Genomic DNA, 57671 nt, shown 5'->3' with positions numbered 1-57671 from the left:
AATTGAAAATAAAAAAGGAAAGACCTTAGTGCTTGATTTACGAAATAACGGAGGGGGAAGTATTGAAGAAATTAAGAATTTATTTACGTATATTAGTCCCGATTTTGTGAATTTTGTAGATACCTTAAAAGTAACAAATCGAACGAGTTTAGCAACCAATATGTTTCGTAATGTTCCTAAAGGAATTCTGATTTCATTAGCACCTATAGTAGTTCCATATATTATTAAAAATTTGTTTTTGATAAAAAAATCACCCAAAGGCTTTTTTTATCAAAAATCAAAATTAACTGATAGATTGCAACCTAAAGATAATAATTATCAAGGAAAATTATATGTACTTATAGATGGAGGAAGTTTTTCAGCTTCTAGTGTTATTTCAGCTAATTTACAAAATATAAATAGAGGCATTTTTGTGGGAGAAGAAACAGGAGGTGCTTTTAATAGTACGGTAGCAGGAACACTCCCTATATTAACTTTGCCTCATTCTAAACTAAAATTTAGAGTAGGAATGATGGAAATAGGAGTTGTGAAAAAATCAACTATAAAAGGGAGGGGAGTAATGCCGCAAGTTGCGATAACTTCTAAAAAAGAAGATTATCAGAATAACAAAGATGCCGAGTTGCAATGGATTCTACAAACAGAAGGAAAAATTTTAAAATAACTGATAGCATGAATATATATAAGCTAGTAGGTATATTATTAGTTAGTTCTTTTATAAATCTAAATGCTCAAGAAGCAGAAGAACAAAAGATAAAAAGAATTGAAAAAACGTTACAATTTTTAACCTCAGATGAGAATAAAGGACGTGAACCAGGAACACCTGAAATGGAAAACGTAATGGTGTTTTTAGAAAATCAATTCAAAGAAAATCAAGTAAAACCTTTTTATAAAACCTATCGAGATAAATTGTCAGATTATCATAAACCAGCCTATAATATTGTTGGGGTTATAGAGGGAAACGATCCTGTTTTAAAAAATGAATATGTAGTTATTGGGGGGCATTACGACCACATAGGTAGTGCCACAGAGGTAGAAGGCGATAGGATAGCTAATGGAGCTAATGACAATGCAGTGGGAACCACAGCCGTATTAGAAGTAATGCGCTATTTTTCAGAGAAAAAAAATAATAAACGTTCCATTGTTTTTGCTTTGTTTACAGCCGAAGAAAAAGGATTGTTAGGGTCACGTCATTTAGCCCAAAAGATGAAAAATGCAGCAATTGACATTTATTTTATGTTCAACTATGAAATGATAGGCATCCCAATGAATAGAAAAGAAATGTTGGTTTATATGACAGGTATTACCAAATCGAATATGGCTAAAAAAATGAATGAATATGCCAGTGAAAAATGGGTAGGTTACCTTCCTGTAGAAAGTAGATACCAACTCTTTAAAGCATCAGATAATTATCCCTTTTATGAAGAGTATCACATCCCAGCACATACAATCTCTAGTTTTGATTTTGAAAATTATAAATTTTATCATCACGTAAAAGATGAATTTGATAAAATGGATATCCAACATATTCAAAAAGTAACAGAAAAAAGTAAGATTGTACTTGAAAAAATGATTAACGCAGCTACAAAAGAAATTAAGTTAAATGAAAAATAAAAATATTGTCATTACAGGAACCTCCAGAGGAATAGGATACGAATTGGCCTTGCAATTTGCTAATGCAGGACATCAAGTATTGGCTATTTCACGTAAAATGCCACAGCCTCTAATAGAACATAAAAACATAATCTGTCTTGCCGTTGATTTGGCTGTTGAAGAAGATTTATCTTCAATAGAAAATTTTTTAAAGCAATCCTGGAAACAAATAGATGTAGTAATCCATAATGCAGGAAGTTTATTGCATAAACCTTTTGAAGAAATTACATCTGTTGAATTTGAAAATGTTTATAAAGTAAACGTTTTTGGCGTAGCAGCATTAACCCGCATCTGTATTCCGTATCTTCAAAAAGGAAGCCACGTGGTAACTATTAGTTCTATGGGAGGCATACAAGGAAGCATGAAATTTGCAGGGCTTTCTGCTTATAGTTCTAGTAAAGGAGCTGTTATAACGTTATCTGAATTACTGGCAGAAGAATATAAAGAAAAAGGAATTGCCTTTAATGTCCTTGCCCTAGGAGCTGTGCAAACAGAAATGTTACAAGAAGCTTTTCCAGATTATCAGGCACCTATAACGGCACCTGAAATGGCAAATTATATTTTTGATTTCGCACTGACAGGAAATAAATATTATAACGGAAAAGTGCTACAAGTTTCCTCAACAACTCCTTGATAAAACTTAAATTGTATGCAAAATTTAATTCTATTATTATAGTCAATACGACCCTCTTTTTATTCAAATAAAAAGAGGCGTTTTATTATTTGTAAAAGAGAAAGTTGAATCCAAAAAAAGAATTGGAGTATTCTGAAACGAAATTTTAAAAAGAAATAAAAGAGTTCTTTAAAACTCTAATGAATTAAAAAAACAATATTCCGATGGTAAAATTTATAAGGTAGATATTAAAGATATATTTAGATTTATAACCTTCTAAACTTTTACAGAAAACATCAATGTAATCAATCGGGTAAAAGAATTAGAAATCCAAGTAAACAAAAAGTTGTTTCATATTCTAATACAAAACAGTTTTAAATTTTAGAAAAAGGAGACTGATATAATGCAAGATACTCTCTTTAAATACCTTCCAGAACAAGCGGTTCCAATGTGTTTTGAATTAATTAAAACAAATCATGTACATTTAAAAATTGTAAATGAGCGTTTAACCCGTCATGGGGATTATAGAAGAGAAGGAAACGGAAGGCACGTTATAACCGTTAATTATTCGCAAAATGAATACCGTTTTTTAATTACGCTCATTCATGAAATAGCACACTTAGTTGCATTTGAAAAATATGGACGAAATATAAAACCTCATGGAGAAGAATGGAAACATACTTTTCAAAGATTGATGATCCCTTTTATTCGACCTGAAATATTTCCACCTTCATTATTATCCTTGATAGCAAGACATTTTCGTAATCCAAAAGCAAGTAGTGATACAGATGCAACCCTAGCTTTAGCATTAAAACAATTTGATCCAGAGAATAATAAACATTATGTTTTTGAGATCCCATTTGGAAGTGTTTTTAGAATCCATAACGGAAAAATTTTTAAGAAGATAGCTCTTCGTACCAAACGTTTTGAATGTTTAGAATTGAATACAGGAAAAACCTATTTGTTTAATCCTAATGCAGAAGTAGAGTTATTACCAAATTAATTTTAATCTTTGTAACTTCGCATCTTGTTACTTTTAAAACTTATGAACAAAAATTATTACGCAATTATAATGGCTGGCGGAGTAGGTTCACGTTTTTGGCCCGTGTCTACCGTACAATTTCCGAAACAATTTCATGATATGTTAGGAACTGGAGAAACGCTGATTCAAAAGACGTTTTCAAGACTTTCGGAAATTATACCAAAAGAAAATATTTTAATACTAACAAACGAAAACTATAATGATATAGTTTTAGAACAATTGCCAGGAGTTAAGCAAGAACAGGTGGTTTTAGAACCAGCTATGCGTAATACAGCACCTTGTATTCTGTACGCTACTCTTAAGATAAAAAAAATAAACCCTGACGCATTGGTCGTAGTTGCTCCATCTGATCATTGGATTGAAGATGAGGTTCAGTTTTGTGCAAACCTACAACAGGCGTTTGATTTTTGCGAACAAGACGAAAATTTAATGACTTTAGGTATTTTGCCTACATTTCCAAATACAGGTTATGGGTATATTGAATACGATAAATTAGATTCAAGACCTATAAAAAAAGTAAAACAATTCCGTGAGAAACCAGATTATGCAACAGCTCGTAAATTTATACAAAGCAGAAATTTCTTATGGAATGCTGGGATCTTCGTATGGAGTGTAAAAAGTGTTTTAAAAGCTTTTGAAGAGTTTCAACCTGCAATGTACAAGCATTTTATGAATGGATATGAAACCTATAATACTGAAAAAGAAGCTGCTTTTATATTAGATAATTATCCGTTAGCTCAAAACATTTCTGTAGATTATGCCATTTTAGAAAAAGCACAAAACGTATTTGTCTTACCAGCTACCTTCGATTGGAATGATTTAGGAACTTGGGGGTCGTTATATGATAAACTGCCCAAAGATGAACAAGATAATGCGGTGGTAAACGCTACCGTATATCTAGAAAATGCAAATAATAATATTATACGTACAGAAGGAAAAAAACTAGTAGTAATAGACGGATTAAAAGATTACATTGTAGTAGATAAAGAAGATGTGCTATTAATATATCCTAAAAATAAAGAACAAGATATAAAAACAGTAGTAGCTAATTTACCCTTGTAAGGGATAATCTTATTTTTTAATGATAAAATAAGCCGTACAAAAAGGAATACTTTCTTAAGGAATTCAAAAAATAAAGTAGGAACATATAGTTTTATTCTGATAAGAGGATGAGTGTCATTTATTTCGTCCTCTTTTTTCGTATCTGACTTTTTTGGGCTCACATAAAAAATATGGGGAGTAATTGTAAATTGCGACAAAAAAAGTAAATGGATTTTTCGATACTTTCTGCTTTTCTACCCGAAGAATTATTATGTCATTTTGATATTGTTGATTTTATAGAATTAGGAGATATTCAAACAAAAAAGGATTGCTTTTATATCTATCTTGATGAAAAGAACATTATTCCCGAAGGTTTCATTTCAGAGGAATATGAGTCAAAAGGCTTTTGTGAGCGTACTTTGATACAAGATTTTCCAATACGAGGAAAGGCTGTTTATTTAGGTATCAGAAGACGTAGGTGGCGAAATACAGTAGATAAGTCAGAAATTAAAAGCGATTATTCTTTTATTGCAGAAGGTTCCAAATTAACTGTTGAACTTTCGGATTTTTTAAAAGGTACAGGTAGAGACCCGAGAAGATACGATAAGTAACATTGCCAGTTATTATGGCATTAAAGCTGATTTACTGCGAAGACATTACAAAAAAAGAATCAGTGGTTTTACAAGTTGGAAACAGTTAGAACATGCCGAAAATTATCTGATTTACCCCGAAAATATTGGGGAGAATTTAAGTATTGATGAAGTAAGTTTGTCAAAAGGTGAACTTTATACTTTTGTAACCAATAAACAAGGAAGAGGCAAAAAGAAATCCTTAGTGGCGGTTATAAAAGGCACCAAAAGTCAGGACATTATTGATGTGGTTACTAAAATTCCACTTTCGCATAGAAAACAAGTAAAATCGATAACACTTGATATGGCAAACAATATGCAATCAGCATCAAGAATGTGTTTTCCTGAAAGTTACCTTGTCACAGACCGTTTCCATGTGGTAAAGTTGGTAATGGAAGCTCTCCAGCATTTAAGGATAAAATATCGCTGGGAGGAGATTGAAAAAGAGAATCAAGCTATCAAAAAAGCAAAGGAGCAAGCAATAAAATACATTCCAATAACTTTTGAAAACCAAGACACACCCAAACAACTATTGGCTCGATGTCGTTATATCATTGCCAAGAAACCCAACCAATGGACAGAAACCCAAAAAGTGCGAGCCCAAATATTGTTCCAACATTATCCTCTAATACATCAGGCATATAAACACACCCAAGAGTTTAGAAATATTTATGAATACACCTCAAAAGAAGAGGCTAAACAAAAAATATTGAATTGGATATCCAAAACCAAAGAATTAAAAATGACTGTCTTTAATACCGTTGCCAATAGTTTAAATTATCATTTGGAAACAATTGCAAACTTCTTCGTAAAAAGACATACAAACGCAAATGCTGAATCCTTTAACTCAAAAATAAAACTCTTTAGAGCTAATCAAAGAGGTGTGGTGGATACTAAATTCTTCCTCTTTAGAATGGAGAAACTTTTTGCTTAATCCCCAAAAAATTAATCTGAGCCCTTTTTTGTTTAAAAAAATAGATAAAGAACTCTTAAAATACCTCATTATTCATTTTATATGATTTTTTCCTTTCAATCGTTCAGTGTTCTTTATTTTCAATAAGATAATCACTGTGTTCAGTCTGGTATTATGAATTGCTCTTTATCTGGTTTGTATATAATGGTATATATGAAATAATCGTTAGTTCGAGCGCGAAGCGTATCGAGAACCAACACTAATTTTTATTGCTTTTCTAAGATAGTGTCTAAATCAATATACAGTTTGTCATCCTAACATAAGGAGGAGTCTCATAATCAATAGTATGTGATTTCTCCCTTTGATCGAAAAGATTGCGAACTTTTTGGACAGTTTCAAGATTAAAAAAATAGTATTATGAGGAAATTTCAAAGTTTAAATGGTATTAGGTTCAAATAATACTCTTTTAGATTCAATGAATACTCTTTTTGGTTCTATTTTTAGTCTCTTGTTTGTCACTCCGGTAAGGAGGAGTCATATAATCAAAACCACTAGATAAAAAGGGGATAGTGTCTTTAAATGGTATTATACTTAAAACATTAAAATGCTTTACGCTTTCTTAAAATGTTATCAATGAATTAATATGAGTATGAATTATTTAAACTTTTATATAATAATAGATAATTTTAAATTAAGAATTTCCTAATCTGAGCCGTATAGTTTTGTCAAAAAAATAAAAGATGAAAAAACTATTATTCTTATTAGGTTGGTTTAGTATTGTATCTTGTTCAGATGAAAGCGCATTTTTACTTGAAAACACCAAATTTTCTGCAAACAGACTTGTTGAGTCTGCTGAAACATTTTCAGTAATGAGTTATAATGTCTACCAATTACCCAGTATACTAACTCAATACAAGAGCAAAGAACGAGCTGTTGAATTACAAAAATATATTTCAAACCTAGGAACAGAAACACCTGATGTTTTAGTAATTCAAGAAGGATTTAATGCGCGTTTTAGTGATGAATTTATAGCAAAGATAAAATCGATTTATCCTTATATGAGTTCTTTGTTAGGTCTTTATTGTACAAGCGGAAAAGGAACACTCTTGTATCCTAATGATTGGGACGGTTATTATGGAGATTGTGGAGATACTCTTTTTCATATTAATGGAGGAATTATTATTTTAAGTAAATACCCCATTTTAAAAAAGTATCAAATGATATTCAAAAATAAGATTAATTCGCCAGAAGGGTTAACAAATAGAGGAGTAGCTTATGTTATCGTTCAAAAGAATGGAAAAAAATATCATGTAATGGGAACCCATACTGCTTCTGAACAACCTAATTTTCCAGGAAGATTAACGCGAGAAAAACAATTTGTAGAACTGAAAGCCTTCAAAGAATCCTTTAAGATACCTAATTCAGAACCGGTTATTTATGCAGGAGATATGAATGTAGAGTATACTTTGACCGATGAATTTCAAAAGATGAAAATGCTTTTAAATGGTACGCATAACTACTTTTTTAATCCACTCACCGATAGAGGGACTTATTCTAATCAAAATACCGTAGTAAGGTACCAAGGATATAATAATTATAATAACACGTTGGACTATATATTTTTGGATAAAGATCATAAATTACCAGAATATATAACACCAACGCATCGGTTTACAGCTCAGTATTTTGGAGGGGATATTTCAGATCATGATCCTGTATATGCAAAATTTGTATTTACTTATTAGATGCCGTATATTGTGTGTTTAGAGAAAAGGCTGTCCAAAAGGAACAACTTAGCGGTTGAGTTTATCACTTTAGCGTTAGGAAAAATCTTATTATCCGAGTTATGCGATTTAAACGAGTCTCGGAATGATAAGATTGCGACCTTTTAGGACACCTTTTTTATATTTTTTTAAATTCTTCCTTTAATACAGCTTCTCTAACTTTTTTAAATAACTCCGAAGAATATACAAAATCTGTAACAGCTTCATTATCGGTTTTAAAAATTTGAGTTTTATCTCCTTCCCATGCTTTTAATCCGTTTTTAAGGAAAACAATTTTGTCGCCTATTTCCATTACAGAGTTCATGTCATGAGTGTTGATAACCGTTGTAATATTATACTCTTTTGTTATTTCCTGAATAAGATTGTCTATAACAATGGCCGTTTTAGGATCAAGACCTGAGTTAGGTTCGTCACAAAAAAGATATTTAGGATTATTTACAATAGCACGAGCAATAGCCACACGTTTTTGCATACCTCCTGATATTTCACTCGGCTTTTTGTGATGGGCATTAATGAGTTTTACGCGATCTATTACAAAATCTACACGCTCTTTGATCTCTTTTTTTGTTTTATTAGAAAACATTCTAAGAGGAAAACCTATGTTTTCTTCTACAGTCATCGAGTCAAATAAAGCACTTCCTTGAAAAACCATGCCTATTTCAGTTCGTAAATCGCGTCGATCATTACCACTCATTTCTTCATAAATACGACCATCAAAAGAAATAGTTCCACTATCTACTTTATGGATTCCTAAAAGTGATTTTAGAAAAACAGTTTTTCCTGATCCAGATTGACCAATGATTAAGTTGGTTTTCCCTGCTTCTAGAGTGGTACTAATTCCTTTCAATACCATTTGATCACCAAATGATTTTTTAATATTGTTTACTTCTATCATGATTAGTTCGTTAAAAGAAGTTGAGTTAAAATATAGTTACATAGGATAATGACTACAGAAGTCCAAACAAACGAAACGGTACTAGCCTTACCTACTTCAAGAGCTCCACCTTTCATATAATAACCATGAAACGAAGGAATGGTAGCAAGTAAAAATGCAAAAACAAAGGTCTTAATAAAGGCGTATATTACATGAAACGATATGAATTCTGCCTGTAATCCTGACATAAATTCATCTGCTGTAGCAAATCCTCCATACACGGCAGCAAGCCATCCGCCAAATATTCCTAAAAACATACTTAAGCCAATAACAAAAGGATATAATAATAAGGCTATTAATTTTGGAAAAACTAAGTAGTTCAAAGAGTTAACCCCCATTACTTCTAACGCATCAATTTGTTCTGTAACACGCATAGTACCAATGCTAGAGGTAATGAAAGAACCCATTTTACCAGCCATAATAATGGAAATAAAAGTAGGAGCAAATTCAAGAATTACCGATTGTCTAGTAGCAAAACCTATTAAATATTTAGGAATTAAAGGATTGGTAAGATTTAAAGCCGTTTGAATTGAAACTACTCCTCCTACGAAGAATGAAATGAAAGATACAATGCCTAAAGAATCAAATATTAAATCATCTATTTCTTTAAAAATTAAATTTTCCATAACCGACCATTTGGTAGGTTTTTTAAATATTTCTCGTAGCATCAAGAAGTATTTTCCTATTTGAGATAAGTATCTTACTAACATCATAAAGCGGTGTTCAGTTTACAGTTTTTAGTATTTAGTTAAGGAAACGAAGCGGTAAAAATACTATTTTTTAATCATTCTTTTAAAGAACGATCATGAATTACTATATAAGAGTCGTTAAAAAAGTTTTTCTTTTATCTTTTTCCATCTATAAGCTCTAACAAATCGAGCTTGTTCGGGATTTACTAGCATTGGTTTTTTTTCCGCTTTAGCTTTCCAAAATCCTTTGATATAATCAACAAATAATAGGAGTTTACCTTTGCGCATAGCTAGTTTTAAAGAAGCAATAGCCGTTATAAAAAAACCATAACCCAACGTGTAAAACGCTTCACCTTGTTTGTATCGTGATGCTTGATTATAATTAGCACCTGTAGGCTTTAAATGTTTAACATGAAGAGAAAAGTCTGTTACTATTTTCCAATTATAAAATTTGCATAACAATTCATCTACAGTATCCCATCCCATAGCGGGCTGTAGACCGCCTATTTGTTTGAAGGTTTCTTTTCTATAAGCTTTAAAAGCCCCACGGATATGATCTCTATCTGTTAAGTTTTCTAAAACCCAATCCCCTTTTTTTTCAATATAGGCAAAACCTCCAGCCATACCTATTTTAGGATCTTCTTTAAAATGCTTGATAATCGTTTCAAAATAGTGAGGAGGAAAGATTAAATCAGAATCGCCTTTTACTAAGATATCATATTCCTCGTCAAGTGTTTTTAAACCTTCTTGAAACGCTTGAATTACTTTACTTCCTGGTAAATGAATAGCATCTGATTTTTTTTCAACTAAAGAAATCCAAGGATGTTTTTCAATATAAGAAATGACAATTTCGCTTGTTTTGTCAGTAGAGTTATCGTTAACGACTACCACTTTTTTAGGAAGTACTGTTTGATTAACGAGCGATTCCAAGGTTAAACCGATGAACTGTTCCTCGTTATGTGCAGGTATGACAATATAATATTTCATTTTTTATAAATAGTATGCAAATATCTTTATTTTTATGGGAAATATAAGCAACTTTGCATTACTATTTAATAACTAAATCTAAGCATAAGGTATAAAAAACACCAAAAACTTCGTGTGATAATAAATGAAAAAAAATATTGCTTTTATCGAAATGGAAACCCACTCAGCTTTGCTAGAACAGTGGTATTTGTTAGTAGCAGAAATGCCTCGCATAGATTTTCATTTTTATGTCAGTCAAAAAGTATATGATAAATTAACGGCTATTCCTGAACAACATCTAACCATCATTCATTCTATACTTAAAACAGATTTTTCTATATATGATGCTGTGGTAGTGAATACAATACATAGAAATTATGATGATTACAAAACACTTTTTGAGGAAAAAGCCGTTTTATGTTTGGTTCATAATATTAATTTCAGTCTCTTTTTTAAGACTATTTCTTGGAAAAATATTTTTAAAGAAAAAGAAAAATTAGCCTACTTTTTAAAATTGTATTGGAAAGAAAAAGTAGCATCTAAAAGAAAAGTAATTACCAAAGCCAAAAAGCTAGGCGTAATTTCTAGTTCAGCTTTAGAAACGGTAAAAAAACAAGGAGTCTTTTTAGATAAAATAGAGTTCATTCAGATGAATTATTGCAAGCAATTTGAATTTCCAGAAGGAGAGATCATTCAAATCGTGATGCCTGGCAATGTATCTAATAAACGTAAAGATATAGATATGGTTTTTAGAGTAATTCAAAAACTCAAACCGCAAACCAAACTACATTTTACTTTTTTAGGAAAACCTGAAAATAAAATCATTTTAAAACAATTAGAAATTTTAAAAAAGAGTTCTCATTCTAATATTTCAATAACACACTATCATCAATTTATTCCTTGGGAAGAATACAGTCAAGTTATTTCAAAAGCACATCTTTTACTTTGTCCTATCAAACAAGCTACCTCCTTTTATTGGGTTGATGAAATATATGGAGAAACTAAAGTAAGCGGGGCAGAAGCAGATTGTATTTATAACGGAAAAATAGCATTGTTTCCTGAAAATTACCCAAAGATGGATTGGGAAAATTTACTTTACAAAAACGAAGAGGAATTATTAGAATTATTGCAAAATCTAACAGTAGAGAAGTTGTATTTAGCGTACCATGAATTAGAAAAAAAAGTAACTCAATATAACAAAGAAAGTGTTGTTCAAGGTCTTGAAGAAATCTTATTGAATTTGCAATAGATACAAAAACTTTTAAAATGAGATAGAGTAAATCGCATCATGTTTTAATAAAGGGATTTACTCTATCATAAATTAAACGTTAAATCCAAATTACATATTAGTTTTTATGATGCAGATAAAAAGGCAAAGAGATTTTTTCTGTCAGATGTAGTTTTACTACATTTTGGGCAAAAAATAAATACTTTTTAGATTTTCAAAGTTGTTTTTATCTGTAATAAATTTCTAACACGTAATTTGGGTTGAAACATTTACATTGGTTTTCGTATGCTAATTATTTTAAAAAATCAGTAGCCTTTTCTAATGCCTCTTGTACCCCTGCTGGATTCTTACCTCCGGCAGTTGCAAAGAAAGCTTGTCCACCACCACCACCTTGGATGTATTTGCCTAATTCGCGAACAACGGAGCCTGCATTTAATCCTTTAGTTTCTGCTAATTCCTTAGAAATATAGCAAGTTAACATTGGTTTTTCCTCATTTATAGTAGCTAAAACCACAAACAGATTATCTTTATTTTGACCTAATTCATACGCCAAATCTTTAGCACCATTAGCATCTAAATCCACTTGCACGGCTAAAAAGTCTACCCCATTAATAGGTTGTAATTGAGAAACCAGCTCACCTTTTAGATTTTTTGCTTTCTCTTTCAGTAATTGTTCAATTTGTTTCTTTAATTTAATGTTTTCATCTTGTAAAGAAACTACTGATTTTATAATATCTTGAGGATTTTTAAGAACTTCTTTAACCTCTGTAATTAAGTTTTCTTGTTTTGCGAAAAAATCTTTTACAGCGTTATTCGTAATTGCTTCTATACGACGGATACCTGCGGCAACAGCACCTTCAGAAACAATTTTGAAATGCCAAATATCAGCCGTGTTCCCTACGTGAATTCCTCCACATAATTCCATACTCTCACCGAATTTAATTGCACGAACATGATCACCATATTTTTCACCAAATAATGCCATAGCTCCTTCTTCAATGGCTTGCGCAAACGGTATGCTTCTTCTTTCTATTAACGGTAATTGTTCTTGGATACGTGCATTCACAAAATCTTCTACTTGACGTAATTCTTCTTCCGTTACTTTAGAAAAATGAGAGAAGTCAAAACGCAAATACTTAGGCGCTACTAACGACCCTTTTTGTTCTACATGTGTTCCTAAAATACTACGTAAAGCTTGATGCAATAAGTGTGTAGCCGAGTGGTTACTTGCGCATAAACTACGTAATTCTGTATTTACTTTTGCTTGAAATGTAGCACTGATGTTTTCAGGCAAATGCTTAGCAAAATGCAAGATTAAGTTGTTTTCTTTCTTCGTGTCGATAATCTCAATTGTTTCATTAGCAGAAACTAAAGTCCCTTTATCGCCCACTTGACCTCCTCCTTCAGGATAAAAAGGAGTATTATCTAAAACAATTTGATATAAAATACCATCTTTTTTAGAATCCACTTTACGAATACGTGTGATTTTTACTTCATTTTTGGTTTGATCATACCCTACAAAAGTTTCTACATTGCCATCAATCAACACTTTCCAATCTTCAGTAGTTACTTCTGAAGCAGCACGTGAGCGAGCCTTTTGTTTTTCTAATTCAGTATCAAACTCTGCTTCATTATAAGAATATCCTTTTTCCTTTAAAATCAAAGCCGTTAAGTCTTTAGGGAAGCCAAAGGTGTCGTATAATTCAAATACCTTTTCTCCTTTTACTTCATTTTCAGCAGTTTCGGCTACTACTTTTTCTAATAATTGCAACCCTTGTTCTAATGTGCGTAAGAAAGAGGCTTCTTCTTCACGGATTACTTGAGTTACTAAATTTTGTTGTGCTTTTATTTCAGGGAAAAATGCCCCCATTTGGTTTGCTAAAACCGCTACCAGTTCGTTAATAAAAGGTTCTTTTTTGTTTAAAAACGTAAAGCCATAACGAATAGCACGACGCAATATACGACGGATAACATAACCAGCCCCTGTATTAGAAGGTAATTGGCCATCTGCAATAGCAAAAGCAACGGCACGTACATGATCCACAATTACGCGGATAGCAATATTAATCTTGTTTTGCTCTTCTGTAATATCTTTTACCTCGTTATTAGTGTATTTTAAATGAGTGATTTGTGTTACTTTTTCAATCAATGGAGTAAAGACATCCGTGTCATAATTAGAAGTAACTCCTTGCATAGCCATGCACAAACGCTCAAATCCCATACCTGTATCCACATGTTGTGCGGGTAGTTTTTCTAAAGAGCCATCCGCTTTACGGTTAAACTCCATAAATACATTATTCCAAATCTCGACTACTTGTGGATGGTCGTCATTTACTAAGCTTCTACCTGAAACTTTAGCCCTTTCTTCGTCAGATCGTAGATCTATATGAATTTCAGAACACGGACCACAAGGACCTTGATCGCCCATTTCCCAAAAGTTATCTTTTTTATTTCCTAAAATAATTCGATCTTCTGGGACATATTGTTTCCAAATGTCAAAAGCTTCTTGGTCAAAAGGGACATTTTCAGAAGGATTTCCTTCAAAAACAGAAACATATAAACGGTCTTTGTCTAATTTTAGAACCTCAGTCAAAAATTCCCAAGCCCAAGCTAAAGCTTCTTTCTTAAAATAATCACCAAAAGACCAGTTTCCTAACATTTCAAACATTGTGTGATGATATGTATCAAAACCTACATCTTCTAAATCGTTATGTTTTCCTGAAACACGAAGACATTTTTGAGTATCAGCTATACGAGGATTTTTGGGGGTTCCATTGCCTAAGAAAAATTCTTTAAACTGTGCCATACCAGAATTATTGAACATCAAGGTAGGGTCATCTTTTAATACGATGGGTGCAGAAGGCACAATTAAGTGATTTTTGCTTTCAAAAAAATCTAAATACGCTTTGCGAATGTCTTGTGATTTCATTAATCTTTTGTTTAAAAGTTTAAAGCTTACAAAGATTAAGGTAATTCTTAATCAGGTAAACTAAAAAATATCTTTAAAAATTGTAATTTTATGTTATAGTTCCAATGAATTATTGTTTGAGCACTTCAAAGGAAATGATTAACGACAACGTAACAAATGGTATAAAACAGCTAAATAATTCTGCTTCAAAAAAAGGTTATAAATACGTTAATTTTTGAAACTTTTTTTTCAGATTATTCGTATAATAATTGTTACTTTGTCATAACGAGTGCAAAAATAGGATTTTTAATTAAAATTATGTCGAAAAAAGTTAAGTATTACTACGACACAGAGAGTCTGGCTTACAGAAAAATAAAACCCAAAAAAGGACGTAAAGTAGGAGTTGGAATATTGTTTTTATTAGCTTCTGTTCTTTTTGGATTTTTGTTTTTCTTTCTAATATCTGATTTGGGTTATTTTAGTACCCCTAAAGATAAGATGCAGGCAAGAGAGTTAGAAAATTTAAAATTAAATTACGTTATCCTGAATAAAAAAATTGACCAACTCAATGAAGTACTAGCCAGCATTGAAGAACGAGACAATAATATATATAAAGTCTATTTTAATATGGCAAGTCCAGGAGAAACCAATGATGATAAGAAAATTATTTCTAAAGCACGTTTCAAAAATTTACTTGCCATGAATAATGAGCAACTAATAATAAGTACCGAAACAAGGCTTTCAGGACTGTCGAAAAATTTGGTAAATCAATCAAAGTCATTAGATAAAATTTTATCTTTAGCGAAATCAAAAGACCGTTTTTTAGGCTCTATTCCTGCTATACAACCTGTAAAAAATGAACAGTTAAAACGCATGGCATCGGGTTTTGGTTATAGAAGTGATCCTTTTACGAAAGCAAGAAAAATGCACAAAGGAATGGATTTTACCGCCCCAACAGGAACTCCTGTATTTGCAACTGGAGATGGGGTAGTGCGTAGAGCTGATGCAGGAGCTTCTGGTTTTGGTAACCATATTGTCATCAACCACGGATTTGGATACGAGACCTTATATGCCCATTTGAGCCGTTATAATTGTAGACCTGGCAGAAGAGTAAAACGAGGAGATATAATTGGATTTGTTGGAAGTACAGGACGTAGTCAAGCACCCCACTTGCATTATGAAGTACATAAAAACGGAAGTGTAGTAAACCCTATTAACTTTTATTACGGAAATATTTCAGCAGTGGAATACACAGCGATTGCTAAAATGGCAACTCAAGAGAACCAATCCTTTGACTAATATCCAACGTTTAGTATACTATTTAGTAATTGAAACCAGATTAATTATAAAATATGTAAAAAAAAAATCACCAAAACCTAGTAATTAAAAAAATGAATATAAACCTTCCAGAAAATAAGCGTTATTACACGATGGGCGAAGTAGCCACAGCTTTTGGAGTAAATCAATCGCTAATTCGTTTTTGGGATAAGGAGTTTGATATCTTAAGACCTAGGAAAAATGCAAAAGGAAATCGAATGTTTACTTCAGAAGATATCAAGAACTTACAATTGATTTATCATTTAGTAAAAGAAAGAGGTTTTACATTAGAAGGGGCTAAAATTCATTTGAAAGAAGGACAAAAAAAAGCCTTAGAGAAATTAGCTATTATTAATAAGTTACAGTCTATTAAAGAACAGTTACTAAGTATAAAAAATGGATTATAAGGACAACAAAAAAAAGTTTGTAACAAGTAGCTCTTTGTTTCGACTAACTATTCAATTATAAGTAGCTATGAAGAAAATGTATTATATTTATCTAGTATTGGGAGTAATTGTTTTATTTAGTTCAATTAACAAAATAATAATGAACTCATCAGAATATACAGTTTTTAATGCTAAAACAAATGTCTATGTTTATATGATTTGGAAATTATTTATAGCAGGATCCTTATTCTTTCTTTTTTATACTAAATTAAAACAAGATTCTAAAAATTAAATTTTAACCATTATGAGAAAATTTTTGCCTTGGATTATTATTGGAGTATTAATTTTAACTGGATACTTCTATTTTAAAGGGATTAACAATACAGCCGTAGAGTTGGATCAAAATGTAAAAGAAGCTTGGGGTAATGTACAAACTTCGTATCAACGTCGTAATGATTTGATCGGTAATTTAGTCAATACCGTAAAAGGAGCAGCTGATTTTGAAAAAGAAACCTTAACAGCTGTTATGGAAGCACGCTCTAAGGCTACACAAGTAACAGTCGATCCTACCAATATAACATCAGAACAATTAACTCAATTTAATCAAGCACAAAGTGGTGTTTCGTCAGCATTATCTCGTTTATTAGTAACAGTAGAGCAATATCCACAACTCAAAGCAAATGAAAATTTTTTGAAATTACAAGATGAGTTAACGAGTACAGAAAACACCATTCAAACGGCAAGAACACGTTTTAATGAAACCATTAAACCATATAATAACCACGTAAGAATATTTCCAAATAACATTTTTACAGGTTGGTTTGGCTTTAAAGAAAAACCTTATTTTGATGCAGAACCACAAGCACAAAATGCTCCTAAAGTAGAGTTTAATTTTGGCGATAAAGCAGATAAAAAATAATGTCAACAGTAGAAGATTTCTTGTCAAAAACAGATGAAGAAGCAGTAGTAGAAGCTATCCGATCAGCTGAATCATTAACTTCTGGAGAAATCCGTGTACATATAGAAAAAAACACTTCTTTAGTAGCCCTAGAACGCGCTAAAGAGGTGTTTTGTTTTCTAAAAATGGATCAAACTCAATTGCGAAATGGAGTCTTATTATATGTAGCAGTAGAAACCAAAACATTTGCTATTTATGGTGATAAAGGTATAAACGAAGTTGTACCAGTTGATTTTTGGGAAAGTACACGAGATATTATCTTAGAGCAATTTAAGTTAGGAAACTTCAAGCAAGGATTGATAGAAGGTATTCTAAAAGCAGGAATACAGTTGCAAAAATATTTTCCTTGGACTGAAACAGATAAAAATGAGCTGCCTGACACCCTATCAAAAGGTTAAAATGAGAAACACCAAACAACATATATCAAACAACAAATTAGGCTTCTTCTTATTCATCATATTCTATTTTGTAAGTCATTCTTGGGCACAATTTGATATCCCAAAAAGACCTGTTTTTCAAACCAGTGTATACGATTATGCTAAAGTGTTATCTGATAACGAAAAGGAATTATTAGAAGAAAAACTAATTAAATATTCAGATTCCACAACCACCCAAATTGTATTTATTTCTATTGAAACACTCAAAGGAGAAAATATAGGTTTGTTAGCACCTAGATGGGCACATACATGGGGTATAGGGCAAGCACAAGAGGATAATGGAGTAATTCTACTTCTGGCAAAAAAAGAACGAAAAATTTGGATTTCACCAGGTTATGGAGTAGAGGATCGTTTAACAGCTGGAATAACAGGTGAAATTGTTAGAGATTATATAGTACCTGAATTCAAAAAAGGAAACTATTATGCAGGTCTCGATCAAGGAGTTGATGCCATTATTAAAGCTCTAAAAGGCAAGTTTAAAGGAGAACGAAAAAAGAAAGACAACGGAGCAGATATAGAAGGGGTGCTCCTTTTTATATTCTTGATTATCATAATTCTAATTATCATTTTTAAAAACAAAGGAAATGGCAATAACCGCGGCGGCGGCGGCGGATTAGATTTAGTAGACATTATCATTTTAAGCCGTATGGGACGTGGCGGTAGCAGTTGGTCTTCTGGTGGTAGTTGGGGAGATGATGGCGGCTTTGGCGGTGGTTTTGGCGGTGGCGGTTTCTCAGGCGGTGGTGCTGGAGGAGATTGGTAGTTTAAAGAATAAATTGCTATCGTGTAATAGAGGATAAATAAAATGAAAATATTGGTAGCTTTTAGTGATCCTATTTTACAATATTTTAGTTAAAAAATTACCTAGTGTTTATTTTTTATTATTTGTGACAACAAAGAAAAAATTTAATAACATTATTACTGCCATTATTATCGCTATTGTTTATACAATAAGGACAGGAGGTATTATATAATAAAAATAAAAACATTAATAAAGCCTCCTTATTCAAGGAGGCTTTTTGTATTTATAAACTTTTTAAAAATGAGAAAAATGAAAGCAAATTTTACTAAGTAGAAAATGCGACAAAGGGATTTGTTTTTAAATCATAAAACAAACTTTACTTCTTCTATTATTTTCTCAATACTCTACATTAATATTATTAGCTAACTACTGTAGTTAATCAAATTTTTATTGAACATTTGTTTTTCTAGTAATAATTTCTACTGGAACAGGTATTTATTTGTCAAAAAAATAATAAAAAACCTTTTTTTTAAATGAAAGGCTTGACATCATAAAAAAGAATTGCTAAAAACCTTTGTTTGCAATGGTTTAAGTGGTATGACACTTCTTTAAAACGTTGTAAATAAACATTTTTAGAATCATTAAAAAAAAGCCTAACACTAATTTCGTTATTGAAACTATAACATTACAAAATGATTTTACACACTTTTTAATACACTACCATGATTTAACCCAGATTATGCATTTCAAGATTATTACAAAGAAAAAAAGACTTTAGATCTAAAAAGGTACTCGTTTTTTTGTTCTCAACGAAACGCATGATCTCTTTACTCAACTGGTAAGTTAAAAACTCTTTAAAACAAGGCGTTAGTTCAATCTTTCTAATGCCTTGTTTTTAAAATACTATTTTAACCATTTCGTTAATATATTCATGATTTTTTGCTGATCTTCTTTTGAAAAATGTTTAATTCGCGTAGCATGTGTTCCTTGAGGGAGTACCATTTTTAGAGCATCTAATTTTTCAATAGGAGTGGGAGCGCAAGCATACCAAGGATCTAATCCACCATAAATATATACTATTTTAGAACCTTTCTTTTCTATATAATCGCGTACCTGTTTAATATATAATTTATCGTATTTTAAATCAATGTTTCGAGGAGTAAATCTATTGTTACTAGACGATTTAACAATACGTAGTAAATCTTTTACTGGATTTAGATCAAAACCATAATATCCTAATTCTGTAAAATGTTGATAGAAAGAAGGTAAAAGACGATGAATCCCTTTATCTGAATATACTTCAAAACCTACAATATTATTTAAATAATCAAATAATTCTTTTGAAGAGGAGTTAAGTGAAGGGATCTTATCACAACTTCCATTCCATTGCCAAAAAGAAAAAGGCAATTCTAAAACAGCATACTCAAAAGCTTCAGAAATAGGGACTTCATTAAAAGTTAGGTTGTTTTTCTTCGCATAGGAAGCAACTTCTGCTTCAATAGCCGTTCTGTTAAGCATTAAGAGTCTTTGTATTTGCACGATTGAGTTTCTACATTCAGGAGTACCAACGGTGGTGTTATAATGTTTTACAGTTCGTTCGTCTTCCGTACCGTTTATCATGGGAGCAACGTAAGGAATAGCCACATCTATATCATTAGGATATTTAGACTTATAGATAAGTGTGGTTTCTCCTCCTTTACTAATACCTGTAGAAATCCATTTGCTGGTATATATTTTTTTTAATTTTTCAACTATCTGATGGCAATCCTCTATTGCTTGATTATTCGTTAAAAACTTCCAAGGAATAGGATTGGGTCTAGAATCACCGTAAAAACGATATTCTATTATTAATTGATTAGTGTCTAATAATGAAGATAATTCATTTTTTTCATAACGAGCATTATAGCCTTCTGTTTCAACTACCATAGGCTTAGAATAATCTTTATGAGAAAGATAAATACAATGTTTAAAAGTTCCTTTTGACAAATCATTATGATCTAAAGGCTCGTCTAAAATAATTTTATAAGACTCCGTAAAATCCTTAAGATTATTTATCTTTTCAATACTCGCTTTATTAAAAACTTCTTGAAGTTTTAAAAATAAAATTGATTTTTCTTGAGCAGTACAATTAATAGTAAAAAGAGAAAATAAGACAATGGATAAAAAACAAGAATATTTCATTTTAAAAATTTTAATCAAAAATCATAGAAATAGAAAATCAAAAAAAATAGTATATTAGCCTACTATGGTTTAATATTAACTACTTGTATGATACGGCAGAAATAAAAATGTAGCTTGTAAACCTGAATTTACAAAAAAATTAGTTTTTAAACCGTTTTCTATAATTCATGGGCGATATTTTTTTAATTTCTTTAAACTTTCTATTGAAATTAGAAATATTATTAAATCCCGTGAGTTCCGCAATTTCTACAATACTTATTTCATGGTTTGATGTCAATATACGAGAAGCTTTTTCTATACGCAATTCAATTAAAAACTGAAAAAAAGTTTTATTTGTTCTGACTTTAAAATACCTACAAAAGGCATTTTTAGTCATATTAGCTATATTCGCAATTTCTTCTAACGATATTTTCTTATCAAAATTATTCATTACAAATTCATATACAACTTGCATTCGTTTGCCTTCGGAATCAGTAATGTCTTTATTATACCTAAAAGACGAAAGTGATTTTTTTTTAGAAACAGTAAGTTTATTTAATAATTGTAAAAATTTAATAAACTTGGTTGTGTCTTTAGCAGTAGATAAATCCAATATAATCGAATATATTTTTTCTTTTTTAGACAATACCTTATATCCATTACGAGTATCCTCAAAAAAATTAAGTATTTGAGTAGATTCAGGGAGTACTTGCAAGCTGTCTTTGATTACAGTAGCGTCAAAAAAGATAGAATGTACTAAACTTAATTCCTCCTCCTTGTTTATCTCACTTTTAAATACATGCGGTAAGTTACTTCCAAAAACAATAATATCTCCAGCGTTATATTCAGATATTGTATCGCCCACTATTATCGTTCCTTCCCCTTTTTCAATATAACTAATTTGAATTTCTTCGTGTTGATGAAGTTTATCATATAAGATCAACTCTTTGTCAAACTGATAAATGATGGCTTCTTCTTTTGCCTTTGGTATTTTAAAAGGAAATACTTTCATAAGTAGGTACTTGGTTTACTCAAATTTATAATTTCAATGTATTATTATCATTTTTTTAGAGTATTATTTTTAATAATGGATAATATAGTATCATTTTAAGCTAAAAACTGATTATTGCCTTGATGATATTCAAAATAATTTTGTCAAAAAACAGCAATTATGAGTTTTCAATGGAAAGGCGTAATGCCAGCAGTTACTACAAAATTTACAGCAGATGATAAGCTTGACTTAAATACGTTTGAAATAAACATCAAGGCACAACTTGATGCAGGAGCAGAAGGGATTATTTTAGGAGGAACCCTAGGAGAAGCCAGTACTTTATTTGAAGAAGAAAAAAGAGAACTTATTCGAGAAACAGTTCGTGTTGTAAAAGGTCAAGTACCTGTTATAATGAATATAGCAGAACAAACAACCAGAGGAGCTATAGAAGCCGCTAATAAAGCCGAATTAGATGGGGCTAGAGGATTAATGATGTTGCCTCCTATGCGATACAAAGCAACCGATTATGAAACCGTAATGTTTTTTTCTGAGGTTGCTAAAAGCACATCATTGCCCATTATGGTATATAATAACCCCGTAGATTATAAAATTGAAGTAACCTTAGATATGTTTGAAGAATTGTTGAAATTTGATAACATACAAGCAGTTAAAGAATCAACAAGAGATATTTCTAACGTTACCCGAATTAAAAATCGTTTTGGAGATAGATTAAAAATATTATCAGGAGTAGATACGCTAGCTTTAGAAAGCTTACTTATGGGAGCTGACGGATGGGTAGCAGGATTAGTAGATGCTTTTCCCGCTGAAACAGTGGCTATTTACAAATTAGCAAAAGCAGGTAGAATAGAAGAAGCCATAGCAATTTACAAGTGGTTTTTACCATTGCTAGAGTTAGATATTAGCCCTCAATTAGTACAAAATATAAAATTAGCCGAAGTAGCAACCGGTATAGGAACGGAATACGTTAGGGCACCTCGTTTGCCTTTAGCAGGAGCAGAAAAAGAAAAAGTTTTAGCAATTATAGCAGAAGGATTAAAAACAAGACCTGTTTTACCAGATTACAAAAACGTATCGGTAGCAACAGAAATAGTATAGATAAACAAAATAAAAAAATCATCTTTTAATAAAGTTCATTTGATAGGCTTCTTTTCATAAGGTTGATAATGTTTTTTCAGAACCTATCCTATAACCTACAAGATTTTCCTTGTAGGTTACTTTCTTAAATAAATAAATAAAAAATATGATTACTGGGAAAAATTATATAGGAAGCCATTTGCTAGCAAGTGGTTCTAAAATTTTAAAAACGTTTAATCCGGAACTTAACCAAGAAAACGATTGGAATTTCATAGAAGCAACAACTGACGAAATAGAACAAGCTGTTCAACTAGCACATAAAGCGTACCAAGAATACAAAAATTTTTCAGGTAAGAAAAAAGCCTTATTTTTAAATGCAATTGCAGATGAAATACTAGCTTTAGGAGATGCTGTTTTAGAAGTGTATGTTCAAGAATCAGGTTTGCCAAGAGGAAGAGCCGAGGGGGAAAGAGGAAGAACAATAGGGCAACTTCGCGCTTTTGCTCAAATGCTTGAAGAAGGAAGTTGGGTAGAAGCAACTATTGATACAGCAGTTCCCGATAGACAACCCGTACCCAAAGTAGATTTAAGAAAAATGCTTTATCCTTTAGGACCAGTAGTTGTTTTCGGATCAAGTAATTTTCCTTTTGCTTTTTCTACAGCAGGAGGAGATACTGCCTCAGCATTAGCCGCAGGATGCCCTGTCATTGTAAAAAGCCATTCTCTACACATAGGAACAGGGGAATTAGTAGCTTCCGCTGTATTAAAAGCGGCACGAAAAACAGGAATGCCCGAAGGTGTTTTTTCTAATCTAATAGGAAGCGGTATAACTCTAGGGACTACATTAGTAAAGCATCCATTAATTAAAGCTGTTGGGTTCACTGGGAGCATTATTGGAGGTAGAACACTTTTTAATCTAGCAGCACAACGTCCCGAACCCATTCCGGTATTTGCAGAAATGGGAAGTATTAATCCCGTTGTATTATTACCTAACGAATTAAAAAACAACACCTCTTTTTGGGCTAAACAATATGCAAGTTCCATCACTTTAGGAACAGGACAGTTCTGTACAAATCCGGGTTTAATAATTGGATTAGAAAGCCCAGAATTAAACTCTTTTGCATCCGAATTAGCATCTGAAATTTTACAAATAGCACCTTCTTGCATGTTGCATTCCTCGATTAGAAAAAATTATGACGAAGGACAACAAGAATTAAGTTTACAAAAAGGAGTCGAAATTTTAGCTATTCATGAAGGTAAAACAAAACCTAATTATGCCCCTCAAACCGTATTACGAGTTAGTGCAACAGAATTTTTAAACAATAAAACATTAAGCCATGAAGTATTTGGACCGTTTTCAGTATTAGTGGTTTGTGAAACGAAAGAACAAATGACTACGGTTATAAACAACCTAGAAGGACAATTAACAGGAACAATTATCGCAGAATCAAAAGAACTAAGTCAATATAGAGAGGTAGTAGAAGCATTAAAAGGAAGAGTTGGACGTTTAATCTTTAACGGTGTGCCAACTGGAGTTGAGGTTTGTGCGTCTATGTTGCATGGTGGTCCTTATCCTGCCTCATCTGATTCAAGATTTACAGCGGTAGGGATTCATGCCGTAAAACGTTGGGTAAGACCTATAAGTTATCAAAATTGGCCTAACGAATTATTACCAGAAGAATTAAAAAATGAAAACCCATTAGGAATTTCAAGAACCGTAAATGATCAATTAGAAATAGCAACAGCTTTTATTACAGCGTAAGCAATGGGAAGAAAAACTTTTTTTTGTGTAGATGCACATACCTGCGGAAATCCCGTAAGGGTTGTAGCTGGTGGTGGTCCTGATTTAAAGGGAGCAAACATGAGCGAAAAAAGACAACATTTTTTAAAAGAGTACGATTGGATTCGAAAAGGACTAATGTTTGAACCCAGAGGTCATGATATGATGAGTGGTAGTATCTTACACCCTCCTGTTGATCCAGAAAATGATTTTGGAATTTTGTTTATAGAAACCTCAGGATGTTTACCCATGTGCGGTCACGGGACTATAGGTACAATTACCATAGCTGTTGAAGAGGGATTAGTTACGCCAAAAATTCCAGGAAAAATTAGAATGGAAGCACCAGCAGGTCTTGTGCAAATAGAATACAAACAAATTGGCAAAAAAGTAGAGTGGGTACGTCTTACAAATGTAAAATCCTATTTAGCAGCGCAAGATTTAACTATAGAATGTCCTGAATTGGGAGAAATACTATTTGATGTAGCTTATGGAGGGAACTATTATGCCATAGTTGATCCACAGAAAAATTTTAGCGGTATACAAAATTTTACCGCAAGCAAAATAATACAATACAGTCAAGTGGTTCGTGCGCGTATAAATGAAAAATATCCAAATCGATTTATACATCCAGAAAATGATACGATTAAAGATGTAAGCCATTTATTATGGACAGGTACTCCAATTGATCCAAGTTCTTCAGGAAGAAACGCTGTATTTTATGGAGATAAAGCAATAGATCGTTCCCCTTGCGGTACAGGAACCTCTGCTCGAATGGCGCAATTACATGCAAAAGGGATCTTAAAAAAAGACGAAGAATTTATACACGAAAGCTTTATTGGTAGTAAATTCATCGGACGAGTAGTTGAAGAAACCAATATAGGTTCTATACCCGCAATTGTACCAAGTATTCAAGGATGGGCTAAAGTTTATGGTTATAACAACATTATTATTGATGATGATGATCCATACGCTCATGGATTTCAGGTAATATAAATAGAATTAAAAATTAGGAAAGTATAGTGAAAATAAATTTGCTAAGCATTTTTTTTAAATATCCCAAATCTCAAAAGTATTAAAAAATGAAAAAAATAAGTATAATAGGAGGCGGTATTATTGGGTTATGTACTGCTTATTATTTGACAGAAGAAGGATATGAGGTAGAAATATTTGACAGTTCTGATCTAACAGACGGTTGCTCCTATGGAAATGCAGGAATGATAGTACCCTCTCACGTTATTCCCCTTGCACAACCAGGTATGATTGCACAAGGCGTTAAATGGATGTTTGATAGTAAAAGTCCCTTTTATATCCAACCTCGTTTTGATGTTGATTTGTTGAAATGGGGGTGGAAATTTTATAAAAATGCCACAAAACAACATGTAGAAAAAGCAAAACCAGCTCTTCGAAATTTGTCTCTGTTAAGTAAAGAACTTTATAAAGATTTAGCAAGTAAAAGTAATTCCTTTTACTATGAAGAAAAAGGACTTTTAATGTTGTTTAAAACAGATAAAACAGGTGCGGAAATTGTGCATGAAGGAGAAGAAGCTAAAAAATTAGGGTTAGAAGTCGAATTCTTATCAAAATCAGAAGTAGAAAGTTTAGAACAAGGAACGAAACTAGATATTTTAGGGGGAGTTCATTATAAATGCGATTCGCATTTATATCCTCAAAAATTCATAGCATACCTAAAAAGAGAATTAGCTAAAAAAGGAATAAAGATTCATAATAATTGTAGTGTGATGGATTTTGTTATAACAAACGAAAAAGTAAGTCAGATAATTACTTCTAAAGGAAATTTTAGTACAGACGAAGTTGTAATTGCTACAGGAGCATGGAGTCCTAGTTTAGCTAAAAAAATAGGGACAGGTATTTCTCTTTTACCAGGAAAAGGATACAGTTTTACGTTATTAGATAAGGAAAAAAAACCTCTAATTCCTTCTATTTTATGTGAAGGAAAAGTAGCTGTTACTCCTATGAATAAAGATATTCGTTTTGGTGGTACCATGGAAATTACTCATACAGGAGATACAAAAATAAATCGGAACAGATTGCAAGGTATCGTTAATACAGTAAACACTTTTTATCCTGAAATGAAAGTGGGAATGCCTGAAAATCAAGAAATATGGTATGGTTTTCGTCCTTGTACTCCGTCAGGTATGCCGATAATTGCCAGAGATAAAAATATTCAAAATGTAATTTTAGCAACAGGACACGGCATGATGGGATTAAGTTTAGCACCTGCTACAGGTAAAATAGTTTCTGAAATTATAGCTAATAAATCCCATTCTATATCTATTCGCCAATTTCAGTTGAGTTAATGGTTTGTTTTATTGTAAAAGGAAAATCAGATGGGTTAGAAAATTTGTTTTAAGTTGGGTTAAAAAGAAGGGGTTCGCTTTTTTAAAGTCGAACCCTTTCAAATTTTAGTTTAATTGTAAAAAAGCTTTACATACAGCTTGTGTATTATATTATTTAAACTTAAAATATACTGAATTAAAAAGTAAAGTTCTCGATACGTTTTTCCATTTCATTTCAAAAACAACTCGAACAGATGGTTGAGTATACAATCGAAATCATCGTCAGATCGAGTGCGAAATGCATCGAGAACCAACGCTAATTTTTGTTGCTTTTATAGATGTATTATTTTTAAAAAGAAAATTCAAAGTTTAAACCCAGATTACGCATTAGAAATTTAGTATAGATAAAAATGACTTTGAATCTAAAAAAGAACTCTTTTTTTATCCTCAATGTAAAACTACAGCTCTGGGGAAAAAATGTGTGCATTTTTATTTTCTTTGCCCTTATTTTTTTCATCACAAAGGCTAACGCATAATTTGGGTTAAATGGTATTATTTTAAAAATAAATGTTTACTATCTTCCACTTTTTCTTTAGAAATTAGTTTAACTTGATAGGTTCCTCTAGGTAAATTTTGAACGGAATAATTTTCCAATTGTTGCGTTATTCTTACAAGCTGGCCTAAGTTGTTATAGATTTCTATACGACTATCGTTAGAAATGCTTTCAGGTATTGAAAACGTTACTTGATCGGTAGCAGGGTTTGGCACCATAATAAATTTAGATTCTTTTGTATTTATAGGTCCTGATAAAGGTAAGGTTACATTTACAGGAGTACTCCAATTACTTTCTCCTGTAGAATTAAGAGCTTTTACTCTAAATTGAAATTGTGTACTAGATTCAGGTTTTGCCACATATAAATAATAACTAGTTGAAGTTCCTACTGTGTACCAAGTACCTGAGGTATTCAATTGTACCTCATATTTACTAGCATTAAGAACCTTATTCCATAAAGCATAAAATCCATTTTTAGAGATTCCACCATTTAAATAAGCATAAGGCGTTTCTAAAGTAGTATTTTGTTCTTGTATTTGTACGGTGTAGTCTTCAATTTCTCCATCGTTAATATACCCACAAGGAGTATTACTAATATCATTATAGCGCATTATGATACGCATACGGAAAGTACCTTTTGTGGTTAAAGGAATTGAAAAAGTGCCCGTGTACTCTTTGTTTGTTAGTGCTGTTTTTAAAACGATTTCTGAATTTTCAAATTGTTTATTGTCATTATAGTCAATCCAAATTGTCCATGCTTCATCAGAAGCAAAAGGATTAAAACCAGGGGTAAGTACTGTGGTTATTTGTTCTCCTGATTTTAAACTAATTGTTTTAGATGCGTAATTACCATATCCTTCATAATCCGCTCCAGAAGTATTTGTAAAAGAACTTAATTTAATGGATTTAATATATTCATAAGCATTTCTCGCACTAACTTTACAATAATCCACATAATCGCTAGGAGCTGTAATTATTGTTTCATTAGAGTAGCTTGATTTTTCAGTTCCTTTGTAAGCACTTATTCTATATTTGTAAGTAATACCTACATTAATAAGGTTGTCTGAATATGTATAAGTATTAGGTGCCAAGGTAGTAATTAGCTGATAAGCACCTCCATTAGTTGATTTTTCTAGATAAAAACCATCTTCTGTTGTATTTTTATCAATCCAGTTTAGAACAACAGTATTGTTATTGATAGCAGAAGTAAGGTTTGAAGGAGAGGTTAAAGATTGTAGATCTTTTTCACCTGCTTTTATGGGAGCTCCAGGTTGTGTGTTGTAAGCGTATTCTGTAATTCTATACCCTTCAGAGCCACTAACAGGCTCTACTTTAAAATAGCCATAGCAAGTATTGCCATCTATTTTGTATTCATAGCCAATATATCCTATTTGTCCTCTCCAATCATTATACGACGGATTGATGATGTCTAGCTGGTTGGGATACGCTCCAGGTGCTGTAAAATTAGAAGAACCATTTATTTCAGTTCCTTTTGTTAAACGGCTAATATTTCTTGTGTTTGCATTGCAAATCAATCGCTTTCCATACGTTTCTAATTTGTATTTATCGGTTTCAAATAGCCAAAATCCATACGAAGTATCGTCTCCTTTTTCTGTATTAAAGAAAAGCCATGTTTGATTAGGTGTTGCCATCCAGTTTGGTTGTCCTTTAGCTAAAAATATACCGTAAGGATCTATAAAAACAAATTTAATGTTTAATTTGTCAGATATTAAGTTGTTAGTGCCTCCAGAAAAGGCAGCGGGTAAAAATTGAATACTTGCTAAAATATTATGATTAGTCTGATGGTTTTGTGCAGAGCCTTCCAATGTAAGAGTTGCTTTAGAATTACTATTTATGGTTATGATAGGATTTAAGCCTTGAGGGAAATTGGTTAGTGTATAATGGGTTCCTTGAATAAGTTTTCCAGAGGATAATGAAAAAGTTTTTCCTGCTGTTAGACTTAATTCATTTATTTGAGAGAAAGTACCATTGTTGCTAATGTTTTCTTTGTAAAGACTTAATGGGGCGATAATTGATGCTAGTTGGTTGTCATATACGCCTGTAGCTAATAAATTTGAATTTTGCCAAAGAGTAATTCTTGCTTCGTGTTGCATTGCTGCAATCATTCGGTCAACTTGACCTCTGGTAAACATTTTATAACAACCTCTTGCTCCGTTGTATCCCATGTAGTTTTCGATATTTACTTTGTCTCCATCGCAATTTGTACCAGGGGTGCAGCTCAAGGTGTGTTTAGCATCTTCTTTAGGTGTGTCGTCTACCTGATCTGTTCCCGTACAACCATCTTCAAATGTGTGAATTAAGTTAAAAAAATGACCAAATTCATGGGTAAGGGTAGAAGAAAATTCTTTGTCGGTGTTGCCTAATAGATAAGCGCCATTAAATACTATTCTAGCGGTATTTCTATTGGTCATATTTATATCGGGATACCAAGCCACTCCAGAATTAGTGTAAATATTCTGATTGTATAAATCATTTTGTATATAAACGTTTAGGTATTTTTTATTATCCCAAGCATCTGCTGCAATTTGATCATCATATCCACCTCCATTTCCATACCCATTTTTTGTTGTATGAAAAACAACCCCTAGGGTGTTGCCTCCATTGGGGTCGATTTTAGCTAATCGAAATTGAATGTTTAACGTTGCTCGACGAGGTTGAAAAAAAGGGTCAACGCTATTGAAGTCATCATTAAGCCCATTAAAATCATTATTAACAGCATTTAATGCGTTGACGATTTTTTCGTAGGTAACACTTTTTCCGCTTTGTGTAGTACCATAAATATGAAATACGACAGGGATAATGTAATTAGTGGCCAAAGCGTTGTTTTTTACATTTTTGTTTTTACGTAAATCCTGTACAAACTTTTTTGTAAAGATTTCAAATTCATTTCTGTTTTTTAAAGCATCGGGATTTTTTCTTTGTGTAATTTCGTTTTGTTCTCTTGTTCCGCATTCTAGAAGTTGAGCATATAAGCTCCCACCAATACTTAGTAGGAGGTTAATTAAGATTAATGTTTTTTTCATAATTCTGTTTTTTGGTTTTTTATTTATATATAATGCAATTTATTTCTATTTTATTTCTATTTTTTATGCTTATTTAACAATAAAGAATACTATTCTATCCTGTGTTTTGCTTTTGTATTTCTAAGAGGTAAATAGTATGATTTTTTAGAAAAAGGAGTAGTTTAAAAACAAAAAAGCCATTGCTTTTTTTAGCAATGGCTTTTTAAATAAAGGAGGTGTTATTTTATTTTTCTCGTATATAAATATCAATTGGTACACCTTCAAAGTTCCAGTTGTTTCTGATTTTATTTTCTAAGAAACGTTTGTATGGATCTTTTACATATTGAGGTAAGTTAGCAAAGAACACAAATTGTGGTGATTGTGTTGGTAACTGCATACAGTATTTAATTTTTATGTATTTCCCTTTTAGTGCTGGAGGTGGCATGTGTTCAATGATGTTTAGCATGTACTCATTGAATTTAGAGGTAGGAATGCGTTGTTTTTTGTTTTCGTACACTTGAACAGCAGCTTCTAATGCCTTTAGTAAGCGTTGTTTTGTTAATGCCGAAACAAAAATAATAGGTACATCTGTAAAAGGAGCTATTTCTTCACGAATTTTAGCTTCGTATAATTTTGTGGTCATTGTGTCTTTTTCAACTAAGTCCCACTTGTTAACTAAAATCACAACTCCTTTGCGATTTTTTTCAGCTAACCAAAAAATATTTTGATCTTGTCCTTCAAAACCACGAGTTGCATCTATCATTAAAATACAAACGTCACTATGTTCAATAGCGCGAACAGAGCGCATTACAGAGTAAAATTCTAAATCTTCTTTAACTTTTGATTTACGACGTATGCCTGCTGTATCAACTAGGTTGAATTCAAACCCAAAACGATTATATTTCGTATCAATAGCATCACGAGTAGTACCTGCAATATCCGTTACTACAAAACGATCTTCACCAATTAAAGCATTGATAAATGAAGATTTTCCAGCGTTAGGACGGCCCACTACACAAAAACGCGGTAAAGGATTTTCTTCTTCTAGGACTTCTGGTAGTTCGGGCAGTACTTCTACTAATTTGTCTAGTAATTCTCCTGTTCCACTACCATTCATACCAGCAATAGTGTAATATTCTCCTAAACCTAAAGAGTAGAATTCAACAGCGTCACTCATACGCATTGCATTATCTACCTTGTTAACAGCTACTAAAACAGGTTTGTCAACTTTACGAAGCAAATTAGCTACTTCCATATCCATAGGAGTTACGCCTTCTTCTACGTCTACTACAAAAATGATAGCATCGGCTTCGTCAATGGCTAATTCTACCTGTTTGCGAATTTCTCCTTCAAAAATATCATCAGAACCCTTAATATAACCACCTGTGTCAATTACAGAAAACTCTTTTCCATTCCATTCACTTTTACCATAAATACGATCGCGTGTTACCCCTGCAACAGAATCTACAATAGCTTCACGACGTTGAATTAATCGGTTAAAAAAAGTTGATTTCCCTACATTAGGTCTCCCTACAATGGCTACGATATTATTCATTTTTCAATTTTTCAGTGCGCAAAGGTAAAAAAAACAAACTGGTTACACATTCTTTTTGGTAAAATTATCTTTCCATGGATCTGATTTTTATATATTTGCTCCTCCCACAAAAAGTTTAAATGAGAAAAAGGGTTCTATTATTGCTTGCTATTATTATACTCATGCATGCAGGAGTAGTGAGTTCTATTTTTGAAATTAAACAAAACTTTTTAAAATCAGTGGTGTTAGAAAATTATTCTGAAAATGACTGTTTTACGATAAAATTAACTTTAACAGAATTTCTTAAAAGTAGAATTTCAGATCATGAAATTATAATTAATAAAGAATTTCATGATGTTATTGAAATAAAAACGGATGATCAATTTGTGGTTTTAAAATTAATTAACGACAAAATCGAAAAAAAATACCTCAACAGAACAAAAGATTATAAGGAAAAGACTAATACAGGAGCAAAAAATAAGAACCAAAGGTTAAAAATCAATTTTCTGTACTATCAGGAAAATATAGCGTTTGTTTTACTAAATAATTACTCATATTGTCGGAAAGCAAAATTAAACATGGATGATTTAATGAATTATTTACAAAATAAACAATCAATAGAACCACCTCCACCAGAGTATACTTATTTAATAGGTTGATCGTTTTACCTCAATCTATTTTATTGAAAATAATATATTGATAGACAATAGGATAAAAAAGCGTTTAGCTTTATTTAAATCTTTGTTTATCTCATTTAGTATTTAGCTAAAGTGTTAGCTAAATCTAGTATGATAATTTTTAAAAATAAGTAAAGTATACATGAAAATTAAAAATAAAATAGGAGTAGTTTTATTGGGACTTACTTCAATTCAAGCTATTTCTCAAGAGAATAACAAAAATATAGAAATTAATAAATTAAATGAAGTAGAAATTACAGCTACTTCGCAATCAGATAAGACATTATTAAAACAAGCGGCGTCTATTTCTAAATTAGAAACCAAAGAAATTCAACGTGGTACAGGATTGTTTTTTGATGATGCTGTAAATACAAACATACCAGGAATGTTTATGCAGCGCCGTACTGTATCAGCAGGACAAACGTTTAATATTCGCGGATATGGAAATGGCGTGCGAGGAACTAATGGAACTAATAGTAATTTTGATTCACAAGGAGTAAAAGTGTATTTAAATAATATTCCAGTAACAGATGCTGAAGGAATTACTTTAATGGATGATATTGACTTTAATTCAATTGGAGAAGTTGAGGTTCTAAAAGGACCAGCAGGGTCATTGTATGGATTGGCTATTGCAGGTGCTGTAAATTTAAAAACAATTAAACCAGAGGCAGGAAAAACCTCTATTTCTCAAAATACCATGTTTGGTAGCTATGGTTTAAGACGATTGACCTCTCAAATAGCTGTGGGGAGTGAAAAATCCTCTTTTTTAGTTAATTACGGAAACCAAAAGTATGATGGTTTTATGAATCATACAGCTTCTAAAAAAGATTTTGTAAATATTTTTGCTGATTTTGGCTTAAGTAACAAGCAAAAAATCAATGCGTATGTAGGATATACCAATAGTTATGAGGAAAGAAATGGAGAACTTACAATAGCTCAGTATCAAAATTTAGATTATTCAGGAAATCCAGCTTATATTAAAAATAATGCACATAGTAATGTCATTAGTTTCAGAGCAGGACTGAACCATTTTTATCAAATATATAAAAACCTGAGTAATTCCACTTCTGTTTTTGGTTCAGGAATTAGTAGTAATGTAAGTTCTGCTGGAGGATGGACCGATAAATTACCTGTAAATTATGGTTTTCGTTCTACCTTTGATAGTAAATGGGATTTAGGTAATGAGTTTAAATTGTCAGGTATTACGGGAGTTGAAATGCAAATGCAAAATGCACAAACACTGGCATATCCTATGGGGAATCCTGTAAATGCAGAGGGATATAATACTATAGGGGTTTTAAGAAGTAATTTATACGTTTTGTCAAAAACAAATTCTGTATTTACTGAATGGACTTTTAATATGCCCTATGATTTTGCTCTAACGGCTGGTATTAGTTCAAATTATATGAGAATAGATTCTAATGACAGATTTCCTTATATTTACAACCCTTCAGGAAATCCGCAAGTAACCCAAAATAGTAAACCATTAAACTTTAATGTATCTTATAAAGATATGTATTCTCCAAAAGTAGCTATTAGTAAAGTATTTTATAAATCAGTATCTGTTTATGCTTCTTACAACAAAGCATATAAAGCACCTGTAAGCGGTTATTTATTTATTCCTGAAATCAATCAGGTCAATAGTAATTTACGTCCAGAAATTGGAGAACAATGGGAGGTAGGTACAAAAGGAAAACTTCTAGAAGGACGTTTAGGATTTGAATTGGCCGCTTTTAGAACAAATTTTAAAGATAAAATGTCAACCGTTTCAGTTACAGATCCAGCCAATACAACTAAGTTGTATACTTATATGATTAATGGAGGAAGCCAGCTGCATAAAGGAGTAGAAGGTAATTTAAAATTTGAAATGATAAAAACAACAAATGGTTTTCTAAAATCATTCGCGCCATTTGTAAACGGGACTTATTCTGATTTTACATACCCAGAGTATAAATTTAGTAGAACCACCACTGGGGCTAATATTGCTCAAAATGTTTATGATTTTTCAGGCTTGAGTGTGTTAGGAACCCCTAAATGGGTTGCTAATGCAGGGGTAGATTTTCTAACTAAATTGGGAATCTATGGTAACGTAACGTTTAATCATAGAGGAACTGCTAATTTTGGATACGTTCCTGTAGATAGAACAAATCCAAATTTACAAATCGCAACTGCGGATAAATACAATTTATTACATGCTAAATTAGGTTTAAAAATAAATGTAATCAATCACCTAGATTTAGATGTTTTTTCAGGGGTTAATAATATTACTAATGTACAGTATTACCAAATGGTTTTTGTTAATCAAATGCCTGATGCGTACATTCCTGCACCTTTAAATGCAACCTTTTTTGGAGGTTTAAATGTAAAATATACTTTTTAATATCGTACAGAGGATGTTTAAAAAAGGATTCAACATTTGTTGTTGATTTAAACAAGATAGAAGGGGAATGGCTTTACTTGTGCAATTTTCCCTTCTGTTTTGTGTTATACAGATTTTTTTAGAATTCTCAGAATTTTTATAACGTACTTTTTGTTATAAAAAAATGTTTTTTTAAAAAAATAAACGCGTTTTGTTGGTTTTTAATAATTTTCTTATCTTGGTTGCCCTCTAATCAAATAAACTAAAAATGGAAACTGAAAACACGATTAACCTACGACTGCGATTTTATAAAGACATTGACGAAACAGTTGATGTCGTGAGACAAAAATTTATTGATTATAAAAGTCAAATTTCTTCGGATTATGTAATGAAGATAAGAAGAAATCATATACAATTTACTATAGGAGGCTTAAAACAACGTTATTGGTCACCGTACTTAACGATAGAATTGGAAGAAAAAGAAGGGAGTAATGGACAAGCTACTCATATTCGAGGGTTGTTTGGACCCGCTCAAACCATGTGGACATTTTTTATATTTATGCACTTTATGGTAGCTGGAATTTTTATTGTCTTTATGATGTTTGCTCTTTCTGATTATATGTTAAGAAAAAGTATTACATCTGATTTTATAGTGATGGGATTAATGGTTTTTTGCTGGATATTTCTTTATATTCTAGGGCGTCAAACACGTGAAAACGGATATGGCCAAATGAACGAATTAGAACAAGAGTTCTTAAAAATTATTCAATAAAACTATTGGTTTCTAAAAAAGAACCCCGTTTTTAAGCAAAAGCAATTAAAAACGGGGTTTTATCTAAAGGAATTGTATAAAAAGAGGAGTGTGTTTAATTTTTAAATCAGTCAATTATTTTTGATTATATCCAAAACGTCTTAACTGTTTTTCATTCGAGCGCCAATCTTTATTAACCTTTACGTACAGTTCGATATGTATTTGTTTACCAAAGAATTTTTCTAATTCTTGGCGGGCTTGAATCCCTACTTTTTTAATAGCAGCTCCTTTGTGGCCTATGATAATTCCTTTCTGAGTATCGCGTTCTACCATTATTAAAGTACGAATTCTGATGATCGTATCATCTTCTTTGAATTCTTCCGTTTCAACTTCACAAGCGTAAGGGATTTCTTTATCATAATTTAATAATATTTTTTCGCGGATTGCTTCATTAACAAAAAAACGTTCGGGTTTATCTGTTAAAGCATCTTTAGGATAATACGGTTCTGATTGAGGAAGTAATTCTATAATTCGATCAAAAACAGCTTGTATGTTAAAATTTTCTAAAGCAGAAATAGGGAAAATTTCCGCATTAGGTACTTTCTCCTTCCATATAGTTACTTGTTCTTCCAGTTGTTCTTGATTGGATTTATCAATTTTGTTTAAAAGAAGAAGGACTGGTATTTTAGAGTGAATAATTTTATTAAAAAAAGCTTCGTCTTTTAAGCTTTTTTCACCTATTTCCACCATATAAATCAAGATGTCAGCATCTTCAAATGCCGATTTCACAAAATCCATCATAGAATTTTGTAATTCATAAGCAGGCTTTATAATTCCGGGTGTATCCGAAAACAATATTTGAAAATTATCACCATTTACAATACCCAAAATTCGATGACGAGTTGTTTGTGCTTTACTTGTAATGATGGATAAGCGTTCTCCTACTAAAGCATTCATTAGAGTTGATTTTCCAACATTGGGATTTCCTATAATATTAACGTATCCTGCTTTGTGCGACATAATGTACTTTTTTTGCAAAGGTAGGAAATAAAACCCGATAGCTTCATATTCTATGAATAGAAAGGGGATGTAGATGATAAAAATCAATAAAAAATTAAATTAAATAAATTACATTCGCTATATGAAAGATATAGAAACAAGAGAAGACATATTATTTATAATGAAGGAGTTTTATAATAAACTCTTGGCTGATGGTAACATTAATTTCTTTTTTAAAAAGACAACTCATGTTGATCAACATTTAGATGAGCATTTAGATGTTTTATGTACTTTTTGGGAACAAGCCTTGTTCTTAAAAGGAGGTTATGCTAATAATATGTTTCAAATACATAAAGATATTCATGATAAAGAACCCTTTTTAAAGGAACATTATGATATTTGGTTGGATTATTTATACGATAGTATTGACCCTTATTTTGAAGGTAAAGTTGCAGAACAGATGAAGAAAATGGCGGTAAACATGGCCACCGTTTTAAAAATAAAATTAGTTTAATCTAATGTTTTATAAAGGACATTATTATTTCAAAGGTAATTAATAAGATAATGATCCACTCTAAACGAGAACTTTCTTTTACATTTAAAACTTCGGTAAATATTTTTAGATTGTTTTCAACGATAGAAAGACGGTAATCGACGTCTTTAAAACGGGGTAAAATTTCAAAATTGGATTTCATTTTTTTGTTCAAAGCATCTAGTTTTTCGTTTTCCCATACGGAGTTAGGATCGTCTAGTATATATAAGTTATCTACAATACTGTTTTTTACGTTTAGTACTTGACCTATGTATTTTAAAAGATTCTTTTTAGAAATATTAATATTTCCAGTATTTTCTAGTTGGAGAATGAATTCTTTAGTAGAAGAAACCAATTTGCCTGTAAGGATCTCATAATATTCTAATGCTACTGATTGCGCCACATTCAGCATAATTATTCGTATAGCTGAACTGTCTAATTCAGGTAAGAGAACTTCATTGTTTTTAACTTCAAAATTTATATTTTCTTCCTTTATTATAATAAAATACCTCTCTTTTAAAAGCATATCTATTGGCGATTCCTGATGTCTTTTTATTTTTTGTAACCATTCGGTTTCTTCTTCAGGGCTAAAATTGGCAAAAACAACCACACCGTAATCTAATAAATAAATAAATTTATTTTGTTCTATTTGCTTAAAAAACTCTGAGCCAGAAAAACTATAATTAGCTCCCTCTAACTCATCTTTGAAATCTTTAATATTAATAATTTCGGCTAACTGAATTGCGGAGATTTTTATTTTCATGAGATTTTGTTTCTTACAAATTTACACACAAAATTATTCTTTATAAAGTATATTTGTGTAAAGGTTTTGTAAATCAGTACAATAAACTGTTTTTTTATTGAGTGTAAAGGATTTTTATAATTTGTTATTAGGATTTATCGAACCAATAGATTATTCTCTTTTACCGCATTAATGATTTCGGTAAAACCTCCTTTATAGGAACAATTTTAAAAATTCCATTGGCTACAGCAAAAACAATAAGTCCCACAAAAGGTTTGTAGCATAAATTAATAAATTTATAGGGAGTATTAGGTAAGAAGCGACCAATAATGAGGACGATGATTAATACGAAAAACAAATGTAAAAATTTCCAACTAAAAGGATGTACACCAAATTTTTTATAATTGAAATAAATTTTTATTAGATTGTAGGTAGTCAGAGAAATAGCAGTAGCAATAGAAACACCAATAATACCTAATTTAAACCAAAATAAAAAAATAAGATTAGAGATTATAGTCAACAAGGCCAACGCAACGGTTGTGGTATTATTAAATTTATAATATTTAGAATTTGTAATAATATAACCATTAAAACCTGTAGCTAAATCAAATAACAAAGCAAATCCCATGATATATAATACGGGTAAGCCTTTGGCTAATTTATCTCCATTTTTCATCAAAGCAAATAAATCTTCAATTCCAACGGCTACTAAACCAAATAATACGATGCCAATTACAAATAAATACAAGGACGTTTTATGATGTAAGGTTTTTAACTCTTGTAGTTTGTTTTCGGCTATATACTGTGCAATAATAGGAGCTGAAATAGTATAAACACCTAAGGCAGGAACAGTGATCATTCGAACCAAATTAAGAGAAGTATTGTAGATAGAAACCTCTTGAAAGGTTAACATTTCGCCAATCATATAGGTGTCAATGTTCAGTGCAATTACAGAGCCCATACTTCCTAAAAATGTATAAAAGGAATAAATAAAAAGGGCCTTCCCAAATTGATCCTTTTTTAAAAAAGTAAAATCCATTTTTTGGGTCAGTTTTTCTAGGCGATTAAGATAAACGATCATACCTAAAAAAGCGATTACAAAAAAGCCAACAAAGATCCATAAGGCCTTGCTTTCTTGTAATTTATCCCAAATCAATAACGTAAAGGCCGTTACCATTCCCAATTTAGGAAATAGATTTTCAAAAATATTAGGGATAACAATTCGTTTCTTTATAGAAATGTATTTAGATGTTAATTGTATTAATGAAAGGAGTAATGCTATTGAAAGGATATAAGGAGAATAAATGTAAAAATCAGTTGATTGGAGGGATGGAAAGAGTATTATTGTGAATCCTAATAATATGAATCCTAATGAAAAATTACTAATAATAAAAACAATAGAAAATTTGAATAAGTTTTGTTGCGTATTGTTTTGTGACATTTGTGGAAAAAATCGCACATTAGCGTGCATGATTCCCAAGGCTACCAAAGGTAAAATTAATAAAGCAGTTTGATACACAAACTGTAGTTTACCCGAAAAATCTAAATCATACGGATATAAAAATACGGTAGAAAATATACCTACTACAGTACTTAAGTATCCTATGATACTGTATTTTATACTCTGTCTTGCTACAACACTCATTTAACTACTTATTTTATAAATTTCCATAGACTTATAGGACATTTAACCAAGTACCCAAAGTTTATACAAGTTGTCTAATTGGGGGGTAACCTGCTTTTACGTTCTTGATGCTAATTGTTTTTTAATTATGCCGTTGCTTATGACTTTTAAATTATTTAGGAATGAAAATAAAATTATTTATATAGCGATTAAAATCATTTAAATATTCATCTTTTTGAAAGTCAGGTAATAAAGAAATGGTAAAAGGTTGTAAAATCAATGATTTTCGATTGAAATAAAAAACTTCATAACCAAAACTGTTTATGAAATCAAAAATTTCTTGGATAGGATAGTGCGCATGACGTAACTCAATTTCAATAATAAATGTTGGGCGTAATTTTTCTAGAATATTTTTACTGCCTTTAACGGTGTCAAATTCATGTCCTTCGACATCAATTTTTACTACATCTAACTTTTCTATTTTATTTTGAGAAACCCAATCATCCAACGTTATTGTTTTGATTTCAATTTTTTCTACTTCATCTCCCATGTTTTCTAAAGAAGCACGTGTGTCCTGTAAGCCATTTTCTTTTTTAGGAATATGTAATATAGAAGTACCTGTTGTAGAAGAAGCAGCTAAGGGGAATAGTTTAATTTTAGGAAATAAAGGCTGAATATAATCGACTAATGATTCATTTGGTTCAAAACCAAAAATTTTACCCGTTTTGATCTTCTTCTCAGCTTGATATAAATAAATTCCTTTATTGGTTCCTATATCTACAAAAACCGAGTTTTCTTGTAAAAGCTGATGGATCAATAATAATTCCGGTTCACATTTATAGTTTCCAGTACTTAAAGAGGCAAGGGTTTTGTAATATCTTTTCTTGTATAAAGAAGGCCAATATTTATAGGCTAATTGTATTAAAAATTTCATATTTTGTTTAGAGTATTTAAGGCCTTTAACAAATTTTATATTTCTCTGTTTTTTTAAAATTTTCTTTTTAAAACGAGTTTTATTTTTTCAAAGGTAACTTTTTCTGTAAAAGTGTACAAATAGCGTATTTTCATAGACAAAGTGGCTATTTTGGATTTACCCCAGATTACGCATTAGAAATTTATTACAGATAAAAAAGGACTTTGAATTTATAAAAGTACTTCATTTTTTGCCCCTCAATAGAGTAAAACGACAACTGCGGTAAAAAAAATCGGTGTCTTTTTGCTCTCTTTGCCCTTTTTATTACAAAGTTTAAGCATAATCTGGGTTTAAAAATTTTTAGAATTTAAAAAAATTAAGCTATTATATTTGACTTTCTTTCGCCTATTTGTTGTCTCCACATCGCATAATAGAGTCCTTTGCTTTCCACTAATTCCTCGTGTTTTCCTTTTTCAATTATTTTTCCTTTTTCAAGAACAAAAATTTTATCAGCGTGCATAATTGTAGATAAGCGATGGGCAATTAGAACCGTTATACGGTTGTTGTTAGATATAGACTTGATGGTTTCATTAATAGCCTCTTCTGTAATGGAATCTAAGGCAGACGTTGCTTCATCAAAAATCAGAAGGTTTGGATTGCGTAAAATAGCCCGAGCGATCGATAAACGTTGTTTTTCACCCCCTGACACCTTAATTCCTCCTTCGCCAATAGTTGTATTTATACCCTTTTCTGCTCGGGTTAAAAGATTTTGACAACTAGCTTGTTCTAGGGCGTTTAACAAGTCATTGTCAGTGGCATCGGGTTTGACGAAAAGTAAATTTTCTTTAATAGTTCCTGAAAAAAGCTGCGCATCTTGTGTTACAAATCCTAATTGTTTTCTAATTTCTAGTAATTCTACTTCGGTTTCGTTTATATCGTTATAGGCAATAGTTCCTTCGTTGGGTTTGTAAAGCCCTACAAGGAGTTTTACCAATGTTGTTTTACCTGATCCTGAAGGACCTACGAATGCAACGGTTTCACCTTTTTTTATTTCAAAAGAAATGTTTTCAACCGCTTTAAAATGAGCTGATTGGTGTTTGAAACTTACCTGATTGAACGTTAATTTTTCTATTGTTCCAATATTTTTTGGAGAACTAGGTTTGTATTCAGATTCTTGGTCTAATAATCTTTTAAAATTATCTAAAGAAACTTTTGTTTCATTTTTCACAATGATAAACTGACTCATTTCTTGTAAAGGATTAAAAATAAAAAAAGTAAAAAAAGTCATCGTTAATAAATCGCCAACCACTATTTTTCCTTGAAAAACAAAATAATAAAGAGTAAAAACAACTAGGGTTCGCATAAAATGAACAGTTGTTCCTTGTATAAAACTCAAACTACGGATATAACGTATTTTTTGGAGTTCAAGTCCCAAGATTCTAAGAGTATTCTGATTCAGGCGAGCTTCCTCTTGTTGCGTCAATCCAAGGCTTTTTACTAATTCTATGTTTCGTAAACTTTCAGTAGTTGATCCCGCCAGGGCATTGGTTTGGGTTACAATATTTCTTGATACAGCTTTTATTTTTTTACCTAAAATAGAACTAACAAAACCAATGATGGGAGCCGTAATAATAAATATGATTGAAATTTTTATATCAATACGAGCTATGTATAAAAAAACAAAAATAAAACCCACAATCGTTTGGAAAATCAAAGAAATAGACAGGTTAATTAGCTTTTCGGAATCAATTCGAACTTTTTGCAATTTATTAAGAGTTTCACCACTGCGTTGGTCTTCAAATTGGGCATAAGGTAAATCCAATGATTTTTTAATCCCATCGGTATACATTTCAGCTCCTGTACGTTGAATAACAATACTGGTAAAATAATCTTGAAAGTTTTTAGTAATCCGAGAAATCATAGCCATTACGATGGATAGTCCTAGCCAAAAACCAACCGCTTTTATAAATGCCCAGTGATTTCCTTTATACTTTTCTATGCCTACACCGCAATCTTGCATGATTTTACCTGTAATGATCGAGTCGCTTAGACTAAAACAAATATTCATACCTGCCATTAATAAAGCAATCGCTAAAAGTTTATAATGTTTTTTTAAATATTGAAATAAAATATCCATTTCTATAGAATTGTTGTTTAGAGGATTGCTAAAATATTTGTAGTTTTGAACATGATTTTTTCCTTGAAAATACCAATTAACAAAACCAATCAAGCAATAAATTATCAATCCGATTTATTGTTATTAGGTTCTTGTTTTTCAGAAAACATAGGCAACAAATTTAGCTATTTTAAATTTAAGACCACAGTAAATCCCTTTGGGATAATTTTTAACCCTATTTCAATCGAAACGTTAATTAAAAGAGTCGTAGAAAAAAAATATTTTACGGAAGATGATATTTTTTATCATAATGATTTATGGCATTGTTTTGAAATACATTCAGAACTCTCAAATCCAGATAAAGAATCTTTTTTAAAAATACTTAATACTTTAATTGAATCTATAAATATACAAATTAGAACCTTAACCCATTGTGTAGTTACCTTAGGTACTTCGTGGATTTATAGAGCTAATAGAACAGGCGAAGTGGTTGCTAATTGTCATAAGATACCACAAAAAGAGTTTGTTAAGGAGTTGCTTTCTGTAGAGGATATTCAGCAAAGTTTAACCAATATGATTTCATTAGTAAAATCGTTAAATCCAAACATAAAATTTATTTTCACTATTTCTCCAGTACGACATATAAAAGATGGTTTTTTTGAAAACAATGTAAGTAAAGGGAATTTATTTTCAGCACTTCATAAATTGCTTTCTCTTACGAAATCAGAAGAAGCCTATTTTCCTAGTTATGAGATTATGATGGATGAATTGCGTGATTACAGGTTTTATGAGAAGGATATGTTGCACCCTAGTATTCTTGCTGTGGATTATATTTGGGAACGATTTTCAGAAGCCTATTTTAATGCAGAAACGAAATCTTTGATGATTGAAATAGAGGGAATTCAAAAAAGTCTTGCACATCGTCCTTTTAATTCTAATACAGAAAGCCATCAAATTTTTTTAGAAAAACTGAAAATTAAAACACAGATATTAATACAAAAACTCCCCCATTTATCCTTTTAATTATGATTCAACTGTATAAAAAACTGTTTTTTGGATTGCTATTTTTAGTACTAACTTTTTTTGCATACCAATATTTTACAGATAAAGAAAATACTACAATGGAATACAATTCTAATCTAATTCAAGAACAGATTAAAAATGTAGGGAAATTAGTTGTAACGGAAGGTCATTATTCGCAAATTTTAACTTTTAAAGATGAGGATCGTTATTTAGGAGGATTAATTTCATTTGATAAAAAGGCTTTGGTGGTTGTGAATTCGGATGTAACTGTGGCTTATGACTTGCGTCAAATGAAATATGAAATTAACGAAAAGGCGAAAGTCATACGAATTATTTCTATACCAAAAGAAGAAATAAAAATCAGTCCTGATATCCAGTATTATGATATTGAACAAAGTAAATTTAATGAATTTACAGGAGCAGATTTTAATGCAATTACTAAAAAAGTTAAAATAGATTTAACTAAAAAAATTCAGAAATCTACTTTAAAGTCCAATGCTCAAAATCGTTTAATAAGTGAGCTATCTAAGATATTATTAGTGACTCACTCTATAGGGTGGAAAGTAGAATATAATGGAGGAGAGGTAAAAACAGAAGCTGATTTTAAACTTTGATGAAGGATTGCTCGTATGGTTAGGTTTTATGTTGTAGATTCTAACGTTATTAAAATATTAATAGATTTCTGATAAATAAGCTAAAAAAATAAAGAATATATAAAAAAGAGGTGTTATAAATAGTGTTTTTATGTTGATTTCAAGAAATACAACTTCTTTAGATTTATTCCTTTTTTATCTGTGATACATCTATTTTGTATGTTATCTACATTCGATTCTAATGCGTAATTTTGGGATTGACAATAAAAAAGCAGTGCATTTTGCACTGCCTTTTTTATTTATAACCAATTGAATTGGAATGGTTTTTAGAAAGTTTATGTCTAAAAATAGCGAACACTTGTTCTAAATAACTACCTAAAATATAGTGAATTATGTAATATTTTTTCTGAAATCTTTAGAAAGTTCAAATGGATGTAATATAAAAAATTGAGCTTATTTCATACTATTTTATATAGGTGAGCTGTATTTTTAGGGTACTATTTAATCATTCATAGATATTAAAAATTCTTCATTATTTCGGGTCTTTTTAAAGCGATCATTAATAAATTCCATTGCTTCTACAGAGTTCATGTCTGCTAAGTATTTACGCATGATCCACATACGCTGAATGGTTTTTTCGTCTAATAAAAGGTCGTCACGACGTGTACTAGATGAGGTAAGATCTACAGAAGGGAAAATACGACGATTGGCTATTTTACGATCTAATTGAAGCTCCATGTTACCAGTACCTTTAAACTCTTCAAAGATTACTTCGTCCATTTTAGAGCCCGTTTCTGTTAAAGCAGTTGCAATAATGCTTAATGATCCACCGTTTTCTACATTACGAGCAGCACCAAAGAAGCGTTTAGGTTTTTGTAAGGCATTAGCGTCAACACCTCCACTTAATACTTTACCAGAAGCTGGTTGTACCGTATTGTATGCGCGTGCTAGGCGTGTAATGGAGTCTAGTAAAATAACTACATCATGACCACATTCAACTAAGCGTTTTGCTTTTTCAAGTACAATATTGGCAATCTTAACGTGTTCTTGTGGTTCGCGATCAAATGTAGAAGCAACCACTTCAGCGCGCACGCTACGTTGCATATCTGTAACTTCCTCAGGACGTTCGTCTATTAGTAATACAATCATGTATACTTCTGGATGATTTGCAGCAATTGCATTGGCTATGTCTTTTAGTAACATAGTTTTACCTGTTTTGGGTTGTGCTACAATCATACCACGCTGTCCTTTGCCAATAGGAGAAAATAAATCTATAATACGAGTAGATATAGAACTGCCTTTTTCGGCTAGTTTGAATTTTTCGGTAGGAAAAACAGGGGTTAAATGATCAAATGAAACGCGATCTCGAACGACTTGTGGGTTATGACCATTGATTTTTAGAACTTTGACTAAAGGGAAATATTTTTCTCCTTCTTTTGGTGGGCGAACGACCCCTTTTACTGTGTCTCCTGTTTTTAATCCAAATAACCTAATTTGAGAAGTTGATAAATAAATGTCGTCAGGAGAGGCTAAATAGTTATAGTCGGAAGAACGTAGGAAGCCATATCCATCAGGCATCATTTCTAGCACTCCTTCGCTTTCTATAATTCCTTCAAACTCATAATCAGGTTCTCTGAAATTAGTTGTTTTCTTGTATTTAGGATTTTGGTTGTTCTGACTGTGTTTGCTTTTGTTTAACTCAGTAGACTGTGTTTGCTCTGTTTCGGTATTAGAATCGTTGGGTTGTTCGGATGTTGTTTCTATTACCTCAATTGTTCTTTCTGTTTGGTCTTTTTGCGGATCTATTATTACGTTTACTTCTTCTGTTGAAAAAGATTGGGTAATGTTTTCCTCTGTTTCAGATGTTTTCTTTTTATCTTTAGAAAAGGACTGGTTTTTTGGCTTTTTCAGAAAAGCCTCTTTCTTTTGTTCAGTAACTTCTTCTGAATGAGTACTTGTTTTTTTATTAGTTACTTTTTTAGAAGTTTTTTTATCTTCTAATTCTTCAGTAAAAAGAGTCGTTTCTTGAATTGCATCGACTTTTTCAGGTTCTGATACTTCTTTTTTGTCTTTAACCATACGGGTTCGTTTAGGTTTTGAAGTGTCTTCAGAAGTACTATTGGCTTCTGGAGTTAATTTTTCAGGGTTTGAAGCTTGAAAATCAAGTATTTGATAAATTAAATCATCCTTTTTAAGGGTTTTAAAATTCTTGATTTTTGCTGCTTTTGCAATTTCTTGCAATTCATTTAGCTTCATTTCTTTTAATACAGAAATATCAAACATAAAGTATAGTTAGCTTAAAAAAATGGGGTTTAAAAATTGATTTTTTGAAACTTATGTTCCGAAGTATGAAGTGCTTACGGATTGTTCTTGCAATAATACAAAATTTTATTAAGGAAACAATAGTTTTTTTAAAAAAGAAAATATATTTTTGTATCAAGATACTAAAAAAGATGATTCAAAGAATTCAAAGTGTGTATTTACTTTTGGCTTTTGTTATAATGGCCGTTTTGCCCTTTGTGTTTCCTCTTTGGAGAGAGGGGAGTAAAGATGTGTATTTTATGACAAATATTACATATACTATATTTTTTGGTCTGAGTACATCCTTATCTTTGATGAGTGTATTGTCGTTTAAGAAAAGACAAACTCAATTTGTATTGAACAGATTGAATATGATATTAAACTTAATTTTACTAGGATTATTTGTGTATCGTACACTAAATTTATCTGGAGGAGCTCAGGCTCCTGTGAAGGGTATTGGGATGTTTCTTCCTGTAATTACTATCTTGTTGTTAGTTTTAGCTAACAAAGCCATTAAAAAGGATGAAGATCTTGTAAAATCTGTGGATCGATTACGATAAACCTATCATCTTAGTTTATTAGTGCGACTAGTCCCAGAGGTAACTCTGGGATTTTTTTTGTTTATAACTGGTCCCGTCTGAATATAATTATTATAGATTTTGATTGGAAGTTAATCGTTAAAAAGGCTATCTAATTTAGACAGCCTTCATTTTAAAAAAAAACTAATAATGTGGTATCTTGATATGAAGAAAATTATAGCTTATTTTGTAAACTATCCCAACTCCCGCCGTTTATACACTCAATATTGTGTTGTTTAAGTATAGAAACTGCTTGACTGCTACGCATACCACTACGGCAACAGGCAATTACAGGCTTGTTTAACTTTTTGATGTTTTCTGCTTGTTGTTTAATGGTGTCAAGAGGAATGTTTTTTGATCCCGAGATATGTCCAGAAGCATATTCATTAGCTGTTCTTACATCTACAATGACAGCTCCTTTATTGATAAAGTTCTGTAAATCATTCTTTTTGTCGAAACCTAGAAACCTAAAAAAGCCCATACCTTTTGATTTTTCATCAAATGTATGGGCTCTTAAATTATTTTTGTGTGACAAAAGTTACATTATGTGAAAACTTTTTTAAAAATCAAGTCCAAACCGTTTTGTATAAGTTTTTTTGTTTCTGGTCTTTTAATTTTAACATTTTCTAGATAATTCAGTATTTTGTTTGCTAAATCATCATTGTTTTCCTTATGTGCTATTTCTATAATTTCTATAGCTAGTAACCAATCGTTTGGGTGGTTATTTGTTAATATATCAAAAATTTGGTTTAGCGTTATGTTAGCTTTTTTCTCTTCTCGAATATTTCGAACATTTAAATATAATTGTTCTAATTCCTCTCGTTCAGCTGATTTTTGTTGTTTGATAGTTTTAGTTGAAGGTACATGGCTAATCATATCAAAACTATTTGCATCTGCTGGTCCAGAAAATGCAGAAATAATTTCTTTTCCTACAGCCATATCATAAATTCCCCATTCAGGCTGGAATAATACTTGCTGCCCGTATGTAACAGTACAGTTTTTGAATTTAATAATTAATATTTTTCCTTGTATATTGCGTGTGCCTGTAATGATTTCACCTGTAACTTTAATATCTTCTTCAAACTCTAGTGTAATTTGTTTTCCTTCATAAATATCATAAGCACGTAAGTCGCGAGGACTCATGTCTTCAATAGCAAGGTTAATTCCTTTTAGTTTTCCTATAGGTGAGCCAAAACCTTCAGCGTGGTATTGGGTTCCGTGACCTACTAATTCCTTTTCGCGATAAGATAAGGCTGTTTTTCCTGTTGATTGAATGTAAACAGGTTTGTTTTCATTTTCTATTACGTTGGTAAATACACCCGAAATTTGCAAACCAGTGCTTAATTCAATAGTTCCTAAAGCTTTTGAGTTTATCAGTTTTTGTATGCTTGATAAGCCTCCTGTTCGTAATGCCATTTTGTTTGCAAACTCTTCTAAAACTAAACTTAAATGGGCAAAATCAGGGGTTACATACAACTGTGGTTGAGGTTTTGTAATGTCAAAACTCTGATTGGCAGCACTTAGGTTATAAGGGATTTTTTTTACATTATCAGTCATGCACCATTCGCTTTCTCCTATTGAGGAAAGTAATCCTGCTCCGTATATTTTAGGGGTTTCGATAGTTCCTATTAAGCCATATTCAACAGTCCACCAATGTAAGTTTCTTATTTGAGCCATTTCAGAAGGTTCTCCCATATTGTTTTGAAGGAAGTAAACTTGTTCTTCTGCTTTTTTTATTTCTTCTTCAGGCGTGTTTTCGGCTTCTTTCAGAATAGAAAGCAAACGAATGGCTTCGTATAGTTCGTAATCTCTTGCAGAAGAGATGGCTTTACAACCAATTTCTCCAAAGCGTCTTAAATATTCCGCATATTCTGGATTTGCAATGATAGGGGCATGACCTGCTCCTTCGTGAATAATATCAGGGGCTGGGGTGTATTCTATATGTTCTAATTGGCGAATATCGCAAGCAATTACTAATACATTATATGCTTGAAATTCCATAAAGGCACTAGGAGGTATGAAACCGTCTACAGCTACTGCAGCCCATCCAATTTCTTTTAGAATACGATTCATTCCGTACATATTAGGAATGTTATTTGTATCTATACCTGTTTGTTGAAGCCCCTTTAGATAAGAATCATGTGCAACTTTTGAAAGATAATCTACATTTTTACGCATTACATAACGCCAAACCGCTTGATTAATAGGAGTGTAGTCCTCGTAATTTTGTGGGATGATAAATTGCTTTAAATGTTGAGGTAATCGGTCGATTAAGGGATTGCTTTCAAAATGGATTTCCATATCTTAATTACTTGTTTGAGCAAAAATAAGCCTTTTTATAACGAATTTAAAATTTAAAATAATGATAGTGCTATAATAGCGGTTGATGATTGGCTTTTTTAAAATATTCAATTTTATATTGAAATAATTCAGACATTTTACCAGCTCTCCATTTTGCTTCGTTTGCTTTTTCGCCTGTAAATAATTGATCTATAGTGTTTTTGAATAGTTCCATCCAACGGTCAAAATGTATTTTTTCTAAGGGCATTTTAGCATGAGGAGGAAAAGGAGCACCTGAATAGGAATGTACTTCTAGTAACAGGGTTTCCCAAAAGTTATACATTTTGTTTAAATGAGGAGTCCAATCTTTTATAACACCGTTAAAAATAGGACCTATTAGAACGTCAATTTTTACTTTGTCGTAGAAAGTATTCACTAATAATTCTATGTCGGATCGGTTTTGGATGTCTTTCATTTTTAGCAATGCAACTGGAGTAAAAATATTTTATTGATATTTCAACCCAGATTGTGTATTAGAAATTTATTACAGATGGGTAAAGGAAATCTGTGTCTGTTTTATTTTCATCGAAAAAGTCTAACGCATAATCTGGGGTTAAAAAAGGATAAAGTTCGTCTTAATAATGAGAGGGCTAAAAGGTTGTATCTTGTTATTTCAACCAAAGGGAGAAATCACATAGTCTTGATAATGTGGCTTCTCCCGTTGTCGAAGGGATAAACTAGACGTTAACCTACTGTTTTTTACACCCTGACTTAGTTTTTTATTTGAGGGGGATATTTCTCAAGTATTTTGGAAACAAATTCTTTAATGCGGACATCCTTTTTATTTACATCGTCTGTTAAATATCCAGAGCCTTTTCCTTGCCAGATTAATTCTTGGGTTTTAGCGTCTATAATATCAATAATTAGTGTGCCTTCTATAGAGGTAATAGGCATTGAATAGTTAAAACCAGCCCCCCACCAAGGATTATTCCATCCCATATTCCATCCCCAATTATTGTAGTAGTCTACACGTTCTTTTTCTTTTGTGAAAAAGCTGATGAGTATATCTGCATTTTCAGATTTTGTAAAACCTTTGGAAATTAAAACTTCATCTAAAGCATAGAGTATTCTTTTTTTATCTAAATCTGATATCTCAGCTTTGTCAATTCCGCTTTTGAGATAGGCAAAAGTTTTGTACTGATCAAAGTGAGCTCTTTTATCATAGTCCGTATTTACATACACAGAACTGCATGCTGTAAGCATGAAAAAACCGATTAGCATTAGCAATTTTATCGTTTTCATCGTATTGAAAATTTTAAGAGACTGTTATAAAATTACAACAAAAAACATACCAAAGCAAATATTTAATTTTATAAGAGGGTTTCGTCAACTAAGTTAGGTAAGGTTACTTTTAATAAAGGTTCTTGTTCCATTGCTCTTTTGATAGCAAAAATAGCCCCTTCATTTCTTGCCCAACTTCTTCTTGAAATACCATTATTAACATCCCAGAAGAGCATAGATTTTAGTCTTCTTTCACTATCGTTTGAACCGTCTAATAACATACCAAAACCACCATTAATTACTTCTCCCCAGCCTACGCCCCCTCCGTTGTGTATAGAAACCCAAGTGGCGCCACGGAAGCTGTCGCCTATGACGTTATGAATTGCCATATCGGCTGTAAATCGAGAACCATCGTAAATATTAGATGTTTCACGATATGGGGAATCGGTACCAGAAACATCATGATGATCACGCCCTAAAACGACAGGGCCGATTTCTCCTTTGCGAATGGCATTGTTGAATGCTTGTGCAATTTTAGTGCGTCCTTCAGCATCAGCATATAAAATACGTGCTTGTGATCCTACAACTAATTTGTTTTGTTGTGCGCCTTTAATCCATTGGATATTATCCGCCATTTGTTGTTGGATTTCTTCTGGTGAATTTTGCATCATTTCTTCCAGAACTTGGCAAGCTATGTTGTCTGTTTTTTGTAAGTCTTCGGGTTTTCCAGATGTACAAACCCAACGGAAAGGACCAAACCCGTAATCAAAACACATAGGTCCCATAATATCTTGAACATAGGAAGGGTATTTAAACTCTCTGCCCAAAGTTGGGTTTTCAGCCATAACATCAGCACCTGCGCGTGAGGCTTCTAGAAGGAACGCATTTCCATAATCAAAGAAGTAGGTTCCTTTTGCGGTGTGTTTGTTTATAGCTTCTGCGTGACGACGTAATGTTTTTTGAACTTCTATTTTAAACTGTTCAGGGTTGTTAGCCATCATTTCGTTAGCTTCTTCAAATGAGATGCCTACTGGATAATAACCACCTGCCCAAGGATTGTGTAGGGATGTTTGATCTGAACCTAGATCAATATGTAGGTTTTCTTCATCAAAACGTTCCCATACATCTACCACGTTCCCTAAGTAAGCCAATGAAACGACTTCTTTAGCTTCCAATGCTTTTTTAACACGATTAATTAAGTTATTGATGTCTTCATATATTTCATGAATCCACCCTTGTTCGTGACGTATTTTAGTTATTTTAGGATTTACTTCAGCACAAACAGTTACACATCCTGCAATTGTTCCTGCTTTTGGTTGAGCACCACTCATTCCTCCCAATCCAGACGTAACAAATAAACCTCCATTTGGGTTTTTATTGATTTTTCTAAATCCATTCAAAACGGTAATCGTTGTTCCGTGTACAATTCCTTGGGGCCCAATATACATATAGCTTCCTGCTGTCATCTGACCGTACTGAGTGACTCCTAAAGCATTAAAACGCTCCCAATCATCGGATTTGGAATAATTAGGAATCATCATGCCGTTTGTAACGACTACTCTTGGAGCGTCTTTATGAGAAGGGAATAACCCCATAGGATGTCCTGAATACATAACAAGTGTTTGCTCGTCCGTCATTTCAGCTAAATATTTCATGGTTAGTCTATACTGAGCCCAGTTACTAAAAACACCGCCATTACCACCGTAAGTGATTAATTCATGCGGGTGTTGTGCTACAGCATAGTCTAAATTATTTTGAATCATAAGCATGATGGCTTTTGCCTGTAGGCTTTTGCCTGGATAATCAGTAATAGGTCTAGCTTTCATTTCATAATCAGGGCGTAGACGATACATATAAATACGTCCGTATTTTTCTAATTCTTCTTTAAATTCAGGAATTAGGTCAGTATGCTGATGGGGCTGAAAATAGCGAAGAGCATTTTTTAAAGCTAATTTTTTCTCTTCCTCAGTTAATATTTCTTTGCGCTTTGGAGCGTGATTAATTTGTGATTCGTACGTTTTTGCTTGTGGTAAAACGGCAGGAATTCCTTCTACTATTTGTTCTTGAAATGTCATTTGGTTTAGCTTTAAGATTTATGCTAATGCGTGATAAGCAGTATATATTGTGTGTTTTTAAGTTTTAGAATAATTGTGGATATTAATTGGTTTTCTTAATAATTCCAGTTTTTTTATCAAATCCGTAAGGACAGTGACGGCATCCGCTTTTACAACAATAGCCTCGTTTTAAATGGTATTTTTCCGTAAAACATTTATATCCTTGTGGAGTGTAATAAAAATCTTCTCCTTCTTTTAAATTATTTGGATTTAAATCATTGTTCATGTGCGCAAATTTATCAAATTTGTATATATGTTTTTTATAGTATCTAAATATTTAACACCTAGAAGATTTCGTGGGATTACTTTTTTTCCATTTGTTTTTATGAGGAAAGAAGAAGATGGGAAAGATGTATGTTTTATAAATCATGAAAGAATTCATCTTTGTCAGCAAAAAGAAATGTTGGTTTTGTTGTTTTTTATTTGGTACGGATTAGAATATTTGTTTCGGTTAGTGCAATTTAGAGACAAGCAACAAGCGTATTATAATATATCATTTGAAAGAGAGGCTTATAGAAAAGAGAAAGACCTCGACTATTTAAGGAAGAGGTCTTTTTGGGCATTCTTGAGATATATTTAGTAAATTACTTTTTTGGTTATTAATACTCCGTTTTCAAGTATTATTTTTACGAGTATCATATTTTGAGTATTTTTTAAATTAAGTAAAGATTCTTTTTGGTTGATATCTTTTGCTTGAAACAAAGTTTTACCTAAAAGATCATAAACTTCAACGTTTTTTATGTTGTATAATTCTGATTTGATTTGTAATTCATTAGTTCCATAAACAACGACACTGTTATTATACTCTTCATTGTTGTTGGATAATGTTTCATTGGTGTATTTAATGATAAAACGTCCTTTGAATACTCCTTTTTCGCTAATGAATGAATAAGGGCTAATGGTTAAATCATGAACTGTATTTGTTAACAAATCTTCTAGATATATTTTTTGATTAGTAGATTTGAATAGACCGTCTACTTCTGATATAGCAAACTTATAGGAGCCACTTGTAGGTACTTGATAGCCAATATTAAATTTGTCGTTTATATCAAACATTCCTTTTCCTTGAATGATGTACGCATCGTCATCTAGCAGCGAAAAAGCCTTCAGAGGGTCTTCATAGTCGGTTTTAGCATCAAAAAGAAAATCTTTTTCTGCTGTGGCACCTTCTGCATAACCAATTAAAAAAGTACTACTAGTAGAGTTAGCATCCACTAAATCGATCCAAATTCGATTGGGTTGGCTTTCGTTTTTGTTGTCTGTTGTTCTATAAAATTGACTGTTATTATAAGCGTTATTTGAATTGTCAATACGCATACTGTTTTTAAAAACGATATTGTTTGTTAGTGGACTACCATCTCTCATTTTGATAAGAAATCCTTGTCCCGCAGCTATTTTTCCGTTAAATGCTGTGTCTGCTCCTGTACTACTTCCTTGACTGGATCCTAGTTTAGTATAGGTCAAATAATCACTATATGAATAGTTATTAGAAAAATTTTGGTAATAAGGAGCAGCGTTATTTTTAGATATTGTTCCTCTATGTGTCCAAATTTGGATTCCTCCTTCTAATAGGGCTTCGTTTTCGGTTAAAAATTTGATAGCATCTATAGCAGAAGGGTATGGGTTGCCAATTAAATTTAGGTTGTCATCTAAATTAGTTATAAAGCGTCCAGTAGTACCTCTATAGTCTGCTCCTATATATGGGCCTCTTTTAATAGGCATTGTAATGATGCCATTTCTTGGTGTTCCTGTAAAGGTAGTAGAAAATGTTGGGTTGTTGTTTGCAACTCTAACAATATACCCTTTACCAGGTAGCATGTTTTCGGTTGTGTTAAACCAATTACCAAAACCAAAACCGTTAGGATTCGGGTGGTCTGTTACCCAATGAAAAATTTTACTAGTTGGTGTGTCTGGAGAGACACTGGTAATAGGAAAATTGTTTACAGGAGAAGACCAGTATATGTAATCAAATAATTTTAAGCCAGTAGCCGTTCTGTCCATAGTAAAAGTCCCTGAAATAGAATTAGGAGGAGAAGGATTATCATTTTTTTGAACAAAATTAGCATTGTTACGAAGATTAAAAATCCCCCCACTTTTTATATCCATCCAGTCTGTAATAATCAAATTGTTGTTAGCTTGTAATTCTAAATTTCCGTTTGATTTTATAGTTAAGTTTTTTCCGTAGCCTGTATATTCAGTACCTCTAATTTTGGCGGTACTCGGTATGATTACGCACGTATTGCTATCAGGAATAATAGCAGGTGCCCAGTTTCCGGCTGTATCCCAACGATCGTTTATAGTTCCTTTCCATGTACGAGTACTATTGGTAATTGTAATAGGAATAGTAGATAAACAGCCATTAGGTGTTAATGATTCTACAGATGTTGACCAAGAAGGCAATTCTATAGAAGAACCCTTAGGAGCAAAATAAACAGTTCCTGTGTTTTGATTAGTGTAAAGAGCATCGCCTACATTATCATTGTTTGTATCAACATATAATATACCTGATGAGTTATTCCATGAATAATTAGGGATAAAAGGTTTTGTTGCGTTTATGTAAACATCATCAATTGCCCAACCTTCAGCCCAAGTGCCTTTGTATTCAAATTTTATAGATAGTTTTTGAACGCCAATAGGTAATGAATAATTAGCAGATACAAAAGAATGTGCTAATCCTTGATCTGAATTATATTGCACTAACTGGATCCAATGAGAACTATTTGCAGGATCAGGAGAGGCAAGTGTTGAATAGTAAACAGTGGCTGTATCTGTATTATCAAAATCAGAGTAATAATGTCTAAAAGTTAAGGTTGCACTAGTACAACCAACCGTTGAAACAGGGCTTTTAGTTGTCATTCTACTGGTCATTGTAAGATTATAATAGTCAGAGGTTGTGAGTGCAAATGTATTATCTGCGTTTCCTGAACTGATAGCAGGTTTGAAAACGGTTGTATTTATGGGAACCGTTGGACTTACATATAGTTTCCAAGTAGCATTAGAAAAGAAATTACTAAGTGTTTGTGTTACGAGAAAATTGGTGTCTGAAATGTCAGATTCAGAAAACGTTTCAGTTAGTAAATTAAATTTAGTTTCTCCAACAGATGCTGTAATTTTTACTTGTGAATTTTCTCCACAAATGTCAGTTGCTGAGGCATTTAAATTAATGTCAGTTGTTGATTTTATCTCAGCATTGACAAAAGTGTTATAGAAACTTTGACACGTTCCATTATACCCTTTAACGTTGTATGTTTTACTTGTGTTTAATAAAGGAGTGATCCAAGTAGTAGTAGCTTGTCCAGAAACAATGGTACTTGGACTAGTTCCTTCCAGTGTATTTGTTACAGAGTCATACCATCTAAATTCTGTTATATTAGTGGTTCCGTATGCCTGTAAAGTAACAGTTCCTGGGCCACAACTACTTCCTGATGTAGCAGCACTAATTTTAGCAACACAATAAGGTAAGATTGTTATCGTGTAATCTTCTGTTTCTCCATAGTCGTGATTTCCACAAGGATCCAAAGTATTAGACGAAAAAGTTCTAATTCGGAGGGTATATGTTCCAGCTGGTACTGTGGTAGGGATTGTAAAACCTAATGTGTTTTTTAGCTCCGTGTATATACTACCAGTGGTGTACACCAATTCGTTACTTTCAAAAACGCCATTTTTGTTGTTCCAATCAATCCATATCCTTATAGTCTGACGAAAGGGCTTATCTGGCAAGGTTGCTAATAGGTTTACACCGCCTCCTTGTACCTGTGTAAACAAGTTAATATGTCTGTAATTTCCGTAGCCATTAGGAGAGTAACCTGTATTATTGTTAGCATAAGTTGTTACAGTACCTATAGATTCTAAACTATTTATATATCTAGAATTATTATTAGAAGAAGGAATACAGTATGCAAAACTTGTACTGGTATTTCCTGATAAAGGATTTGTAATATTGTATCTAGGTCCTCCAGAGCAATTGGTGTTGTTGTAAGAAAAAATGTAATAGTAATAAGAGGTATTAGTTATTAATCCACTATCGTTAAAAGATGTATTGCCATCTGTATCCACTACCACATAATTAGGGCCTAATGCTGTAGAGCCTATAGTATAAACAGTTCCATTAGTTGGATTGGGTTTTATATTAGTATTCGAACGTACCACTAGATAACTATTAGGAAAAGGGTTTGCTGCTGTAAAATTTCCTGTGATTGTGGAGTTGTCAGACGTCAGAACTAGAGCTGTGGGTTGAGTTGTAGGTGTTGAACAAGGTTGAGTTTGAATGGGAGTCCATGTAAAGGTTAAACCATTAGATGGAGCACTTGAGGCATTAGTTGTACACGTATTGGTGTTTGTAGTTCCTCTAGTAGTTGTTGAAACCCAACTAGAATGATTGGTTTTGTTTCTATTATTAAAATCCGTATTAGTTGCACCTCTTAGACCTACTTCTACATTTATGTTTTCACTTGTAGTGGTGCCAGTTGGAGAACAAATTCCATACACAATTGAAACAACGTTAGTGGTTTCATATAGTTTTATTTGAAAATCAAAATTTCCATTTCTATTATATCTTTTAGCATCATCCCATTGAATCGTAAAAACTCTATTAGGAGCGGATCCTGTTGTAGAATAAGTGATTGCCTTTGTTCCTGAATCAGCCATATCAGCTCCAAGTGCGCTAATAGCACCACTATAACCACTTCCTGATGAAATAGGGTTGTATAAAGAGCCAGAAGGGGGTGTTGCGCCAAATGTAATGAAGCCATTACTGCTAATGGCACAAGTTGTGTAATTAGCATTATTGAAATTAAAAGAAAAACCTATAGGAATGTTAGGAACTACGTTTTCATCCCATCCAGAATTTATTGCTACAGTACCTGAGATAGAATTATACGCTCCGTTATTTTCTGAAAAAGTGTATGACGATACCTGTCCTTTGTTTTCATCTATAAATAGAATCAAAAAGAGTAGTAGAAAAGATAATCTTTTCTTTATTGGATAAAATTCTTTCATAAATTCTTGTTTTTTTGGAGATATTTACTTATATTATAAGTCCTTACAAGGGTAAAAATAGAATTTGTCATAATGATATGCAATTTATTTTAGGTGAAAAAGGGCTTTGTCGATTTTTTT

The 57671-nt window shown here is 31.9% G+C and carries 48 protein-coding genes (1 of these 48 only partly in view); 27 read left to right on the top strand and 21 right to left on the bottom strand.

Annotated features, from left to right (window positions below; genetic code table 11):
* The 8 genes from HUE53_RS02885 to HUE53_RS02850 form a co-directional block, all read left to right on the top strand.
* Window positions 1–661 carry the end of a S41 family peptidase gene (locus tag HUE53_RS02885; protein WP_014166245.1) on the top strand. It extends 941 nt beyond the left edge of the window, so the window shows 661 of its 1602 coding nt (coding positions 942–1602); its start codon lies beyond the left edge, outside the window; the stop codon is at window positions 659–661.
* A gap of 8 nt (window positions 662–669) precedes the next feature.
* Window positions 670–1611 carry a M20/M25/M40 family metallo-hydrolase gene (locus HUE53_RS02880; RefSeq protein WP_041253518.1) on the top strand — a complete coding sequence of 314 codons (942 nt, stop codon included), beginning with the start codon at window positions 670–672 and terminating at the stop codon, window positions 1609–1611.
* Window positions 1601–2284 (top strand): SDR family NAD(P)-dependent oxidoreductase, encoded by a 684-nt coding sequence (locus tag HUE53_RS02875; RefSeq protein ID WP_077225878.1) that lies wholly within the window; start codon window positions 1601–1603, stop codon window positions 2282–2284. Before HUE53_RS02880 ends, HUE53_RS02875 begins: the two co-directional genes overlap by 11 nt.
* 382 nt (window positions 2285–2666) lie before the next feature.
* Window positions 2667–3266, top strand: a complete 600-nt coding sequence (locus HUE53_RS02870) for a SprT-like domain-containing protein (protein WP_014166242.1) — start codon at window positions 2667–2669, stop codon at window positions 3264–3266.
* 42 nt (window positions 3267–3308) lie between these two features.
* Entirely contained in the window at window positions 3309–4367 is a 1059-nt protein-coding gene (locus HUE53_RS02865; protein WP_065213091.1) for a mannose-1-phosphate guanylyltransferase, read from the top strand.
* A 206-nt stretch (window positions 4368–4573) separates the two neighbouring features.
* Entirely contained in the window at window positions 4574–4957 is a 384-nt protein-coding gene (locus HUE53_RS02860) for an ISAon1 family transposase N-terminal region protein (protein ID WP_014165862.1), read from the top strand.
* A complete protein-coding gene (locus HUE53_RS02855; protein WP_454951481.1) occupies window positions 4950–5909 on the top strand; it encodes an ISAon1 family transposase in 960 nt (319 codons plus the stop codon). The genes HUE53_RS02860 and HUE53_RS02855 overlap by 8 nt, the downstream gene beginning before the upstream one ends.
* Window positions 5910–6628: 719 nt before the next feature.
* Window positions 6629–7633, top strand: a complete 1005-nt coding sequence (locus HUE53_RS02850) for a sphingomyelin phosphodiesterase (protein WP_192188688.1) — start codon at window positions 6629–6631, stop codon at window positions 7631–7633.
* 157 nt (window positions 7634–7790) lie between these two features.
* Here HUE53_RS02850 and HUE53_RS02845 read toward each other — a convergent pair whose 3' ends face one another.
* The 3 genes from HUE53_RS02845 to HUE53_RS02835 all read right to left on the bottom strand — a co-directional run bounded on the left by HUE53_RS02845 (window position 7791) and on the right by HUE53_RS02835 (window position 10282).
* A complete protein-coding gene (locus HUE53_RS02845; protein ID WP_014166239.1) occupies window positions 7791–8567 on the bottom strand; it encodes an ABC transporter ATP-binding protein in 777 nt (258 codons plus the stop codon).
* Window positions 8568–8569: 2 nt separating this feature from the next.
* Window positions 8570–9319, bottom strand: a complete 750-nt coding sequence (locus tag HUE53_RS02840) for an MlaE family ABC transporter permease (RefSeq protein ID WP_041253267.1) — start codon at window positions 9317–9319, stop codon at window positions 8570–8572.
* A gap of 114 nt (window positions 9320–9433) precedes the next feature.
* A complete protein-coding gene (locus HUE53_RS02835; RefSeq protein WP_014166237.1) occupies window positions 9434–10282 on the bottom strand; it encodes a glycosyltransferase in 849 nt (282 codons plus the stop codon).
* Between the two features lie 124 nt (window positions 10283–10406).
* On the opposite strand from HUE53_RS02835, the gene HUE53_RS02830 reads away from it, so the two are divergent.
* Window positions 10407–11510, top strand: coding sequence for a glycosyltransferase family protein (locus HUE53_RS02830; protein WP_014166236.1), 1104 nt, complete (start codon window positions 10407–10409; stop codon window positions 11508–11510).
* Between the two features lie 271 nt (window positions 11511–11781).
* Here the strand turns inward: HUE53_RS02830 and alaS are convergent, their stop codons facing one another.
* Complete coding sequence (gene alaS, locus HUE53_RS02825; protein WP_014166235.1) at window positions 11782–14418, bottom strand: alanine--tRNA ligase; 2637 nt, start codon at window positions 14416–14418, stop codon at window positions 11782–11784.
* Window positions 14419–14715: 297 nt separating this feature from the next.
* On the opposite strand from alaS, the gene HUE53_RS02820 reads away from it, so the two are divergent.
* From HUE53_RS02820 to HUE53_RS02800, 6 genes are all read left to right on the top strand, one after another.
* Window positions 14716–15696 (top strand): M23 family metallopeptidase, encoded by a 981-nt coding sequence (locus HUE53_RS02820; protein ID WP_014166234.1) that lies wholly within the window; start codon window positions 14716–14718, stop codon window positions 15694–15696.
* 92 nt (window positions 15697–15788) lie between these two features.
* Window positions 15789–16121: a MerR family transcriptional regulator gene (locus tag HUE53_RS02815; RefSeq protein WP_014166233.1), complete on the top strand. Its 333-nt coding sequence runs from the start codon at window positions 15789–15791 to the stop codon at window positions 16119–16121.
* 139 nt (window positions 16122–16260) lie between these two features.
* Window positions 16261–16392 (top strand): hypothetical protein, encoded by a 132-nt coding sequence (locus HUE53_RS14400; protein ID WP_256366388.1) that lies wholly within the window; start codon window positions 16261–16263, stop codon window positions 16390–16392.
* Window positions 16393–16404: 12 nt separating this feature from the next.
* Window positions 16405–17019, top strand: coding sequence for a LemA family protein (locus HUE53_RS02810; protein WP_014166231.1), 615 nt, complete (start codon window positions 16405–16407; stop codon window positions 17017–17019).
* Window positions 17019–17456, top strand: a complete 438-nt coding sequence (locus HUE53_RS02805) for a TPM domain-containing protein (protein WP_014166230.1) — start codon at window positions 17019–17021, stop codon at window positions 17454–17456. The genes HUE53_RS02810 and HUE53_RS02805 overlap by 1 nt, the downstream gene beginning before the upstream one ends.
* A 1-nt stretch (window position 17457) precedes the next feature.
* Window positions 17458–18258, top strand: a complete 801-nt coding sequence (locus HUE53_RS02800; protein WP_014166229.1) for a TPM domain-containing protein — start codon at window positions 17458–17460, stop codon at window positions 18256–18258.
* A gap of 882 nt (window positions 18259–19140) precedes the next feature.
* Here the strand turns inward: HUE53_RS02800 and HUE53_RS02795 are convergent.
* Both HUE53_RS02795 and HUE53_RS02790 read right to left on the bottom strand, forming a co-directional pair.
* The gene (locus HUE53_RS02795) at window positions 19141–20418 is read right to left on the bottom strand and encodes a S28 family serine protease (protein WP_014166228.1); all 1278 of its coding nucleotides are present in this window, start codon (window positions 20416–20418) and stop codon (window positions 19141–19143) included.
* Between the two features lie 139 nt (window positions 20419–20557).
* On the bottom strand, window positions 20558–21409 hold the full coding sequence (locus HUE53_RS02790; RefSeq protein ID WP_014166227.1) for an AraC family transcriptional regulator: 852 nt from the start codon (window positions 21407–21409) through the stop codon (window positions 20558–20560).
* 159 nt (window positions 21410–21568) lie between these two features.
* On the opposite strand from HUE53_RS02790, the gene HUE53_RS02785 reads away from it, so the two are divergent.
* From HUE53_RS02785 to HUE53_RS02770, 4 genes are all read left to right on the top strand, one after another.
* On the top strand, window positions 21569–22504 hold the full coding sequence (locus HUE53_RS02785) for a dihydrodipicolinate synthase family protein (RefSeq protein ID WP_014166226.1): 936 nt from the start codon (window positions 21569–21571) through the stop codon (window positions 22502–22504).
* Window positions 22505–22649: 145 nt separating this feature from the next.
* Window positions 22650–24245 (top strand): aldehyde dehydrogenase (NADP(+)), encoded by a 1596-nt coding sequence (locus HUE53_RS02780; RefSeq protein ID WP_014166225.1) that lies wholly within the window; start codon window positions 22650–22652, stop codon window positions 24243–24245.
* Window positions 24246–24248: 3 nt separating this feature from the next.
* A complete protein-coding gene (locus HUE53_RS02775; RefSeq protein ID WP_192188687.1) occupies window positions 24249–25256 on the top strand; it encodes a 4-hydroxyproline epimerase in 1008 nt (335 codons plus the stop codon).
* An 86-nt stretch (window positions 25257–25342) separates the two neighbouring features.
* A complete protein-coding gene (locus HUE53_RS02770; protein ID WP_107317279.1) occupies window positions 25343–26581 on the top strand; it encodes an NAD(P)/FAD-dependent oxidoreductase in 1239 nt (412 codons plus the stop codon).
* A gap of 531 nt (window positions 26582–27112) precedes the next feature.
* Here the strand turns inward: HUE53_RS02770 and HUE53_RS02765 are convergent.
* Together HUE53_RS02765 and der are read right to left on the bottom strand one after the other, a co-directional pair.
* Window positions 27113–30157 carry a M43 family zinc metalloprotease gene (locus HUE53_RS02765; RefSeq protein WP_192188686.1) on the bottom strand — a complete coding sequence of 1015 codons (3045 nt, stop codon included), beginning with the start codon at window positions 30155–30157 and terminating at the stop codon, window positions 27113–27115.
* A 223-nt stretch (window positions 30158–30380) separates the two neighbouring features.
* The gene (gene der, locus HUE53_RS02760) at window positions 30381–31691 is read right to left on the bottom strand and encodes a ribosome biogenesis GTPase Der (protein WP_014166221.1); all 1311 of its coding nucleotides are present in this window, start codon (window positions 31689–31691) and stop codon (window positions 30381–30383) included.
* 119 nt (window positions 31692–31810) lie between these two features.
* On the opposite strand from der, the gene HUE53_RS02755 reads away from it, so the two are divergent.
* From HUE53_RS02755 to HUE53_RS02745, 3 genes are all read left to right on the top strand, one after another.
* A complete protein-coding gene (locus HUE53_RS02755; protein ID WP_063743159.1) occupies window positions 31811–32329 on the top strand; it encodes a hypothetical protein in 519 nt (172 codons plus the stop codon).
* 160 nt (window positions 32330–32489) lie between these two features.
* Window positions 32490–34727, top strand: coding sequence for a TonB-dependent receptor (locus tag HUE53_RS02750; RefSeq protein ID WP_065213096.1), 2238 nt, complete (start codon window positions 32490–32492; stop codon window positions 34725–34727).
* A 247-nt stretch (window positions 34728–34974) separates the two neighbouring features.
* Window positions 34975–35478: a hypothetical protein gene (locus tag HUE53_RS02745; RefSeq protein WP_065213097.1), complete on the top strand. Its 504-nt coding sequence runs from the start codon at window positions 34975–34977 to the stop codon at window positions 35476–35478.
* 114 nt (window positions 35479–35592) lie between these two features.
* Here HUE53_RS02745 and era read toward each other — a convergent pair whose 3' ends face one another.
* Window positions 35593–36477, bottom strand: coding sequence for a GTPase Era (era, locus tag HUE53_RS02740; protein ID WP_065213098.1), 885 nt, complete (start codon window positions 36475–36477; stop codon window positions 35593–35595).
* A gap of 121 nt (window positions 36478–36598) precedes the next feature.
* On the opposite strand from era, the gene HUE53_RS02735 reads away from it, so the two are divergent.
* Window positions 36599–36970 (top strand): group III truncated hemoglobin, encoded by a 372-nt coding sequence (locus HUE53_RS02735; protein ID WP_065213099.1) that lies wholly within the window; start codon window positions 36599–36601, stop codon window positions 36968–36970.
* A 1-nt stretch (window position 36971) separates the two neighbouring features.
* Here the strand turns inward: HUE53_RS02735 and HUE53_RS02730 are convergent, their stop codons facing one another.
* From HUE53_RS02730 to HUE53_RS02715, 4 genes are all read right to left on the bottom strand, one after another.
* Entirely contained in the window at window positions 36972–37751 is a 780-nt protein-coding gene (locus tag HUE53_RS02730) for an RMD1 family protein (protein WP_014166215.1), read from the bottom strand.
* Between the two features lie 160 nt (window positions 37752–37911).
* Window positions 37912–39375: a lipopolysaccharide biosynthesis protein gene (locus HUE53_RS02725; protein ID WP_014166214.1), complete on the bottom strand. Its 1464-nt coding sequence runs from the start codon at window positions 39373–39375 to the stop codon at window positions 37912–37914.
* Between the two features lie 151 nt (window positions 39376–39526).
* Window positions 39527–40288 carry an FkbM family methyltransferase gene (locus HUE53_RS02720; RefSeq protein WP_014166213.1) on the bottom strand — a complete coding sequence of 254 codons (762 nt, stop codon included), beginning with the start codon at window positions 40286–40288 and terminating at the stop codon, window positions 39527–39529.
* 355 nt (window positions 40289–40643) lie between these two features.
* The gene (locus tag HUE53_RS02715) at window positions 40644–42404 is read right to left on the bottom strand and encodes an ABC transporter ATP-binding protein (RefSeq protein WP_041253512.1); all 1761 of its coding nucleotides are present in this window, start codon (window positions 42402–42404) and stop codon (window positions 40644–40646) included.
* Window positions 42405–42455: 51 nt separating this feature from the next.
* On the opposite strand from HUE53_RS02715, the gene HUE53_RS02710 reads away from it, so the two are divergent.
* Both HUE53_RS02710 and HUE53_RS02705 read left to right on the top strand, forming a co-directional pair.
* Window positions 42456–43406 (top strand): GSCFA domain-containing protein, encoded by a 951-nt coding sequence (locus HUE53_RS02710; RefSeq protein ID WP_041253264.1) that lies wholly within the window; start codon window positions 42456–42458, stop codon window positions 43404–43406.
* 2 nt (window positions 43407–43408) lie between these two features.
* Window positions 43409–44020 (top strand): DUF4230 domain-containing protein, encoded by a 612-nt coding sequence (locus HUE53_RS02705; RefSeq protein ID WP_192188685.1) that lies wholly within the window; start codon window positions 43409–43411, stop codon window positions 44018–44020.
* A gap of 480 nt (window positions 44021–44500) precedes the next feature.
* Here the strand turns inward: HUE53_RS02705 and rho are convergent, their stop codons facing one another.
* Window positions 44501–46282, bottom strand: a complete 1782-nt coding sequence (gene rho / locus HUE53_RS02700) for a transcription termination factor Rho (protein ID WP_014166209.1) — start codon at window positions 46280–46282, stop codon at window positions 44501–44503.
* 170 nt (window positions 46283–46452) lie between these two features.
* On the opposite strand from rho, the gene HUE53_RS02695 reads away from it, so the two are divergent.
* Entirely contained in the window at window positions 46453–46860 is a 408-nt protein-coding gene (locus tag HUE53_RS02695; RefSeq protein WP_041253511.1) for a DUF4293 domain-containing protein, read from the top strand.
* A gap of 193 nt (window positions 46861–47053) precedes the next feature.
* Here the strand turns inward: HUE53_RS02695 and HUE53_RS02690 are convergent, their stop codons facing one another.
* The 6 genes from HUE53_RS02690 to HUE53_RS02665 form a co-directional block, all read right to left on the bottom strand.
* Window positions 47054–47413, bottom strand: a complete 360-nt coding sequence (locus HUE53_RS02690; protein ID WP_014166207.1) for a rhodanese-like domain-containing protein — start codon at window positions 47411–47413, stop codon at window positions 47054–47056.
* Window positions 47414–47421: 8 nt separating this feature from the next.
* On the bottom strand, window positions 47422–49179 hold the full coding sequence (locus tag HUE53_RS02685; RefSeq protein ID WP_192188684.1) for an aromatic amino acid hydroxylase: 1758 nt from the start codon (window positions 49177–49179) through the stop codon (window positions 47422–47424).
* 70 nt (window positions 49180–49249) lie between these two features.
* The gene (locus tag HUE53_RS02680; RefSeq protein ID WP_077225871.1) at window positions 49250–49633 is read right to left on the bottom strand and encodes a group III truncated hemoglobin; all 384 of its coding nucleotides are present in this window, start codon (window positions 49631–49633) and stop codon (window positions 49250–49252) included.
* 296 nt (window positions 49634–49929) lie between these two features.
* Entirely contained in the window at window positions 49930–50460 is a 531-nt protein-coding gene (locus HUE53_RS02675) for a DUF4136 domain-containing protein (RefSeq protein WP_065213103.1), read from the bottom strand.
* 68 nt (window positions 50461–50528) lie between these two features.
* Complete coding sequence (locus HUE53_RS02670; protein ID WP_065213104.1) at window positions 50529–52514, bottom strand: urocanate hydratase; 1986 nt, start codon at window positions 52512–52514, stop codon at window positions 50529–50531.
* Between the two features lie 82 nt (window positions 52515–52596).
* On the bottom strand, window positions 52597–52779 hold the full coding sequence (locus HUE53_RS02665; protein WP_060382943.1) for a DUF5522 domain-containing protein: 183 nt from the start codon (window positions 52777–52779) through the stop codon (window positions 52597–52599).
* 27 nt (window positions 52780–52806) lie between these two features.
* Here HUE53_RS02665 and HUE53_RS02660 point away from each other — a divergent pair, with 27 nt between their 5' ends.
* Complete coding sequence (locus HUE53_RS02660; protein ID WP_014166202.1) at window positions 52807–53133, top strand: hypothetical protein; 327 nt, start codon at window positions 52807–52809, stop codon at window positions 53131–53133.
* On the opposite strand, the gene HUE53_RS02655 is transcribed toward HUE53_RS02660, so the two are convergent.
* The gene (locus tag HUE53_RS02655; RefSeq protein ID WP_192188683.1) at window positions 53130–57551 is read right to left on the bottom strand and encodes a GEVED domain-containing protein; all 4422 of its coding nucleotides are present in this window, start codon (window positions 57549–57551) and stop codon (window positions 53130–53132) included. The genes HUE53_RS02660 and HUE53_RS02655 overlap by 4 nt on opposite strands.
* Window positions 57552–57671: the final 120 nt, after the last annotated feature.

Source organism: Flavobacterium columnare (genome assembly GCF_014844295.1).
Classification (GTDB): Bacteria; Bacteroidota; Bacteroidia; order Flavobacteriales; family Flavobacteriaceae; genus Flavobacterium; species Flavobacterium columnare.
This window is presented reverse-complemented; position numbering and strand designations above follow the sequence as displayed.

Excerpts from the sequence above, each read along its gene's own strand:
- HUE53_RS02680 (WP_077225871.1), bottom strand. The coding sequence starts at position 49,633 with ATGAAAGACATCCAAAACCGATCCGACATAGAATTATTAGTGAATACT.
- HUE53_RS02755 (WP_063743159.1), top strand. The coding sequence starts at position 31,811 with ATGAGAAAAAGGGTTCTATTATTGCTTGCTATTATTATACTCATGCAT.
- HUE53_RS02670 (WP_065213104.1), bottom strand. The coding sequence starts at position 52,514 with ATGACATTTCAAGAACAAATAGTAGAAGGAATTCCTGCCGTTTTACCA.
- HUE53_RS02765 (WP_192188686.1), bottom strand. The coding sequence starts at position 30,157 with ATGAAAAAAACATTAATCTTAATTAACCTCCTACTAAGTATTGGTGGG.
- HUE53_RS02735 (WP_065213099.1), top strand. The coding sequence starts at position 36,599 with ATGAAAGATATAGAAACAAGAGAAGACATATTATTTATAATGAAGGAG.
- HUE53_RS02725 (WP_014166214.1), bottom strand. The coding sequence starts at position 39,375 with ATGAGTGTTGTAGCAAGACAGAGTATAAAATACAGTATCATAGGATAC.
- alaS (WP_014166235.1), bottom strand. The coding sequence starts at position 14,418 with ATGAAATCACAAGACATTCGCAAAGCGTATTTAGATTTTTTTGAAAGC.
- HUE53_RS02870 (WP_014166242.1), top strand. The coding sequence starts at position 2,667 with ATGCAAGATACTCTCTTTAAATACCTTCCAGAACAAGCGGTTCCAATG.
- HUE53_RS02790 (WP_014166227.1), bottom strand. The coding sequence starts at position 21,409 with ATGAAAGTATTTCCTTTTAAAATACCAAAGGCAAAAGAAGAAGCCATC.
- HUE53_RS02795 (WP_014166228.1), bottom strand. The coding sequence starts at position 20,418 with ATGAAATATTCTTGTTTTTTATCCATTGTCTTATTTTCTCTTTTTACT.
- HUE53_RS02655 (WP_192188683.1), bottom strand. The coding sequence starts at position 57,551 with ATGAAAGAATTTTATCCAATAAAGAAAAGATTATCTTTTCTACTACTC.
- HUE53_RS02800 (WP_014166229.1), top strand. The coding sequence starts at position 17,458 with ATGAGAAACACCAAACAACATATATCAAACAACAAATTAGGCTTCTTC.
- HUE53_RS02685 (WP_192188684.1), bottom strand. The coding sequence starts at position 49,179 with ATGGAAATCCATTTTGAAAGCAATCCCTTAATCGACCGATTACCTCAA.
- HUE53_RS02775 (WP_192188687.1), top strand. The coding sequence starts at position 24,249 with ATGGGAAGAAAAACTTTTTTTTGTGTAGATGCACATACCTGCGGAAAT.
- rho (WP_014166209.1), bottom strand. The coding sequence starts at position 46,282 with ATGTTTGATATTTCTGTATTAAAAGAAATGAAGCTAAATGAATTGCAA.
- HUE53_RS02720 (WP_014166213.1), bottom strand. The coding sequence starts at position 40,288 with ATGAAATTTTTAATACAATTAGCCTATAAATATTGGCCTTCTTTATAC.
- HUE53_RS02705 (WP_192188685.1), top strand. The coding sequence starts at position 43,409 with ATGATTCAACTGTATAAAAAACTGTTTTTTGGATTGCTATTTTTAGTA.
- HUE53_RS02785 (WP_014166226.1), top strand. The coding sequence starts at position 21,569 with ATGAGTTTTCAATGGAAAGGCGTAATGCCAGCAGTTACTACAAAATTT.
- HUE53_RS02815 (WP_014166233.1), top strand. The coding sequence starts at position 15,789 with ATGAATATAAACCTTCCAGAAAATAAGCGTTATTACACGATGGGCGAA.
- HUE53_RS02730 (WP_014166215.1), bottom strand. The coding sequence starts at position 37,751 with ATGAAAATAAAAATCTCCGCAATTCAGTTAGCCGAAATTATTAATATT.
- HUE53_RS02710 (WP_041253264.1), top strand. The coding sequence starts at position 42,456 with ATGATTTTTTCCTTGAAAATACCAATTAACAAAACCAATCAAGCAATA.
- HUE53_RS02750 (WP_065213096.1), top strand. The coding sequence starts at position 32,490 with ATGAAAATTAAAAATAAAATAGGAGTAGTTTTATTGGGACTTACTTCA.
- HUE53_RS02835 (WP_014166237.1), bottom strand. The coding sequence starts at position 10,282 with ATGAAATATTATATTGTCATACCTGCACATAACGAGGAACAGTTCATC.
- HUE53_RS02660 (WP_014166202.1), top strand. The coding sequence starts at position 52,807 with ATGTTTTTTATAGTATCTAAATATTTAACACCTAGAAGATTTCGTGGG.
- HUE53_RS02805 (WP_014166230.1), top strand. The coding sequence starts at position 17,019 with ATGTCAACAGTAGAAGATTTCTTGTCAAAAACAGATGAAGAAGCAGTA.
- era (WP_065213098.1), bottom strand. The coding sequence starts at position 36,477 with ATGTCGCACAAAGCAGGATACGTTAATATTATAGGAAATCCCAATGTT.
- HUE53_RS02880 (WP_041253518.1), top strand. The coding sequence starts at position 670 with ATGAATATATATAAGCTAGTAGGTATATTATTAGTTAGTTCTTTTATA.
- HUE53_RS02875 (WP_077225878.1), top strand. The coding sequence starts at position 1,601 with ATGAAAAATAAAAATATTGTCATTACAGGAACCTCCAGAGGAATAGGA.
- HUE53_RS02840 (WP_041253267.1), bottom strand. The coding sequence starts at position 9,319 with ATGATGTTAGTAAGATACTTATCTCAAATAGGAAAATACTTCTTGATG.
- der (WP_014166221.1), bottom strand. The coding sequence starts at position 31,691 with ATGAATAATATCGTAGCCATTGTAGGGAGACCTAATGTAGGGAAATCA.
- HUE53_RS02845 (WP_014166239.1), bottom strand. The coding sequence starts at position 8,567 with ATGATAGAAGTAAACAATATTAAAAAATCATTTGGTGATCAAATGGTA.
- HUE53_RS02715 (WP_041253512.1), bottom strand. The coding sequence starts at position 42,404 with ATGGATATTTTATTTCAATATTTAAAAAAACATTATAAACTTTTAGCG.
- HUE53_RS02820 (WP_014166234.1), top strand. The coding sequence starts at position 14,716 with ATGTCGAAAAAAGTTAAGTATTACTACGACACAGAGAGTCTGGCTTAC.
- HUE53_RS02780 (WP_014166225.1), top strand. The coding sequence starts at position 22,650 with ATGATTACTGGGAAAAATTATATAGGAAGCCATTTGCTAGCAAGTGGT.
- HUE53_RS14400 (WP_256366388.1), top strand. The coding sequence starts at position 16,261 with ATGAACTCATCAGAATATACAGTTTTTAATGCTAAAACAAATGTCTAT.
- HUE53_RS02865 (WP_065213091.1), top strand. The coding sequence starts at position 3,309 with ATGAACAAAAATTATTACGCAATTATAATGGCTGGCGGAGTAGGTTCA.
- HUE53_RS02860 (WP_014165862.1), top strand. The coding sequence starts at position 4,574 with ATGGATTTTTCGATACTTTCTGCTTTTCTACCCGAAGAATTATTATGT.
- HUE53_RS02675 (WP_065213103.1), bottom strand. The coding sequence starts at position 50,460 with ATGAAAACGATAAAATTGCTAATGCTAATCGGTTTTTTCATGCTTACA.
- HUE53_RS02830 (WP_014166236.1), top strand. The coding sequence starts at position 10,407 with ATGAAAAAAAATATTGCTTTTATCGAAATGGAAACCCACTCAGCTTTG.
- HUE53_RS02695 (WP_041253511.1), top strand. The coding sequence starts at position 46,453 with ATGATTCAAAGAATTCAAAGTGTGTATTTACTTTTGGCTTTTGTTATA.
- HUE53_RS02745 (WP_065213097.1), top strand. The coding sequence starts at position 34,975 with ATGGAAACTGAAAACACGATTAACCTACGACTGCGATTTTATAAAGAC.
- HUE53_RS02665 (WP_060382943.1), bottom strand. The coding sequence starts at position 52,779 with ATGAACAATGATTTAAATCCAAATAATTTAAAAGAAGGAGAAGATTTT.
- HUE53_RS02850 (WP_192188688.1), top strand. The coding sequence starts at position 6,629 with ATGAAAAAACTATTATTCTTATTAGGTTGGTTTAGTATTGTATCTTGT.
- HUE53_RS02810 (WP_014166231.1), top strand. The coding sequence starts at position 16,405 with ATGAGAAAATTTTTGCCTTGGATTATTATTGGAGTATTAATTTTAACT.
- HUE53_RS02770 (WP_107317279.1), top strand. The coding sequence starts at position 25,343 with ATGAAAAAAATAAGTATAATAGGAGGCGGTATTATTGGGTTATGTACT.